47 protein-coding genes and 1 tRNA gene are annotated in these 53,827 nt (G+C 70.0%); 21 read left to right on the top strand and 27 right to left on the bottom strand.

The annotated features are described in order from the left end of the window. On the bottom strand, positions 1–766 hold a 766-nt coding region (locus OU415_RS23730; protein ID WP_270951326.1), incomplete at its 3' end, for a LysR family transcriptional regulator. A 69-nt stretch (positions 767–835) separates the two neighbouring features. Between OU415_RS23730 and OU415_RS23725 the strand changes: the two genes are divergently transcribed. Next, positions 836–1,435 (top strand): short chain dehydrogenase, encoded by a 600-nt coding sequence (locus OU415_RS23725; protein ID WP_270951324.1) that lies wholly within the window; start codon positions 836–838, stop codon positions 1,433–1,435. Between the two features lie 117 nt (positions 1,436–1,552). Here the strand turns inward: OU415_RS23725 and OU415_RS23720 are convergent, their stop codons facing one another. After that, positions 1,553–2,008, bottom strand: coding sequence for an RrF2 family transcriptional regulator (locus OU415_RS23720; RefSeq protein WP_270951323.1), 456 nt, complete (start codon positions 2,006–2,008; stop codon positions 1,553–1,555). Positions 2,009–2,138: 130 nt separating this feature from the next. Here OU415_RS23720 and OU415_RS23715 point away from each other — a divergent pair, with 130 nt between their 5' ends. Beyond that, positions 2,139–3,257, top strand: a complete 1,119-nt coding sequence (locus OU415_RS23715; protein WP_270951322.1) for an NADH:flavin oxidoreductase — start codon at positions 2,139–2,141, stop codon at positions 3,255–3,257. A gap of 18 nt (positions 3,258–3,275) precedes the next feature. Here the strand turns inward: OU415_RS23715 and OU415_RS23710 are convergent, their stop codons facing one another. The 8 genes from OU415_RS23710 to OU415_RS23675 form a co-directional block, all read right to left on the bottom strand. Further along, positions 3,276–6,782, bottom strand: coding sequence for a DUF6531 domain-containing protein (locus OU415_RS23710; protein WP_270951321.1), 3,507 nt, complete (start codon positions 6,780–6,782; stop codon positions 3,276–3,278). Further along, positions 6,779–7,546, bottom strand: a complete 768-nt coding sequence (locus OU415_RS23705) for a hypothetical protein (protein WP_270951320.1) — start codon at positions 7,544–7,546, stop codon at positions 6,779–6,781. Before OU415_RS23705 ends, OU415_RS23710 begins: the two co-directional genes overlap by 4 nt. Before the next feature lie 16 nt (positions 7,547–7,562). Further along, the gene (locus tag OU415_RS23700) at positions 7,563–8,882 is read right to left on the bottom strand and encodes a putative T7SS-secreted protein (RefSeq protein ID WP_270951318.1); all 1,320 of its coding nucleotides are present in this window, start codon (positions 8,880–8,882) and stop codon (positions 7,563–7,565) included. Next, positions 8,875–9,201 (bottom strand): hypothetical protein, encoded by a 327-nt coding sequence (locus OU415_RS23695; protein ID WP_270951315.1) that lies wholly within the window; start codon positions 9,199–9,201, stop codon positions 8,875–8,877. The genes OU415_RS23700 and OU415_RS23695 overlap by 8 nt, the downstream gene beginning before the upstream one ends. Before the next feature lie 187 nt (positions 9,202–9,388). Continuing rightward, the gene (locus OU415_RS23690) at positions 9,389–9,586 is read right to left on the bottom strand and encodes a hypothetical protein (protein ID WP_270951313.1); all 198 of its coding nucleotides are present in this window, start codon (positions 9,584–9,586) and stop codon (positions 9,389–9,391) included. Between the two features lie 18 nt (positions 9,587–9,604). Further along, entirely contained in the window at positions 9,605–10,402 is a 798-nt protein-coding gene (locus tag OU415_RS23685) for a family 1 encapsulin nanocompartment shell protein (protein WP_270951312.1), read from the bottom strand. Continuing rightward, positions 10,399–11,418: a Dyp-type peroxidase gene (locus OU415_RS23680; protein WP_270951311.1), complete on the bottom strand. Its 1,020-nt coding sequence runs from the start codon at positions 11,416–11,418 to the stop codon at positions 10,399–10,401. Before OU415_RS23680 ends, OU415_RS23685 begins: the two co-directional genes overlap by 4 nt. 204 nt (positions 11,419–11,622) lie before the next feature. Next, positions 11,623–12,558 (bottom strand): LysR family transcriptional regulator, encoded by a 936-nt coding sequence (locus tag OU415_RS23675; protein WP_270951309.1) that lies wholly within the window; start codon positions 12,556–12,558, stop codon positions 11,623–11,625. A 125-nt stretch (positions 12,559–12,683) separates the two neighbouring features. Between OU415_RS23675 and OU415_RS23670 the strand changes: the two genes are divergently transcribed. Continuing rightward, positions 12,684–13,559 carry a hypothetical protein gene (locus OU415_RS23670; protein WP_270951308.1) on the top strand — a complete coding sequence of 292 codons (876 nt, stop codon included), beginning with the start codon at positions 12,684–12,686 and terminating at the stop codon, positions 13,557–13,559. Then, entirely contained in the window at positions 13,559–13,792 is a 234-nt protein-coding gene (locus tag OU415_RS23665) for an FUSC family protein (RefSeq protein WP_270951330.1), read from the top strand. The genes OU415_RS23670 and OU415_RS23665 overlap by 1 nt, the downstream gene beginning before the upstream one ends. On the opposite strand, the gene OU415_RS23660 is transcribed toward OU415_RS23665, so the two are convergent. From OU415_RS23660 to OU415_RS23650, 3 genes are read right to left on the bottom strand one after another with little or no spacing between them, the layout of a single operon-like run. Next, positions 13,756–14,331 (bottom strand): DUF488 domain-containing protein, encoded by a 576-nt coding sequence (locus OU415_RS23660; RefSeq protein ID WP_270951306.1) that lies wholly within the window; start codon positions 14,329–14,331, stop codon positions 13,756–13,758. The genes OU415_RS23665 and OU415_RS23660 overlap by 37 nt on opposite strands. Positions 14,332–14,347: 16 nt before the next feature. After that, positions 14,348–14,818: a GreA/GreB family elongation factor gene (locus OU415_RS23655; RefSeq protein ID WP_270951304.1), complete on the bottom strand. Its 471-nt coding sequence runs from the start codon at positions 14,816–14,818 to the stop codon at positions 14,348–14,350. 15 nt (positions 14,819–14,833) lie between these two features. Then, the gene (locus OU415_RS23650) at positions 14,834–16,063 is read right to left on the bottom strand and encodes a PucR family transcriptional regulator (protein ID WP_270951302.1); all 1,230 of its coding nucleotides are present in this window, start codon (positions 16,061–16,063) and stop codon (positions 14,834–14,836) included. Positions 16,064–16,314: 251 nt separating this feature from the next. Here OU415_RS23650 and OU415_RS23645 point away from each other — a divergent pair, with 251 nt between their 5' ends. Beyond that, entirely contained in the window at positions 16,315–18,606 is a 2,292-nt protein-coding gene (locus tag OU415_RS23645) for an FdhF/YdeP family oxidoreductase (protein ID WP_270951301.1), read from the top strand. Here OU415_RS23645 and OU415_RS23640 read toward each other — a convergent pair whose 3' ends face one another. Continuing rightward, entirely contained in the window at positions 18,607–19,845 is a 1,239-nt protein-coding gene (locus tag OU415_RS23640) for a molybdopterin molybdotransferase MoeA (protein WP_270951299.1), read from the bottom strand. Between the two features lie 335 nt (positions 19,846–20,180). Here OU415_RS23640 and OU415_RS23635 point away from each other — a divergent pair, with 335 nt between their 5' ends. The 3 genes from OU415_RS23635 to OU415_RS23625 all read left to right on the top strand — a co-directional run bounded on the left by OU415_RS23635 (position 20,181) and on the right by OU415_RS23625 (position 24,793). Continuing rightward, positions 20,181–22,469: an FdhF/YdeP family oxidoreductase gene (locus tag OU415_RS23635; protein WP_270951297.1), complete on the top strand. Its 2,289-nt coding sequence runs from the start codon at positions 20,181–20,183 to the stop codon at positions 22,467–22,469. A 28-nt stretch (positions 22,470–22,497) separates the two neighbouring features. Next, positions 22,498–23,346: a formate dehydrogenase accessory sulfurtransferase FdhD gene (gene fdhD / locus OU415_RS23630; protein WP_270951295.1), complete on the top strand. Its 849-nt coding sequence runs from the start codon at positions 22,498–22,500 to the stop codon at positions 23,344–23,346. Positions 23,347–23,518: 172 nt separating this feature from the next. Then, positions 23,519–24,793 carry an ATP-binding protein gene (locus tag OU415_RS23625; RefSeq protein WP_270951293.1) on the top strand — a complete coding sequence of 425 codons (1,275 nt, stop codon included), beginning with the start codon at positions 23,519–23,521 and terminating at the stop codon, positions 24,791–24,793. Between the two features lie 35 nt (positions 24,794–24,828). Here OU415_RS23625 and OU415_RS23620 read toward each other — a convergent pair whose 3' ends face one another. Together OU415_RS23620 and OU415_RS23615 are read right to left on the bottom strand one after the other, a co-directional pair. Next, a complete protein-coding gene (locus OU415_RS23620; RefSeq protein WP_270951291.1) occupies positions 24,829–25,005 on the bottom strand; it encodes a hypothetical protein in 177 nt (58 codons plus the stop codon). A gap of 433 nt (positions 25,006–25,438) precedes the next feature. Then, positions 25,439–26,170, bottom strand: coding sequence for an SDR family NAD(P)-dependent oxidoreductase (locus OU415_RS23615; RefSeq protein ID WP_270951289.1), 732 nt, complete (start codon positions 26,168–26,170; stop codon positions 25,439–25,441). Positions 26,171–26,257: 87 nt separating this feature from the next. On the opposite strand from OU415_RS23615, the gene OU415_RS23610 reads away from it, so the two are divergent. Then, positions 26,258–26,854 (top strand): TetR/AcrR family transcriptional regulator, encoded by a 597-nt coding sequence (locus OU415_RS23610; protein WP_270951287.1) that lies wholly within the window; start codon positions 26,258–26,260, stop codon positions 26,852–26,854. 277 nt (positions 26,855–27,131) lie between these two features. Here the strand turns inward: OU415_RS23610 and OU415_RS23605 are convergent, their stop codons facing one another. Beyond that, on the bottom strand, positions 27,132–27,623 hold the full coding sequence (locus OU415_RS23605; protein WP_270951286.1) for a GreA/GreB family elongation factor: 492 nt from the start codon (positions 27,621–27,623) through the stop codon (positions 27,132–27,134). Between the two features lie 184 nt (positions 27,624–27,807). Between OU415_RS23605 and OU415_RS23600 the strand changes: the two genes are divergently transcribed. The 4 genes from OU415_RS23600 (at position 27,808) to OU415_RS23585 (ending at position 31,046) form a co-directional block, all read left to right on the top strand. Continuing rightward, positions 27,808–28,047 (top strand): hypothetical protein, encoded by a 240-nt coding sequence (locus tag OU415_RS23600; protein ID WP_270951285.1) that lies wholly within the window; start codon positions 27,808–27,810, stop codon positions 28,045–28,047. A gap of 367 nt (positions 28,048–28,414) precedes the next feature. Then, the gene (locus OU415_RS23595; RefSeq protein WP_270951284.1) at positions 28,415–29,494 is read left to right on the top strand and encodes a DUF4185 domain-containing protein; all 1,080 of its coding nucleotides are present in this window, start codon (positions 28,415–28,417) and stop codon (positions 29,492–29,494) included. A 101-nt stretch (positions 29,495–29,595) separates the two neighbouring features. Then, entirely contained in the window at positions 29,596–30,570 is a 975-nt protein-coding gene (locus OU415_RS23590) for a DUF5996 family protein (RefSeq protein WP_270951283.1), read from the top strand. Between the two features lie 26 nt (positions 30,571–30,596). After that, positions 30,597–31,046: a VOC family protein gene (locus OU415_RS23585; protein WP_270951282.1), complete on the top strand. Its 450-nt coding sequence runs from the start codon at positions 30,597–30,599 to the stop codon at positions 31,044–31,046. Positions 31,047–31,052: 6 nt separating this feature from the next. On the opposite strand, the gene OU415_RS23580 is transcribed toward OU415_RS23585, so the two are convergent. The 5 genes from OU415_RS23580 to OU415_RS23560 all read right to left on the bottom strand — a co-directional run bounded on the left by OU415_RS23580 (position 31,053) and on the right by OU415_RS23560 (position 37,423). After that, the gene (locus OU415_RS23580) at positions 31,053–32,096 is read right to left on the bottom strand and encodes a polyprenyl synthetase family protein (RefSeq protein ID WP_270951281.1); all 1,044 of its coding nucleotides are present in this window, start codon (positions 32,094–32,096) and stop codon (positions 31,053–31,055) included. Between the two features lie 221 nt (positions 32,097–32,317). Continuing rightward, positions 32,318–32,824, bottom strand: coding sequence for a pyridoxamine 5'-phosphate oxidase family protein (locus tag OU415_RS23575; RefSeq protein WP_270951280.1), 507 nt, complete (start codon positions 32,822–32,824; stop codon positions 32,318–32,320). Between the two features lie 11 nt (positions 32,825–32,835). Further along, positions 32,836–34,173: an MFS transporter gene (locus tag OU415_RS23570; RefSeq protein ID WP_270951279.1), complete on the bottom strand. Its 1,338-nt coding sequence runs from the start codon at positions 34,171–34,173 to the stop codon at positions 32,836–32,838. Between the two features lie 134 nt (positions 34,174–34,307). Beyond that, a complete protein-coding gene (locus OU415_RS23565; protein ID WP_270951278.1) occupies positions 34,308–35,792 on the bottom strand; it encodes an MFS transporter in 1,485 nt (494 codons plus the stop codon). Further along, positions 35,789–37,423, bottom strand: a complete 1,635-nt coding sequence (locus OU415_RS23560; RefSeq protein ID WP_270951277.1) for an amidohydrolase — start codon at positions 37,421–37,423, stop codon at positions 35,789–35,791. The genes OU415_RS23565 and OU415_RS23560 overlap by 4 nt, the downstream gene beginning before the upstream one ends. Positions 37,424–37,709: 286 nt before the next feature. On the opposite strand from OU415_RS23560, the gene OU415_RS23555 reads away from it, so the two are divergent. The 3 genes from OU415_RS23555 (at position 37,710) to OU415_RS23545 (ending at position 40,973) form a co-directional block, all read left to right on the top strand. Then, a complete protein-coding gene (locus tag OU415_RS23555) occupies positions 37,710–39,353 on the top strand; it encodes a sigma-54-dependent Fis family transcriptional regulator (protein WP_270951276.1) in 1,644 nt (547 codons plus the stop codon). 253 nt (positions 39,354–39,606) lie between these two features. Continuing rightward, positions 39,607–40,716 carry an NDMA-dependent alcohol dehydrogenase gene (locus tag OU415_RS23550; protein ID WP_270951275.1) on the top strand — a complete coding sequence of 370 codons (1,110 nt, stop codon included), beginning with the start codon at positions 39,607–39,609 and terminating at the stop codon, positions 40,714–40,716. A gap of 161 nt (positions 40,717–40,877) precedes the next feature. Next, a tRNA-Sec gene (locus OU415_RS23545) sits at positions 40,878–40,973 on the top strand. 135 nt (positions 40,974–41,108) lie between these two features. On the opposite strand, the gene OU415_RS23540 is transcribed toward OU415_RS23545, so the two are convergent. Further along, a complete protein-coding gene (locus OU415_RS23540) occupies positions 41,109–42,392 on the bottom strand; it encodes a C39 family peptidase (protein WP_270951274.1) in 1,284 nt (427 codons plus the stop codon). A 297-nt stretch (positions 42,393–42,689) separates the two neighbouring features. On the opposite strand from OU415_RS23540, the gene OU415_RS23535 reads away from it, so the two are divergent. Next, the gene (locus tag OU415_RS23535) at positions 42,690–43,619 is read left to right on the top strand and encodes a glycoside hydrolase family 16 protein (RefSeq protein WP_270951273.1); all 930 of its coding nucleotides are present in this window, start codon (positions 42,690–42,692) and stop codon (positions 43,617–43,619) included. Positions 43,620–43,904: 285 nt separating this feature from the next. Then, positions 43,905–44,687 carry an SDR family oxidoreductase gene (locus OU415_RS23530; RefSeq protein ID WP_270951272.1) on the top strand — a complete coding sequence of 261 codons (783 nt, stop codon included), beginning with the start codon at positions 43,905–43,907 and terminating at the stop codon, positions 44,685–44,687. A 76-nt stretch (positions 44,688–44,763) separates the two neighbouring features. Here OU415_RS23530 and OU415_RS23525 read toward each other — a convergent pair whose 3' ends face one another. Then, positions 44,764–45,852 carry a hypothetical protein gene (locus OU415_RS23525; protein ID WP_270951271.1) on the bottom strand — a complete coding sequence of 363 codons (1,089 nt, stop codon included), beginning with the start codon at positions 45,850–45,852 and terminating at the stop codon, positions 44,764–44,766. Between the two features lie 154 nt (positions 45,853–46,006). Between OU415_RS23525 and OU415_RS23520 the strand changes: the two genes are divergently transcribed. From OU415_RS23520 to OU415_RS23510, 3 genes are all read left to right on the top strand, one after another. Next, positions 46,007–46,984, top strand: a complete 978-nt coding sequence (locus tag OU415_RS23520) for a methyltransferase (RefSeq protein WP_270951328.1) — start codon at positions 46,007–46,009, stop codon at positions 46,982–46,984. 169 nt (positions 46,985–47,153) lie between these two features. After that, entirely contained in the window at positions 47,154–48,260 is a 1,107-nt protein-coding gene (locus OU415_RS23515) for an SPFH domain-containing protein (protein ID WP_270951270.1), read from the top strand. Positions 48,261–48,276: 16 nt separating this feature from the next. After that, a complete protein-coding gene (locus OU415_RS23510) occupies positions 48,277–49,356 on the top strand; it encodes a hypothetical protein (protein ID WP_270951269.1) in 1,080 nt (359 codons plus the stop codon). A 72-nt stretch (positions 49,357–49,428) separates the two neighbouring features. On the opposite strand, the gene uvrA is transcribed toward OU415_RS23510, so the two are convergent. The 3 genes from uvrA to OU415_RS23495 form a co-directional block, all read right to left on the bottom strand. After that, positions 49,429–51,861, bottom strand: coding sequence for an excinuclease ABC subunit UvrA (gene uvrA, locus OU415_RS23505; protein WP_270951268.1), 2,433 nt, complete (start codon positions 51,859–51,861; stop codon positions 49,429–49,431). Between the two features lie 110 nt (positions 51,862–51,971). Then, positions 51,972–53,438 (bottom strand): GGDEF domain-containing protein, encoded by a 1,467-nt coding sequence (locus OU415_RS23500; RefSeq protein WP_270951267.1) that lies wholly within the window; start codon positions 53,436–53,438, stop codon positions 51,972–51,974. Positions 53,439–53,583: 145 nt separating this feature from the next. Then, positions 53,584–53,827 (bottom strand): helix-turn-helix domain-containing protein (locus OU415_RS23495; protein WP_270951266.1); only part of this gene is annotated, 244 nt, incomplete at its 5' end.

Below are 53,827 nucleotides of genomic sequence, written 5' to 3'. Positions count from 1 at the left end.
TCGGGGCCGCGTCGGAGCTCGGGAGGTAGCGGATGCCCGGGTACGGGTGGCTGTACTCGGTGCCTGCCGCGGTGACTCCCACGGCCTCGCCGGTGGCGATCACGGTCAGCCACTCGTCGACGTTGGCGACGTCGCAGGTGCGAGGCCGGTGGTCCGGCGGCCACAGCGCGGTGCTGGTGGTCGAAGCCGTCGTGCACAGGGCGACCGGCCGGTCCGCGAGGTCGCCCAGCTCGACGGATTCCGCGGTGGCCAGCGCGTCGTCGGCCGCGACTGCGGCCAGGCGGCGTTCCCGGAAGAGCGGGAGCGCGTGGAACTCCGGGCCGACCGGTGGCCGGGTTCGCAGGAATGCGACGTCGATCTCCGCCCGGCGCAGCGCGGCTTCCGGGTCGTCGCGGCGGTAGGCCCGGGCAGGGGTGTCCGGATGCTCATCGCGCCACTCCTGGAGCAGCGGGATCGTGAACGCACCGAGCGTCGCCCAGGCGAAACCGACGCGCAGCGGGCGGGGCCCTGCCTTGGCCTCGGTCAGGGCGTCGTCCAGCTGGTTCAGCAGCCGGTGGGACCGCTCCCACAACCGATGTCCTGCTTCGGTGAGCGCGAGGTGGCGGGTCGTGCGGTCGACGAGGCGGACGCCGAGCCTGCTCTCCAGCTGTTCGAGGGTGCGCGACAGCGCGGGTTGGGTCACGTGGAGGACCGCCGCGGCGCCGGTGATGGTGCCTTCGTCCCCGATCGCGGCCAGGGCTCTGAGGTGCCGCAACTCCACATTCATGACCGCTGATTATGAACCCCTCCCGAAGAGCATTTCCCTCCCGCCGGACGCGGCCATAGCGTCGATCGCATGCGAATTCTCCTCATCGGGGCGGCGGGCAGGCTCGGAACCGCGGTCGGCGGAGCGCTGGCCGACCGCGGCCACGACGTGCTCGCCGTCGGGCGCACCAGCGGCGACCTGCGCTTCGACATCGCCGACCCAGCCCAGATCACCGAGCTGTACGAGCGGGTCGGGAAGGTGGACGCGGTGGCCAGCGCGGCGGGCGATGTGCCGTACAAGCCGGTCGCCGACATGACGCCCGACGACTACGAGTCCGCGTTCCGCGGCAAGGTGCTCAGCCAGGTCGAACTCGTCCGCCAGGGGCTCGCGAACGTCGCCGAGCGGGGCTCGTTCACGCTCGTCACCGGCGTGCTGTCGCGGGAGCCGATTCCGACCGGCAGCGCCGCGTCGATGGCCAACGGGGCGCTGGACGCCTTCGTGCGCGCTGCGGCGATCGAGATCGCTCCGCAGCGCATCAACGCGGTCAGCGCGACGGTCTTCACCGAAAGCCTCGAGGAGTACGGCGACTTCTTCCCCGGCATCCGCCCGGTCGACGTCGCCGACGTCGCCCAGGCCTACGTCCGCTCCGTCGAAGGCGGCCAAACCGGCCAGGTGTACACCCTCGACTGATCTCCGGACGCGGAACAGTCCACATCGGAGCGCGGAGATCCCTGCGGGCCAGGCCTCCTCGAAGGCCTGGTCCGCAGGCGTCGGCTTTCACCAGGAGCTGGACGGCTGTCCCAGCGATCAGGCCGAGTTGTTCGCGTGCTGCTCGTCCAGCCGGCGGAGTTCGCGGACGCTGTCGGCGAGGGTTCGGTCGCCGAGGGAGGCGAGCACCGCTTCTTCCGCTTCGGCGGTGAGCGCGGCGAAGTAGTCGCTCGCGTGCGCGCTGACCAGGCAGGCATCCTGCTCACCGGCCGGCGAGCAGGCCCACAGGGGTTTGTCGCCGACCGCGCAGCGGTAGATCTCCGCCAACGTGATGGTCTCCGCGGGCCTGCCCAACCTCGCTCCTCCGGCGCGGCCCTTCGCGCACACGACGAGTCCGGCGTTGACCAGCGGGACCAGGAGCTTGCGGACCAGGCTCGGGTTGGTGTTCAGATTGCGGGCCAGCTGGGCCGAGCTCTGCGCGGTGGCCTCGTCCGCGTCGGAGAGCGCGAGGAGCAGCATCACCTTCAGCGCACGGGAGAACCGGATGTCCAACACGGTCTCCACCTCCGCCCCCAGATCGGCACCGATCCTACCGGGCCAAGAATAGCAACTCTCACAGTTGCACTTGACCTCGCGAACTGTACTCTTGACTTGAACATTTTCCTCGGCGCAGGAGACCGTCACAGTGAGCACCCGCGCAGCTCAGCTGCTGTCCCGCCCGTTCACGCTGGGGTCGGCGACGCTGCCGAACCGCATCGTCATGGCCCCGATGACCCGCCAGCACTCCCCGGGCGGCATCCCCGGCGAGGACGTGGCCGCCTACTACGCCCGCCGCGCCGCAGCAGGCACCGGCCTGATCATCACCGAGGGAACCACCGTCGATCACCCGTCCGCCGGGTTCAGCGACGGCGTCCCCCGCTTCCACGGCGAGGAGCAGCTCGCCGGCTGGTCCCGAGTTGTGCAGGCGGTGCACGCGCAGGGCGGCAAGATCATGCCCCAGCTCTGGCACGTCGGCATCCAGCGCCCGGCCGGGGCCCCGCCGTTCACCTCGGCGCCCTCCGTCGGGCCGTCCGGGATCGCGCTGGACGGCACGCCCGGCGCCGGCGCGGCGATGACCCTCACCGACATCGACGACGTCGTCCGCGCTTTCGCCGACGCCGCGCAGGCTGCCGAGCGCATCGGCTTCGACGGCGTGGAGCTGCACGGCGCGCACGGCTACCTCATCGACCAGTTCCTGTGGGAGCGCACCAACCAGCGCACCGACGCCTACAGCGGTGATCCGGTCTCCCGCACCAAGTTCGCCGCGGACGTCGTGGCCGCCATCCGGGAGAAGGTCGCCCCGGACTTCCCCGTCGTGCTGCGCTTCTCCCAGTGGAAGTCCGACAACTACGACGTCCGCCTGGCCGAGGACCCCGGCGAGTTGGAAGCCGTGCTCACCCCGCTGGCGGATGCCGGCGTCGACGCCTTCCACGCCTCCGGCCGCCGCTACTGGCAGCCGGAGTTCCCCGACTCCGGTTCCGAGCTCAACATCGCGGGCTGGACGAAGAAGGTCACCGGCAAGCCGGTCATCACCGTCGGCTCGGTCGGCCTGAACAAGGTCTTCGAACCGGGCTCGCTCACCGGGGCGGGCGCGGCCGTGGACAACGTGGACCGGCTCCTCGACCGCCTGGAGCAGGACGAGTTCGACCTCGTCGCGGTCGGCCGCGGCCTCCTCGCCGACCCCGAGTGGGCGGACAAGGTCCTCAACGACCGCTTGGCCGACCTCACCCCGTACAGCAAGGCCGCGATCGAAACCCTGCACTGACCCGATGGCCGGCCCACATCACGCCACTGACCCACCAGGTCCAGCGGCGCGATGTGGGCCTTGCGGCTCGTTCCACAGGCGCCCGGGTGAGAGCTCGACATCGAGCTCCGGATCGCTGAAACCGCCGGTGCGGCACCACAATCCCGTCTCGGGATCGCAGTAGTACCCGTCCCGCCGCAACGGGATCACCGCGAGACCGCCTCCGTTCGCGCTGGGATCGTGCGCGACGATGGCGCCCTTGATGTCGAGCAGCTCCCTCGGCGCGCCTTCCAGATCGGCGATGACGGCGAACAGCCGCTCGTCCGCCCACCTGCGGGAATCGCTGCGGATCGGGGATCGGTCGGAATGCGTCAGGACTTCTCCGGTACCGGGCTTGTACTCCCACGCCGTTGCCCGGAGGTCGCCCAGCGCGGGCCCGTTGGGCCGCCGGTCGGTGTGCGCCTGCTCAGCCAGCACGGCTCCGTCCCACGAGAACTCGACCTGCTCGGCAACGCCGCGTCCGTCCGGAGTCATCCGCTGCTTGGCGACCCGACGGCCGAGCGCGTCGTAGCGGTACTGCCAGCGGGTCCCGTCAGGCGTCGTCACCCCGACCAGCCTTCCTTCGTCATCCCAGGCGTAGCGCCAGGTGCCGCGAGGATCCCGGCTGAGCACGCGGCGTCCTCGGTCGTCGTGCTCGACTTGCCGAGGCCTGCTGCCAGGAGCGCTGGTCTGCGGGAAGATTCCACCTGAGCTCCCGACCGAACCGTCGTACGCGAGACCGCCTTCCCCCAGCGGTTCTGCGTTCCCCACGGCCTCGCGACGGTGCTGCTGGTCACCGATCACCTGCGCTGTCGCTCGACCGCGGACGTCGCGTTCCCAGGTCAGCACGACTTCGCCACCGAGCGTGCGCTGGAGCTCCCGCCCCGCGGCGTCGTGGACGAACCGCAACGTGCGCCCCGCAGTGCGCATCGCGACTGGCCGATCAGCGGCGTCGTACACCCAAGTGCTCTCCGCGTTCGACGGAGTTCGGCGACGGACACGTCGGCCCAGGGCGTCGTAGGCCGAGGTCACGGAACGGCCGTTGGTCGTGTCGGTCAGGAGCCGGCCGACTCGGTCGTAGCTGAACCCGGTCTGGGTGTCGCCGTCCATGGCAGCGACGAGCCGACCGACCGCGTCGTAGTTGAAGGTCGCGATGGCCTCACCGCAGCGCCGTTCGATCACGTTGCCCTGCACGTCGCGGACCAGACGCAGCTCGACGCCGCCGGGCAGCAACCCTCCTACGAGCTGCCCAGCCGCGTCGTAGCGGTAGGCGTTCACGCGGCCGTCCTCGTCGGTCTCGCGCGCCAGGAGACCGCGGGGGTCGTATTCGTACCGACGGGTCGAACCAGGTCCCCGAACAGCTTGGACCAGGCGCATCTCGGTGTCGTAGGTGCATTCGACCTGACCACCGTCCGGCTGGGCCACCGTGACGAGTCGGCCGGACTGTCCACTCGCGACGGAGCCGGACCGCAGCCGGCCGATCGAGGTGGCCCCGTTCCGCTCGACGTGCTCAACTGCTCCGTCGGGAGCCGTCTCACCACGGGTGTGGTGCGCCACCCCGGTCGGGTCCGTCATCACCGACACCTGTCCGAAGGCATCGCGCTCGTAGCACGTCACATTGCCGAGCGCATCGGTCACGGCGATCGGCAGTCCGGCAGCATTCAGCGTGAAGCTGCGCGTTTTGCCGAGCGCATCGGTGATAGCGGTGACGTGCCCGCGGTCGTTGCGGGTGTACGTCGTGGCCGCGCCCATGGCGTCGACCTCGCGGATCAGGTTTCCGCACTCGTCGTAAGACCACCGGTGCACAGCGCCATCGGGGCGGACGACTCCGGTGACCAGTCCTCGTTCGTCGTACTGCCAGCTGGTGCGGGCTCCGTCGGGACGGATGGTGGAGGTCCGGTTTCCCGCTTCGTCGTAGGTGTGCCGGGTGGTGCGGCCCAGCGGGTCCGTCGTGGATCGCAGGTACCCGCGCGGGTCGTGGTCGAAGGTCGATTCGGCGCCGAGCGGGTCGACCACGCTCTCCACTCGTCCATCGACGTTGATTCCGTACGCCGTGCTGAACCCCGCTGAGTCAGTGACTCGCCTGCGCCGGCCCTGGTATTCGATGTCGCCGTTGAGGATCCCATCGACGCCGGTCGTGCGGACGCAGCGTCCCGCTTCGTCGTAGGTGTAGCGGAACCAGTCCCCGCTGCGGTCGGTGATTCCCGAGATCCGGTCGCCGTCGTGCTCGAAAGTCAGCTGCGAACCGTCCGGCCCCGCCACTGCGACCAATCGGCCCTCGTCGTAGGTGTAGGTCTTCAGCAGGTCGTCGTGTTCCGATCCGCACAGGTGCACCGCCGTGACCAGGCCATCCACCGTGTCGAACCGGAGCCGGTAGCCACCGCTGTGCTGCACCGCGATCGGCGCGCCGGCTTCGTCCCGGAGGAACTCGATCTGATTCCCGCTGCGATCGATGATCGCGGTGAGCAGCCGTTCATCGCCGGTCGAACCGAAGTGGAGGGTCAGCTGACCGTCGGCGATGGTGAAGGCGCCGTCTTCCGCGAGGGCGAGCTGGCGCCCGCCGCCGCGCACGGGCCGCACCGACGTTCCAGCCTCCGGAATCGGGAAATCGACGATGGTGGTGTCCTCGGCGATGAAGCGAACCGTCTCGTGATCGATGATCAACCGCTGGTCCACAGTGGAGGCCCAACCGGCGCCGAACGCCCTGCCCGACTGGTAGGAGGACACATGCGTTCGCCGGAGGACCAGTGGCAGGAACCCCGCGAGCTCGGCGTCGACGTGCTCCACGACGACCCGACCGCTGGCGACGTCAACCCCGTTTCGCACCAGCGTCATCGCCGATGGCGCGCGGTCGTGCTCCGCCGCATCGCCGGTCGGGTACCGCGGGATGGTGATCTGCAATCTCGCGCCATCTGGCAGCGCAGCGGCCTGTTCCGCGATCGGCCCGCGGATCCGCATGCATTCGGCGGCGTCCTTGGCGGTCAGGTTCGCGTAGTCGTAACCACCGCCGAGCACGAAGAACCGCCGCGGAATCAAGCGCTGATCGGGCGGCAGTGCCCCGTTCTCGTCCTGCCAACGTGTCGCGAAGGTGCGGCACCCGTTCTGGTCGGGATCGCTCAGCAACCAACGCGCCCAGTCCTCAAGGGACGATCCGAGCTCCGTGATGCGCGCGGTCTCCGGATCGAAGGTCACGACGCTGCGACGGTCCTGCACGGCGAACTGCACGCCGAACAGGTCCTGGCCGAAGCAGAAGAGCCCGTCGGCCAGACCGCCGTAGGCATCCTTCCAAGTGCGGCTCCGGTTCCACCCGCCCAGCTCGGGGCCGATACCGGGATCTCCGGCACGAAAAACCTGAACACCGGCGTTGAACGCGAAAAAGCCGTTCCGCAGGCTCAGCAAGGCGGCCAACTCGACCAGCGGGCCTTCCTCCGCATCCAGTTCGACTTCCCTGGCCAACCCGGCCGGGCCACGCGAGCGGTCGAGCAGCAACTCCAGCGCCGACGTCATGCCACTCCGGGGATCTGCGAGATGTCCACCTGCCGGAACACCGCCTCCCGGATCTCCGGCGTCACAGCCGGACGAAGCCGAGGTTGGATCACCAGGTTGGTGGGAACGACGTCCCACACCTCGAACGGATGCCAATCGGGAACGACGTGCAGGATCAAGTCGCTGGCCAGCTCTACCTCGCCGTCCTCAACCATGTGCCCCGCCATCCAGGTAGCTTCCGCCCACCTGGTGGGGAACTCACCAGATTCGTCCAACAGCCTTCGCGCCACCGGATACTGACGACAGTGGTGGGCACCGCTGTACAGCCGGAACCGCTCGGCGTCGTCCAAGCTGCCCAGATCCCGCTCGGACAACGCCTGCGGGATCCTCTTCAACGGCTTCGATGGGTAGACCCACTCGAATCCCCCGAAAAGTCCTACGGCGTCATAAGGACGGCCATAGTTCTCCGCTAGCCATCCAAGATGTTTACCCAGCACGGTGTCATCGGGAATGACGTCAAGCAAACCAGCAAGGAATCCAACTGGATCAAGCCCGTCCACAACCGATCCAACCACCAGAGCCTCATCGAAAGGGACTCTCTGCACGAACAACTCGCCCGGGCAGGCCGCGAAGTCCCTGATGGTCACCTCAGCAAGACGCCGCGCATCCGAACCCCGGTCGTACCACCACAGCAACTCGATAGCCGCTGCAGCAGCAGGCCAAACCAGATCGGCCGACCGGTCACGCCTCGCAGCCACCTCGAGCAGCCGATCCAGCTCCGTCACCAACCGACCTCACTCCTCAGCCAACCATGATCTTGACCCTGTCACCGTTCTCCAAACCCCTCATTTGATTCCCCATCGACGAGCCAGCTCCTCGGTTGTCACTCGCCGGGATGTACTTCACGCTGGCTCCGTTCCCGCCCTCCGCGAAGACGGCAGGAGGGTATTCGTCCCGGTCAAGTCCTTCCTTCCCCCTACCTGGAATGCCACGAAGAGCTTCCCTGCGGTTGATATCGGCGCCGGCTCGCTCAATCGTGAGCTCGGAAGGCTTCGGCTCTGAAGGCACTTTCCGTCGTCCATCCGATAACAGACCGTCTTGTGCCTCTTCGATGTGCTGGGCCGATTCGGGGTAGCGGTCCTCGTCGACGATGACGTACTGGGGAAGATCGGCCTCTTCGGGCTCGGCGCCCAGGGCGGTGGCGTATTCGTCGGCCTTCTCCCGCAGGTGCTCCGCGCTCGTGCGGGCGTCTTCGGCTACCTGCTGGCCGTAGTCGTGGGTGGTCTCGACGAACTCTTCACCGCGCCGGTCCCCCATCTCGTTGATCACGTCGCCGTAGAGCTCGAGCGTCTCGTTGCCGAGCAGCTCGCCGGCGCCGCTGACCGCGCCACCCAGGACATCGCCGCCGACGTCGCTGGCCCACCCGCCGAGCAGGCCGGCGCCTTCGATGGCCAGCCCGCCGACCGCGCCTATCGCCTGGTCGACGTCCGCAGCCTTGTTCAGGCCGTAGTGGACGATGTTTCCCGGTATGTCCCCGACAGTTTCGGCGAAGTCCTCCAGCGCATCACCGATCTGCTCCAGCAGGGACGGTTCTTCCGGCGCGGGTTGCTGAGCCCGGATCAGCGCAGCAGCCGCCAGGTCTCCACTCGTGCTGACCTCGCCGCGCGCGGCTTGCAAGACCGCGCTCGCCTGCTCGCGCATCGGCGCTCCGGGGTCGGAGAACGGTTCGGCTGCAGCTCCTCCAGCTGCAGCCTGCACCGCTTGCCGATGGTGCTGTTCGGCCTGCTTGGTCGCAGCTTCGCCCTGCTCCCAGAGGCGAATCGCTTCCGCCGCTTCCCCCTGGGCCCGTTGCAAGCAGTCGGCGTACTCGCCGATCGCTTCCGCGGCGGCGTTGAACGCGTCACCGCTGGCGATCCAGCGGGTCGGCTCGCCGTCGAAGTAGTCGTGGAACCGATCGGCAGCTTCGCCCGTCCACCCTCCGGTGTCGAGGTCCTGCAGGCCTTCCCCGATGCGCACCAGGTTCTCGCCATAAGCGAGGAGGCTTTGCCGGGAGGCCCTGATCTGGTCGGCATCACCGGGGACCAACGCCTTCGGGTCGGTCGTCGCGCCGAGCTCAGACATCGCGGGGAGCAGCGCCGAACGCGTCGAGGATCGCTTGCAGGTCCCGCATCACCTGCTGGTCCACTTCGAGGTAGTTGCCCGCGGTGTCGATCAATCGCCGGGACAGCTCGTTGCCGTCCTCGGTGAGGTAACCGAGTCCGAGTCGCCATCGGTCGGTGAACGACGCGTAGGCCTCGGACAGCGTTCCGTGCCCCAGCGCGTCCGGTGCGCAGTCGATGTTGTCGCCCCGGACCTCGTCCATCATGGCCAGCAGGTCGGCCAACCCGAGGCCGGCGTCCTTGAGCGCGTCGATGTCGACGGAGAACCCGTCCGCGGCCACCTGCTGCCTCCCCCGACCGAAGCACTTACGAGGCGGCAGCCTACGGAACGTGCGTTTTCGGGAGGGCAGAACCTGCCAGGTTCACCCGTTCAGCCCATATCGCCCCTCGTCGGGTCTCCCGACTTGGGGCTCTCGAGGACAAATCGGAGTCCTATGTGGACAGCCCTGGTGCGACTCCGCAGCGAGGTCAGTCGTCGTCCCACTTCTCGTCTTCGGCGTCCGCGCGGCGGGTTCTCTCTGCTGCTATTTCCAAGGCCCTTCGGGCTGTTTCCTCATCGGGGTACGGGCCGAGGAGGTCGGCGGCGCGAGCTCGGTCGTGGTGCTCGACCTGGTGGGTGCGCAGGTTGAAGTACCAGCCCGGGTCCGGGTTCGGGTCTTCGGTCATGGTTGCTCCTCGGCGGGTTCAGCTGGCCAGTTCGATGGCTGCTTCGGGGCTGTGCAGCTGGAAGGCGAAGCTCTCCTCCAGGTACAGCTCGATCGACGTCGCGTCGTGGCCGAGGTAGCCGATCGACAGGTCGCGGCCGAGGACCAGTTCGCTGTCACCGCCGCGGGTCGACACCAGCATGCCCCCGTCCAGGGCCGGTGACCACAGGACGTCGCCACCGACGACGCGTGAAAGCTCCTCGACCGCGAGCCGTCCGCCGACCACCGCACCGCTGACCGCGGTGTGCAGGTCCGGGCTCAGCAGCAACGCGCAGGGACCGCCGACCCCCGCCGAGCGCAGCGCCGTCCGTGCTTGCGCCACCGCTTCCGGGATGGCCGAGACGTCCGATGGCAGGGCGATGACCTCGTGGGACGAGCCGCTGCGCAGACCGTCGGTGCCGGCGGACGGCAAGCCGTCGAAGATGGCGCTGTCCTCGGCCAGGGCGATCTGCTGCGCGGCGATGACCGCAGGTGACCAGTCGGCGTCCTGAGCTCCTCGCTCCACCGAATCGACCGCTTCGCGCGAGACCCGGAACGGCATCCGCAGTTCGACGACCGGCCGGGCCGCGCGGACCCGCATCTGCACGCCTGCCGCCGCGGTGGTGGGCTCGCCGAGGTGACCGGTGCCCACCGCGGCCAGACCGGGGCCCTTCGGGTCCGGCACGTCCACGACCCGGCGGGCGCCGGCGTTGAGCACGAACACCTCGCGGACCTGGTCCTCCAGCTCCTGCCAGGCCGCCTCCGAGATCGGGGCCAGCTCGCGGTGCAGGTTGTTCATGGCTGTCGTCCCTTCAGGCTGCCGATCCGCAACGACGCATCGGCCTCGGCCGCGCGTCCCAGTTCCGGCGGGGGTGGCTGGTCGTCGAGGAAGTCCGCGGTGGGCACGATGAACAGCGATCCGGTCATCGCCGTCGAGAAGTCCAGGATCCGGTCGTGGCTCGCCTCGCCGGTGCCGGTGAACATCCGCTCCAGCATCAGCTCGATCACCGCCGGATCGTTGGCGTAGCCGATGAAGTAGGTGCCGAACTCGCCGTCGCCGAGGGTGCCGAACGGCATGTTGTCGCGCACGATCTGCCGCTCGGTGCCGTCCGCCTCGGTGATCGTGTTGACCGCGACGTGCGAGTCCGGCGGTTTGACGTCGTCGTCCAGCTCGATGTCGTCGAGCTTCGTGCGGCCGATGATCCGCTCCTGCTCCTCGACCGGCAGCGCATTCCAGGACTCCGTGTCGTGCAAGTACTTCTGCACGATCACGTAGCTGGCGCCCTCGAACGGAGCGTCCTGCTCGGCGGTGACCGTCACCGCTCTGCGCGCCGCGTTGCCCTCCGGGTTCTCCGTGCCGTCGACGAAGCCGAGCAGGTCGCGCTGGTCCCAGTACTTGAAGCCGTGCACCTCGTCGACCACCGAGACCGCGCTGCCCAGCCGGGTCAGGATCTGCGTGGCGAGCTCGAAGCACAGGAACATCTGCCGGGCCCGGATGTGCAGCAGGACGTCGCCCGGGGTGGACACCGCCCGGTGGCGCGGTCCGGCGTACTCGGGCAGCACGTGCAGATCGGCCGGGCGAGGTCCGGAGTACAGGCGGTCCCAGGCCGTCGAGCCGATGCCCGCCACGCAGGCCAGGCCGCCTTCGGGGTAGCGGAAGCCCACCGCGCGCTGCAGTCCGGCCAGGTCTCCGAGCAGATCCCGCACCGCTGGTTCGCCGCCGCCGTTGATCGTCAGCACCAGGAAGATCGCCGAGCCGGTCAGCGGGGTCAGCACCGGTTGCGGTTCCGGTCGATCATCAGGCGGGTTCGCCACGCCGGTCCTCCAGAACGTCGTCGCACCGCACGCACGTGGTCGCGATTCACCGGAACCAGCGTCGTTCCGGATCTCCGCGGCAGAGCATGCAGGACTCCTAGACGGTCGGCAACAGCACGTCGCGACCTCTGGAGTTGATTTTGGCGCGCGGCAGCGCACGCCGTCCAAGACGCGGTTCCGACCGCTCGATAGGCGGTGCCGATCTCAGCTGGGACGAGGACCGCTGCTCAGCGCATCGCCGATGGGGGTGTTCCGCGCGATCTGGACCAGCGCGCGCGTCAGGACCGAACCGGGCTCCACAGCGCTGGTGACGAGGGCGATCTCCGCGGTGACCGACGGGTCGCGCAGCTCCAGCACGCGGGCGCCGGGTGGTGGCCGCAGGGTCCTGATCCAGGTCTGCGGGACGATGCTCGCCCACCGCCCGGTGCCGACGTGCGCGAGCAGCGCCACCACTGAGTCGGCCTCCAGCTGCGGGGTGACCGCCAGGTCCTGGGCGGCCAGCGCGTCGTCGATCAGCTGGCGCCCGCGCATCCCCCTGGTGAGCAAGCACATCGGCAGTTCCAGCGCGTCGGCCCAGCTGATGGCCTCCGACCGGCCGGTGAGCAGCTCGCTGCTGGCGATGAGCACGTGCTGCTCCTCGTACAGCGGGGTAATAACGAGGTCGCCGGTGTTCAGCCCGTAGGGGTAGATGACGCCCGCGTCCAGCTCGAACCGGCGGATCCGGTCGACGATCTCCGACGACCGCAGGCTCGTCTCCAACTGCACGCGCACCAGCGGGTGCTCGGCGCAGAAGGGGTCGGTCAGCAGCGCGACCGTGCTCGCCGCCGCGGGGATCACGCCCAGCCGGAGCTCGCCGGTGAGACCGGTCTGCAGCGCCGTGACCTCCTGCTTGAGCGCATCGTGGTCGGCCAGGATGCGCCGCGCCCACAGCACCAGCCGCTCGCCTTCGGGGGTGAGGCCTTCGAAGCTGCGCCCGCGCCGGACCAGCGGCACCTTCAGCTCCTGCTCGAGCTTCCTGATGGCCTCCGACAGCGCGGGCTGCGAGACGTAGCAGGCGGCCGCGGCGCGCGCGAAGTGCCGCTCGCGGGCGAGCGCCACGAAGTACTCGAGCTGGCGGAAGAGCATGCCCCATTCGACCACGCCCGCTCTCCGCCGTCCGACAGCCGCACCGCGATCGAGCTCGGCTGATAAGCGCGGCCTACCGGATCGTCGACGTTTCCGCTTGGACCTGACCCCCGAGCACCGACCAGACTCACCGGCAGGAGGTGGGCACCGACCGCGGCAACGACGCCGTCCGCTGGTGCCGCGGACGACGATCGGAGGTTCCCTTGCTGCGGGCTCAGCTCCGGTCGCTCGCCCGGCTCGGCCCGGCCGAGGACGACCACCGGCACGCGTGCCGGGTCGCCGTCGGGCTGTTCGGCCCCGGGCTCGTCCTGCTCGCGGCCGGACGCCCCGATCTGATCATCTACGCCGCGTTCGGGTCCTTCACCGGCATGTACGGCCGGGCCGAGCCCCACCGGCTCCGCCTCGTGCACCAGGCCCAGGCCGGCGGTGTGCTGCTCAGCGGTGTGGGCACGGGCGTCCTGCTCTCCCACTCGCACGCTCCCCCGTGGGTCCTGGTGGTGACCCAGATCGGGTGCGCTTCGGTGTGGTCGCTGGTGTCGGACCGGCTCGGGCTCAGACCGGCCGGCCCGTTCTTCGGCATCTTCGCGCTGGGTGCCACCGCGTCGGTTCCCGCCGACCGGGTCGCCCCCTGGGCGGCCATCTCGATCTGCGCCGCGACCGTGCTCTTCTGCCTGCTCGTCAGCTCGGCGGGCGCGATCCGCTCCCGCGAGCGCTTCACCGGGCGCCAGGTCGAGCGCGGGCCCGGCTCGCTGGTCCACGCCGGCCGCTACGCGGTGGCTGTCTCCGCGGCGGGCGCGGGTGGGCTGGTCCTCGGGGTCGATCACGCGAACTGGGCCACGGCCTCCGCCGCCGTTCCGCTGGCGGTGATCGGCGTGCGGGATCGGCTGGCCCCCGGGATCCGGGACGTCACCCACCGCGGGATCCACCGCGTGCTGGGCACCCTCGCGGGACTCTCTCGGTCACCGCTGCGCTGCTGCTCCCCCACCTGTCCAACGTCCTGCTCGCCGTGTTCGTGATGGCCCTGCTGTTCCCCACCGAGCTCTTCATGGCCCGCCACTACGGGCTCGCGCTGGGCTTCTTCACCCCGCTGATCATGCTCATGACCGCTCTCGCCGCCCCGGCCGATCCGCTGGCGCTGCTCCGGGACCGCGCGATCGACACGCTGATCGGTGTCAGCGCCGGGATCGCGGCGGCGATCGTCGTCCGCAAGCGTCAGCCCGCGTCCAGCGGGGGTTGTCCTGCGTCGTAGATGAGCACCCCGCGCTCCCGGACCACGCGTGCTTCCGGGCTCGGGCGGTGCGGTCGCACCTTCCCGTCGTGCATCAGGTGGCCGACCTCCACCCCGCGCACCAGGGTCAGGAAATCGGCGATCATCTTGCGGTGGCAGCGCCACCACAACGACTCGGCGCACATCACCGCGTTCAGCTCCGCGGCCGCGTGGGCGAGCAGTTCGTCGATGCCGGCCTTGAACTCGGCGGAGCGCATGTGCTCGGCGTAGCCGCGGAACGCCTGGTTGCGCAATGCGGTGTCGGGGCCGTCCGGGTGCGCTCGGCGCCATCCACCGAGCCGCGATTCCCAGCGGTAGCCGATGTCCGCCTCGGGCAACCAGTGCGACATCGCCGCGCGGGTGGCGTCGGGGTTGTGGCGGCTGCCGGGTGCGGTGCGCACGTCGACCAACTGCCGGACATCGGCGCCGCGCAGCAACTCGGTCATCGTCGCCGCGCTGGCCGTGCCGTGGCCGAAGGTCAACACCCGCATCGGCGCGGTGCCGCTCGCTGATCCGTCCACTTCGGACTCCGGGCGGTCATGCCCGGTCTCCCGGGAATTCCAGGGAGAGGACCTGCGCCCGCACCTCCCCGTCCGGCGTCTGGTAGCTGATGGTGTCCCCAGCGCGGTGACCGGCCAGCGCCAGGCCCAGCGGGCTGTCGGTGGTCACCGCGACTTCGTGCTGACCGGACGCGATCTCCTCGGTGATCGCCACCGCCCGCACCGCCTGCTCGGTGCCGTCGTCGAACCGGAGGGTGGCCGTGGTGCCGTCCGGTACCTGCCCGGGAGCCCGCCCCGGGCCACCGGCGAGCAGGTCGGTCACCCTGCTGATCCGCTCGTCGATCGCGGCCAGGTCTTCCCCCCGACTCCAGGGCGTTGGCCTCGTCGGCGCGATCGCCGACGTCGCTCTCCTGGTCGCGCACCTCGGCGACCAGCGCTCGGCGTCGTTGCCGCAAGTCCGCCAGTTCCGCTTCCAGCTGGTCGCGGGCCTGCTCCGGCAACTGCCCACCGGGGTTCTCGACGCTCATCCCGACTCCTCCTCGAACCTGGTCGCGCTCCCGACATCCTGCGGGGTCCGCAGCCCCGAACGCAGCGCGTAGGACGCGGTCACCAGCTCGGCGAGCGACCGCGGATCGCTCAGCGGCCGACCGGTGAGCTCGTGGATCCGGCGCAACCGGTACCGGACGGTGTTGGGGTGGCAGTGCAGCGCACGAGCGGCGCTAGCGGTGGATCCGCCGTTGTCGAAGACGGCGTGCAAGGTGTCCAGGAGTCCGTCGCGATCGTCCGCTGGGAGGTCCAGCAGTCCACCGAGGACGTCCTCCGCGAGCCGCCGGCCCTCCTCGGGATCGCTGGCGACGAGCGCGGCCAGCGGGCTCGAGCTGAACACCCGCACACCGGCCTTCCCCGGTGGTAGCCCGGCCAGCGCCACCCGGGCGAAGTGCAGGGCGCGCGGCGCGTCGGCCAGCCGCTGGAAGAGCGGGCTCACCCCGGTGCGGGCGGAGGCGAGCTCGCGCAGGACCCGCAGCAAGGTGTCGTGCTGGTCCTCGCGCAGGGACGCGATGCCCGCTTGCACCGCCGGGGTGAGCTGCCAGGCCGACACGATGCCCAGCTCTGCCAGGGACCGCTCGACACCGACCAAGCTCTCCTCGGCCAGGGTTCGGGTCTCGGCGACGACGACCGCCAAGTTCGCGTCCGGGGCCAGGCCGAGCAGCTTTCCGGCTTCCCACGGGCCGTTCGGTACCGGTTGACCGGTGAGCAGCGCTTCGACCAGCGCCGAACGCCGCCGCTGCTGGGCGACCAGCAGTTCGGCGGTCGCGGCCCGGTACGCCTCGGTGAGCGCCAGCGCGTGCTCGTCGGTCAGCTCCCAGAGCCTGCTCGCTGCGTCGAGGAGCGCGTCCAGCGTCCCCGCTCGATCGTCGCGACGGGCGCGCGCGACGAGCAGGTCCCACAGCATCGCGTAGCCGATCCGGTAGACGCGCAGCACTTCCGGTAGCGGAGCCCCCTGGTGCGCGCGGGTCCTGCCGGTCTCCCGCGGCGCGTCCAGCTGGTCCGGTGCCAGCTGCTGCCCGACGAGCGCCCCGAGCATGAACCGCAGGTTCAGATCCACCGATCGGCACAGATCGGCAGCGGGGACGACGTCGTTCCCGCGGTACAGGTCGATGCGCTCGCGGACCGCCGCGCACACCTCGTCGATCAGTTCGGGGAGCTGCGCCTCGGCCCAACCGGCGAGCTCGTCGAGACCTTCACCCCTCACCGGGCGGACCACCTCGTTCTCGCTCGTGGGCGCGGTACGTGCGTTCCGGCCGAGGTCCGGTCTACTGGGGACTTCCGGAGCCGTCAAGGCCGACGCCCCACCGTTCCCGCAGGTTGTGCCCGGCACCAACATTTTCTGGAGCCGGGCACAACCGGCCTGGTGCCGACGGCGCCGCGGCCTCGTCTCGTTTGCCACCTCCCGGCCCCGGTGGTGGGATGCAGAGGTCGAGCGCAGGACGGCAGGAGCGTGGGATGAACGAGCACCAGGGCGCAGCGCGACCGGGCGACGGGGAGTCGCCGGAGTTCCGGCCCTACCACCACCCCGCCGCCGGGTGGGGCGCCGCCAAGAGCGTGACCGAGTTCCTGGTCCGCGAGCGCGAGCTGGTGACCGGGCCGCGCGCCATCATGCGCATGAACCACGAGAACGGCGGTTTCGACTGCCCGGGGTGCGCTTGGCCGGACGACACCAAGGGCCTGCACCTGGACATCTGCGAGAACGGCATCAAGCACGTCACCTGGGAGATGACCCGCAAGCGGGTCGGCAGGGAGTTCTTCGCCGCGCACACCGTCACCGAGCTGTCCGGGTGGAGCGACTTCGAGCTCGAGGACCAGGGCCGGCTGACCGAGCCCATGCGCTACGACCCGGACACCGACCGCTACGTGCCGATCTCCTGGCGGGACGCCTTCGCCCTCTTCGGCCGCGCGATGGCCGACCTCGACACCCCCGACCAGGCGTCCTTCTACACGTCCGGGCGCCTGGGCAACGAGGCGACCTTCCTCTACCAGCTGATGGCCCGGGAGTTCGGCACGAACAACCTGCCGGACTGCTCGAACATGTGCCACGAAGCCAGCGGCCGCGCCCTGCAGGCCGCGCTGGGCACCGGGAAGGGAACGGTCGACCTCAAGGACTGGGAGATGACCGACGCCCTGTTCATCCTCGGCGTCAACGCGGCGTCCAACGCTCCGCGGATGCTCACCTCGCTCGCCGAGGCCTACCGCAGGGGCGCGCAGATCGTGCACATCAACCCGCTGGTGGAGGCTGCCGCCACGCGCACGATCATCCCGCACGACTTCGCCCGCATGGCCACGTTCAAGTCCACCCGCACCAGCACCCTGAACGTCCAGCCGCGCATCGGCGGTGACATGGCGCTGGTCCGCGGCATGGCCAAGGCCGTGCTGGAGGAGGCGCGCACCAACCCGAAGGCGATCGACGCCGAGTTCGTCGAGCGCCACACCACCGGGTTCGACGAGTACCGCGCGCTGTGCGAAGCCACCGACTGGGCGGAGATCGAGCGCCAGTCCGGCGTCAGCCGCGCGGACATCGCCGCGGCGGCCCGCGTCTACAGCGAAGCCCACCGGAGCATCTTCAGCTGGTGCCTGGGCGTCACCCAGCACGAGCACGGCGTCGACACCGTCCGCGAGATCGTCAACCTGTTGCTGCTGCGCGGGAACCTCGGTCGGGAGGGCGCCGGACCGTCCCCGGTGCGCGGGCACAGCAACGTGCAGGGCAACCGGACCTGCGGCATCGACCACCGCCCGACCGAGGAGTTCCTGGACCGGCTCGCCGACGTCTGCGGGATCGAACCGCCCCGCGCGCACGGGCTGGACACGATCGGCACGATCGAGGCCATGCACCGGGGCGAGGTGAAGGTGTTCGTCGGCATGGGCGGCAACTTCGCCCTCGCCGCACCGGACACCCCCCACACGTTCGCCGCGCTGCAGAAGTGCGAGCTGACCGTGCAGGTCAGCACCAAGCTCAACCGCAGCCACCTGGTGCACGGCCGCCAGGCGCTGATCCTGCCCTGCCTCGGCCGCACCGAGAAGGACAACCAGCTGGGCGGGCTGCAGGAGACCTCCGTCGAGGACTCGATGAGCATGGTCCACCTGTCGCGCGGGATGAAGCGCCCCGCCTCACCGCACCTGCTCTCGGAACCGGCCATCATCGCCGGTCTGGCCCAAGCGGCGCTGCCGAACAGCTCGACCCCGTGGTCCCGCTACGTCGAGGACTACGACCGGATCCGCGACACCATGGCGCAGGTCCTCGACGGGTTCGAGGACTTCAACCGCCGGGTGCGGCTGCCGCTGGGATTCCGCATCCGGCAACCCGCCCGCGAACTGGTCTTCCACACCCCGTCCGGACGCGCGGAGTTCTCCACCGCGGCCCTGCCCGACGTCGTCCCGGACCCCGGGGTCCTGGCGCTGGGGACGATGCGCTCGCACGACCAGTGGAACACCACGATCTACTCCGACGACGACCGCTACCGCGGCATCAAGAACCTGCGCACGCTGATCTTCATGAACGCCGAGGACATGCGCGACCGGGGCATCGGCCAGTTCGACGCCGTCGACATCACCAGCACGGCCCGCGACGGCAGCACCCGGGCGCTGCGGCAGTACAAGGCGGTCCCCTACGACATCCCGCGCGGTTGCGCCGCCGGGTACATGCCCGAGATGAACGTCCTGTGCGCGATCGGCGACTACAGCACCCAGAGCGACCAGCCGATCATGAAGCACGTGAAGGTCACCGTCGAGCGGTCGGCCTGACTACCACGGGCGCGGTGCTTCGAGGACCTCGACGGTCGAGCCGGCGGGAAGGCCGCCGGGCGGGACCACGGCGAGGCCGTCCGAAAGCGCCAGCCCGCGCAACATCGCGGGACCGTCGAACGGCACGGCGGTTGCGGCGTTCTCGTGGAGCACCACCGGCAGCAGCCTGGTGCTGGTCGGATGTCCAGGCAGCTCTGCGGCGGTGGAGCACCGGCGGGACATCTCGTCGCGGCCGTTGAGGCGGCTCAGCAGCGGGTGGACCAAGGTCGCCGTTCCGGCGACGGCTGCCAGCGGATTGCCCGGCAGCCCCACGAGCCACCGGCTCCGCCCGTCCGCCGCCGGGAGTTCGGCGAGCAGCATGGGATGGCCGGGCCGCACGGCAACGGAGTCGACCAGGAGCCGCGCGCCGAGGTCGGCCAGCGCCCGGTGCACGAAGTCGACCGGACCGGCCGCGGTGCCGCCGGTGGTGATCACGACGTCGGCGGGTGAGCCGCTGATCGCGGCGCGCAGCAGCTCGAAGTCGTCGGCGATCCGGCGGCTGCCGATCAGCTCGCCATCGCAGCGCAACCAGGGATCCAGCAGTGGGGTCAGCGCGTCGCGGACGCGGCCGTCGCGGGGCAGGCCGGAGTCGAGCAGCTCGTCCCCCAGCACCAGCAGCTCCACCTCCGGGCGGCGGTGGACCGCGATCTGGTCGTACCCGGCGGCCGCGGCCAAGCCCAGCACAGCGGGCGTCGCGGTGGCGCCTGCCGCGATCAGCGGTTGTCCCTCGCGGCACTCCTGACCTCGCGGCCGGATGTCGCGACCCGCGGTCAGCCGGCTCGGCGCTCGGTCCAGCAGGACGCCGCCCGACGGATCGACCTGCCCGTGTTCGCGGCGCAGCACTGCCGTCGCACCTGGTGGGAGCTGCGCACCGGTGGCGATGCTCAACGCAGTGCCGGTGGCGAGCAGTTCGGCACGTCCACCCGCCAGCACTTCTCCGCGGCGCAGCCGCCACGGTCCCGGCCCCGCCACCGCCCAACCGTCCATTGCGGACGTGTCGAACGCGGGCAGGTCGGTGCGGGCCACCAGCGGTTCGGCCAGGACGTGGCCGAGCGCGTCGGGGATGTCCCTCGCAACGGGGGGAAGTGCGCGTCCGGCCGCACTGCGAGCTGCGCTCCGCGCCTGTTCCCAGGTCTGCACCGGCGGGGCGTGACTTCCCGCCGCGCTCGACGTGTCGCTGGTGCGTGTTGCCAGGGCCATCGGATTCCTCGCGCCGGGTCGTTGGTCGTGGTGGCGCGCTCCACAGAGGACTCGGTCAGCGCAGATCCACTCGCCACCAGCTTCCGCCCGGCTGGGCGCCTGGTCAAACGGGTTCTCCGACCCGCTGATAGGCAACGCCTCTCACCTGCGCATCCAGCGTGATGCTGGACACGCGGTGGCCGCTGCGCGCCGTTCGGTCGTCGGTAGATAACCAGCGCCTATCAAGTGATCGAGACCGCTTCTTTGACTTCTCCGGGGCGGAGGCAAAACGTGGGACGAGCGATGGCTCGCCGACTGCGCAAGCCGGTGCGCGGAGGACGAAGGGTGACGACAGCATGCGCGAGATCGACGGTTCCAGCGAGGAAGAGCTCTCGGTCACCCCGCCCAAGACCTGGGCCGCCGGCGTGCCCGCGGTGGCGCACGCGCTGGAGTACTCGCTCGAGCAGACCTCGCCGCGGCGCACGATGCTGACGCTGCTGAACGTCAACCAGGCCAAGGGGATCGACTGCCCCGGCTGCGCGTGGCCCGAACCGGGCCCGAAGCAGCGGCATCTCAACGAGTACTGCGAGAACGGCGCCAAGCACATCAACGACGAGGCGACCACGCGCCGGGTCACCGCCGAGTTCTTCCGCGAGCACCCCATCTCCGAGCTGGCCGAGAAGTCCGACCAGTGGCTCAACCACCGGGGCAGGCTCACCGAACCCGTGGTCAAGCGCCCCGGCTCGGACCACTACGAGCCGATCGGCTGGGACGCCGCGCTCGAGCTGCTGGCCACCGAGCTGAAAGCGCTCGACTCCCCGAACGAAGCCCTGTTCTACACCTCCGGGCGGCTCAACAACGAGGCCGCGTTCCTGCTCCAGCTGTTCGCGCGGGCCTTCGGCACCAACAACCTGCCCGACTGCTCGAACATGTGCCACGAGTCGAGCGGTTCGGCCATGCAGGAGGCTCTGGGCGTCGGCAAGGGCACCGTGAGCCTCGACGACATCCACGAATCCGACCTGGTCCTCGTCGTCGGCCAGAACCCCGGCACGAACCACCCGCGGATGCTGTCCGCCCTCGAGGAGACCAAGCGCAACGGCGGCCAGGTCGTGGCCGTCAACCCGCTGCCCGAGGCCGGGCTGTTCCGGTTCAAGAACCCGCAGAAGGTGCGCGGGGTCATCGGCCGCGGAACCGCCATCGCCGACCAGTTCCTGCAGATCCGGCCCGGCGGCGACCTCGCGCTGTTCAAGGCGCTGAACCGGTTGCTGCTCGAGGCCGAGGACGCCGCCCCGGCCACCGTGCTCGACCACGATTACATCCGGGCCAACACCAGCGGTTTCGCGGAGTTCGCCGAGCACGCCAGGGACATCTCGTGGGACGAGGTGCGCACCGCCACCGGGCTGACCCGCGAGGAGATCGAGGAGCTCCGCGACCGGGTGCTGGCCAGCAAGAGCGTCATCGTCTGCTGGGCGATGGGGTTGACGCAGCAGAAGCACGGCGTGCCCACCATCCGCGAGGTCATCAACTTCCTGCTGCTGCGCGGGAACTTCGGCAAGCCCGGCGCGGGCGCCTGCCCGGTGCGCGGGCACAGCAACGTGCAGGGCGACCGGACGATGGGCGTCTGGGAGCGGATGCCGCAGTCCTTCCTGGACGCGCTGGAGCGCGAGTTCGGGTTCACCCCGCCGACCGAGCACGGTTGGGACTCGGTGGATTCCATCCGGGCCATGCGCGAAGGCCGCGCCAAGTTCTTCCTCGGCGTCGCCGGGAACTTCGTGCGGGCCGCGCCGGACAGCGACATCACCGAGCAGGCGATGCGCCGCTGCCGGTTGACCGCGCACATCTCGACCAAGCTGAACCGCTCGCACACCGTGTGCGGCGAAACGGCCCTGATCCTGCCGACGCTCGGGCGCAGCGACCGCGACGTCCAGGCCGGCGGCGAGCAGTTCATCACCGTCGAGGACTCGATGAGCTCCGTGCACGCCTCCCGCGGTCGCCTGGAGCCCGCCTCGGACGTGCTGCTCAGCGAGGTCGCGATCATCAGCAGGCTCGCCCGCCGGACCTTGGGGACCGAACCCGACATCCCGTGGGAGGAGTTCGAGGCCGACTACAGCGCGATCCGGGACCGGATCTCGCGGGTGGTGCCGGGGTTCGAGGACTTCAACGCGCGGGTGGTCGAGCCGGGCGGATTCGTGCTGCCGAACCCGGTGAACAGCGGCGTGTTCGCCACCGCCAGCGGCAAGGCGATGTTCACCGGCAACGAGCTGGAGATGCTGACCGCTCCCCCGGGACATCTGGTGCTGCAGTCGCTCCGCTCGCACGACCAGTGGAACACCATCCCGTACGCCCCGAACGACCGGTACCGGGGGATCCACAACGCCCGCCGGGTCGTGCTGGTCAACCCCGCCGATCTGGAGGACTTGGGCTTCGCCGACCGGGCCGAGGTGGACCTGGTCAGCGTGTGGCACGACGGGGTGGAGCGGCGGGCGCGCAGCTTCCGGGTGGTCGGCTACCCGACGACGCGCGGTTCCGCCGCCGCGTACTACCCGGAGACCAACGTGCTGGTGCCGCTGGACAGCGTGGCCGACATCAGCAACACACCCACCTCGAAGGGGATCGTGGTCCGGCTGGAGCCCGCCACGGCCTGACCGCGGCCTGCACGGGAAGGACGAGCTCATGGGACGGGTCACCGCACGGCGGCGTGTTCTGCGCATCCGCGACGGGGTGCCGTCGCACCGGCCGGACACGCTCGCGGTGGAGGAGCCGCTGGAGATCCGGGTCGGGGGACGCCCGCTGACCATCACCATGCGGACCCCGGGGAACGACTTCGACCTCGCGGTCGGGTTCCTGGTCAGCGAAGGCGTCATCCACGCGGCCGAGGACGTGCTCGCGATCCGCTACTGCGCGGGCGCCACCTCCGACGGCAGCAACACCTACAACGTCGTCGACGTCGCCCTGGCTCCTGGCGTGCCGCTCCCCGATGCTTCGCTGGAGCGCAACTTCTACACCACGTCCTCGTGCGGGTTGTGCGGCAAGGCCAGCTTGGACGCGGTGCGCACCACGACGACCTGGACGATCGACGAGGATTCGCCCCGCGTCGACCTGGAGACGTTGACGGCCCTCCCAGACCGGTTGCGGGAAGCGCAGCGGGTGTTCGACAGCACCGGCGGGCTGCACGCCGCGGGGTTGTTCACCGCGGATGGCCAGCTCAGCTGCCTGCGCGAGGACGTCGGACGGCACAACGCGGTGGACAAGGTGATCGGCGAGGCGCTGCGCGCGGATCGGCTGCCGTTGCGGGATTCGATCCTGATGGTCTCCGGCCGCGCCTCCTTCGAACTGGTGCAGAAAGCCGTGATGGCGGGCATTCCGATGCTGGCCGCGGTGTCCGCTCCGTCGTCGCTGGCGGTCGACCTCGCGGAGGAGTCCGGGCTGACGTTGGTCGGTTTCCTGCGCGGCACGTCCATGAACGTCTACACCGGAGCCGAGCGGGTGCGCGCGGAACTCGTGGCCGACCTGCTCCGATAGGCGCGGTTTATCGGCGGAGCGGAAACGCCGCTTTGCCCCGGTCCGCCGTTGCGGCGGAGAATTCGATCCAGTTGCAGATCCTGCGTTGCGCACCGAGGAGTTCGTCAACCGGAATCCGTTGCCGGGAACGACTTCCGGGCCTCGCAGCGCGGGTGGAGGCGGGAGGTGGGCCATGCCTGCTTGGCGGGTGCGCGATTTCCACGACGACGACCTGGACCAGGCGATCCGCATCTGGGACCAGAGCCGGGAGACCGGGGAACCGGTCTTCTCCGCCGCCGAGGTGGTGTCGATCGCGCGGGCCGGCCATCCCGCCGTGGTCGCGGTGGTGCAGCAAGAAGTCGTCGGCATGGCCGTGGCCAAGGTGGAAGGCGATCGGGCCTGGCTGGCCCTGTTCGCGCTCGACGCCAGGTGGCGCAACCGCGGCATCGGCAGCGCGCTGCTGGCCGAGCTGGAGAAGAAGCTGCGCAGCATCGGAGCGCACCGCATCACCAGCCTGGTGCCCGAGGGGGCTGCGGGCTTCCGGGCGATGGTGAACTCCGGTTACCGCCCGCGCACCGACCTGACCTACTTCGAGAAGGTCGAGGAGCTGGACCCGGCCGACTTCGACGTGCTCGAGCACCTCGGCGGCATGCTCCTGCCACCCGGCAGGTGGGCTGCGCTGGCCGGCATGCAGCGGGAGAAGGACGTCATCGAGCGCCGCGTCGTGCTGCCGATCTCGCACACCGACCAGGCCGAGCGCCACGGGGTGCTCCCGCCCAAGGCGATCGTGCTGTTCGGCCCGCCGGGCACCGGCAAGACGAGCTTCGCCAAGGCGATCGCCTCCCGGCTGAACTGGCCGTTCGTGGAGCTGTTCCCGTCCCGGCTGGCCGCGTCCTCCCCCGACGGCCTGGCGACCTCCCTGCGAGAGGTGTTCGCCGAGCTGGAAGAGCTCGACGACCTGGTCCTGTTCATCGACGAGGTCGAGGAGATCGCCGGTACCCGCACCACCCCGGCGGCAGGCCCGGCGCACGGCGTGACCAACGAGCTGCTGAAGCTGATCCCCGGCTTCCGGGAGCACGACCACCGCCTGCTCGTCTGCGCGACCAACTCGGTGAGCTCCCTGGACCCGGCGTTCCTGCGCCCGGGCCGGTTCGACTACATCATCCCGGTCGGCCCGCCGGATCCACCGGCCCGGCGCGCGATCTGGTCGCGCTACCTCGGCCCGGCCCGCGACAACGTCGACCTGGACGTGCTGGTGGAGCGGACGGAACTGTTCACGCCCGCCGACATCGAGTTCGCCGCCCGCCAAGGAGCCCAGGCCGCTTTCGAACGCGACGTCCTGCACGAAGACCGCGAACTGGCGACCACGGACGAATACCTGAAAGCGATCGCGGACACCCGGCCCACCCTCACCTCGGGAGCCATCGCGGACTTCGAGCAGGACATCGAGGCCTACACCCGCCTTTAGCCCAAGGCCGTGAAGTTTGGGCTTCGGGGCTGATGTCAAGGGGTGATCTTGGCTTGGTGGGTCGCTGAGAAGAAGGCAGCGGAGCTCCGGTAGAACGGCTTGTCATCTTCCGTGAAGAGGTCGATGACCGCAGGGTTGCCAGCGTCCGCCATGCGGAAGTAGTTGATAACAATCTCTTCGCGACGCTTCTGAATATCGCTGGTGGCGTTCACTTTTCCTCCTGGTACGTGGTGTGTGTGGTGCACTCTCGCGCTGGTTTCCCCGGCCGACCATGTTCGCTGTGCCGCCTTGCCCAGTGGCTGCCTTCTGCGGGTGCGGCCAGGACCGCCTGAGGTGTTCGCCTCCGAGGGCCAGGCTCCGGCTCTGGATTTGCTGGAGGTGAGGGGGTAGTCGCAGGTGGTGGGCCGGTATACCGGCTTTCCGGCCAACTGCCGCTACGAAGGGTGATGAGGCATGGGCGGCGATGACGAGGGTGCCGTGATGGTCCAGCCGCGCCACTACTGGAAGCAGTCCGATGAGATGTCGGTGCAACAAGGAGACCGCCCCGGGCGGGCCCAAGGGGACGTAGGCAAGCAGTCAGGCCCTATGGGCAAGGCCGTCCGGTGAGCCAGGGTGCCCGGTATGCCCACCGCATGAGGGGCGCGGTCAGACCTGCGCCTGGCCTCCGTCGACGAACCAGTCGACTCCGTTGACGAAGCTGGAAGCGTCCGAGGCCAGGAACGTCGCCACGGCGGCGATCTCATCCGGGCGGCCGATCCTGCCGAGCGGCACCTCCGAGGCGAGCTGGTGGTTCGGGCCTACGGCGCCGACCAGGCCCGGGGTCTCGGTCGGACCGGGGCTCAACACGTTCACCCGGAACTTCCGTTCCTGCGCGCTGAGCGCCCAGCTGCGCACCAGGTTGCGCACCGCTGCCTTCGATGCGCCGTAGATTTCCAGGCTCGGTCCGGGGCGGAGGGCGTTGGTCGATCCTGTCACTACGATCGAGGCGCCGTCCGACAGCAGGGGCAGCGCCTTCTGCACGGTGAAGATCGTGCCCTTCACGTTCGTACCGAAGGTGGCGTCGATGGCTTCCTCTGTGATCTCGCCGAGACGCTGAGGGACAGCGCTGCCCGCGTTGGCGACAAGCACGTCGATGCGGCCCGCCTCCTCGCGCACGACCGAGTAAAGGTCATCGAGGTCCGTCTGTACCGAAACGTCGGTCCTCACGCCGGTGGCCGCCGGCCCGATCTCAGCGACGGCCGCGTCGAGCGGCTCCTGACGGCGACCGGCCAGGAACACCCGTGCCCCCTCCGCGGCGAACCGCCTGGCGATGGCAAGCCCAATGCCGCTGTTGGCTCCGGTGACCACCGCCACCTTGCCTGCGAGTGCTTCCGTCATAACGCGCCTACTCCTCAATTATTGACTGGTTCGTCCACAACGCTAACCGTTGTGGACGAACCAGTCAAGAATGGGTAAGCTGTCCCCATGGCGCGACCTAGGAAGTTCGACGAGCAGCAGGTACTTGACACTGCCCGGGAGCGGTTCTGGTCGGGTGGGTACGCCGCCACGCGAATGGAAGACATTGCCGAGGCAACGGGGCTCGGCAAAGGCAGCCTGTACGGCGCGTTCGGCGGAAAGCAGGAACTGTTCCACCGCGTGTTCGACGATTACTGCGGCTCCGTCGTCGATGCTGTGAGCCGGCAGCTGCGCGGCAACGACGCGGACGCCTACGCGCGGCTGTCCGCCCACGTGCACGCGGTGGCGGCGGCGACTGCCGCAGACACCGCCCACCGCGGATGTCTGTTAGCCAAGGGCGCCGCCGAGCTAGCCGAACACGACGAGACGGTGGCCAAACGGGCGCGCGCGGCCATCGAGGCGCTGCAGGCGCTACTGGAGGGCGACATCGCAGCCTGTCAGCGCAATGGTGATATTGCCGCGGACGCGGATCCGGGAAAGCTGGCTGCGCTAGTGCTCGCCGTACTGCGCGGCATTGAAGCGCTGGGCAAGGCCGGAGCGGGCGAAGAGACGCTGACCGATATAGCCCGGACAGCCCTTGCTGTACTGCCCCGCCCCGCTCACTGACGGCCCGCCTTCATCGCGCGACGCTCTGCGGTAGCCCACGCGTGATGACCCACTGATCGGACCGCGGAGTCTCCGGTGTTGTGAACGGCCGTCTTGGTCGACTGCCAGTTCTACCGGGGCTCCGCTTCTCACATGCGCAATCACCACAGATCAGAGCGCACTTGCCAACGCCCCCAGAGCCTTAACTTCACGGCCTTGGCCTTTAGCCCGCATCCTTCCGGCGGCTCGAAGCGCACCTTCGAGCCGCCGGTGCGTCCACTTCGGACTCATGCGGGAGCTACCTGCCGTTCTCCGGGAACTCCAGGGAGATGATCCGGGCGCGCACCTCGCCGTCCGGCGTGGAGTAGCTGATCGTGTCACCGGTGTGGTGCCCGGCGAGCGCCAGGCCCAGCGGGCTGTCCGTGGTCACGGTGGCGCCTTGTTGCCTGGTGGCGATCTCCTCGGTGATCGCCACCGCGCGCACGGTCTGCTCGGTGCCGTCGTCGAAGCGCAGGGTGGCCGTGGTGCCGTCGGGCACCTGCCCCGCCGGGGTGTCCCCCGGGCCGCCGGCGAGCAGGTCCGTCACCGCTCGAATGCGCTCGTCGACCGCGGCCAGCTCGTCCCCCGACTCCAGGGCGTTGGCCTCGTCGGCGCGGTCCCCGACGTCGCTCTCCTGATCGCGTATCGCAGCGACCAGCGTGCGGCGGCGTTCCCGCAGCGTCGCCAGTTCGTCCTCCAACTTGCCGCGGGCCTGCTCCGACAACTGCCCACCGGATTCCTCGACTGCCATGTCAGCACCTCCTCGACGCGGTCACCCTCCTGACATCCTGCGGGTTCTCGGTGGAAAACGCCCTCCGTCCCGTCCACGAGGTGCGACCGCCTTCGGCGCAACCCTCGAAAAGGTTCCGAATTCGGGGGGGCCTCGCTCGCCGGGTCCGACGGAGAAATGTTGAAATTCGCGGTGAGATTCCACCATGCTCGTCGAGGCCGGTTTGGAGCCTTGGCAGCGCAACCACTTGAGCTACTTCGCGATTCGCGTCGGCGCCCGGCGCTTGGCCGATGCGGCCGCCTGCCTGGCGGCGGTCGGCGAGTCCGCTGGCGCTGAGATCGCCGACCGGCAGGCCCGGCTCGTCGGGGCCCTGCAACATCCGGTGGTGACTGCGCCGACGTACGAGCAGCTTCGGGCCAGCCTGCTCGAGAGCGCTCAGGGGTGATCGGCACCGCAGGCCGGTCAGGTCGAACACGCCTCGCGTGCTGAACAACGTCCGTGCTGCCGTCAATGTCGGCAGTGGCCGCTTTGGCGAGCAAGGTGGTTCTTCTCGGGATTGGCCGCTTCCTCGGCGGAAGCGTGCGGTTGGCAGCGGAGCCGATTTCAGGAACAGCTGCTGGACATCACCACCACGTGCCGTTGGACGTCGAGTTCGGCTATCGCGAAATGACCAATTGGCGCATTTCGAAATGTGTTCCGACGCACTCGGAGTTGGTCTTCCCGGCACCTAGAATCGCGGGTGTACACCGTTGTCGAAGGCACTGCTGTTGCATTGGACGTTGTTGCGGCGTGCGGGGAAGGTGTGGCTTTCGGTGCGCAAGGTCAAGGATTTGACCGGGCCTGGGATCACCGACTCCTTCGGAGTGGGCGGAACCGATCTCGGGGTGACCGCGATCGCTCCGGACGGGCGGCTGGTCTCGGTGTTCGGCGACACCTTCGAGCAGGCCGGTGTGGGCGGCCCTGGTTGGCGGTCGCCGGTCGTGCTGTTCGGGGATCCGGCGACGGCCAGGAGCGGGATCCGGTGGACCGGCTCCACCGGTCCGCGGTCCTACGCCGATCAGGCCCTGGACTACGAGCACGATTCGGTCGTGCGCGGGCGGCGGGTGACCACCACGCTGCCCACCGACGTGATCACCATCGGCGGTGAGATGTACCTGCACGTCATGGTCTGCGAGGGGCTCGGAAACGTGCACTGGACCGAGGTGCACCGGTCCACCGACAACGGCGAGACCTGGCACCGCACCGACGCGACCTGGCCCGGTGACCTGCACGACGGCCTGTTCCAGATGCTGACCTGGGAGCAGGGCGACGACGGTTACGTCTACGCCTTCTCCACCGGTTTCCAGCGGGACAAGGGCCTCATCCTGCAACGAGTGCCCGCCGACCGGATCGGGGATCCGCGCGCGTGGGAGGGCTGGGGCTTCCGCGACGGTGCCTGGGCTTGGGGGAACCCGCCGACGGTCGCCCTCACCGGCGCGTTCGGCGAGCTCTGCTTGCGGCGGATCGAAGGCAGGTGGTTGCTGTGCTGCTTCGACGCCGGCAACTACCGGATCGACGTCCTGGACCTCGACGACCCCACGTCGAACCTGTACGAAGCCGCCCGCAGCACCGTGCTGCACGGCACGTCGTGGCAGCACGAGGACCACGGCCACGGCCGAGTCGCCCAGCTCTACGGCGGCTACATCGTCCCCGGTTCGACGTTGGACGACCTGCACCTGGTGGTCAGCCAGTGGAACACCGAGCACAACTGGCCGTACCGGGCCATGCAGTTCGCCGGAAGCGTCCCCCGGCCCGGCCAGCAGGCCCCTGAACCCGCTGAACCGGTCGAATCCCATCGCGGTGCGGGCATCTTCCGCATGGCGCGCGAGGTCGCCCGGCGCATTACCGGGTAGGCACGCGCCCCAGCCCGTCATCCGGCCGGGAAGTGCATCGGCACCCGAACCTGGGTAATCCGTGCCGGAGCGTGGTGGACGACGACTGCGGGGGCGCTCCGATGACCAGTACGCACCGAGGCGGAGCCGGTCTCACCGTGGACTGGCCGAGCCTCCTGGTGGACGAGTGGACCGCCACGCGGGACACGCTGCACATGTGGACCCAGATCGTGGGCAAGGTCCGGCTGGTGCAAGCGCCGATGACCGCGCACTGGTGGCAGGTGCCGCTGTACGTGACCCCTCGCGGCCTCTCCACCTCGGCCATCCCGCACGGCGGGCGCCTGTTCGACTTGGAGTTCGACTTCGTCGACCACCAGCTGCAGATCCGCTCCAGCAACGGTGGCGAGCGCCAGGTGGCCCTGGAGCCCAAGCCGGTGGCCACGTTCCACCACGAGGTCATGACCGCGCTCGCCGAACTCGACCTGGAGGTCCCCATCTTCGGGCGCCCGGTCGAGGTCGAGCGCGCCATCCCGTTCGCCGACGACGTCGAGCACGCCTCCTACGATCCTGATCACGCACAGCGGTTCTGGGGCCAGCTGGTGGCCGCACACCGGGTGATCAGCCGGTTCCGGTCGCGGTTCCTCGGCAAGGTCAGCCCCGTGCACTTCTTCTGGGGCGCGATGGACCTGGCCTGCACCAGGTTCTCCGGGCGCACTGCCCCACCACATCCCGGTGGCGCCCCGAACTGCGGCGACTGGGTCATGGTCGAGGCCTACTCGCACGAGCTGTCCAGCTGCGGCTTCTGGCCCGGCGGCAGCGAAGAAGGCACCTTCTACTCCTATGCCTACCCGGAACCGCCCGGTTATGCCGAGCACCCGGTGTCGCCGGAAGCCGCCGCCTACGACGCGAACCTCGGCGAGTTCGTGCTGCCTTACACCGCCGTGCGCACCTCCGACGATCCGGACGAGACCCTGCTCGACTTCCTGCAGACGACGTACCAGGCCGCCGCCGAAAACGGTCGGTGGAACCGCGGCGATCTGGAGATCCAGGCCCCGCACGACTCCCCCAGCGCAGCCGGGCGAAAGGCACCCAGCTGAAGGCGATCCCGCAGGAGGCAGCAGCGATGAGCACCGACGACCTGCCAGCTCCCGAAGCCGGGCTGGTGCTGACGCACTTCCTGACCGTGTCCGATGTGGCCCGTTCCCGGGCCTTCTACACCGATGTCTTCGGCGGGCAGGTCGTGCTGGCGGAGAACCCGTGCATCGTGAAGATCTCCAACGGCTGGATCATCATGAACCCCGGCGGCGGTCCGACCCCGGACAAGCCCGAAACCGTCTTGCGCCCACCGGAGTCCACCGACGTGGTGTCGTCCTTCCTCAACGTCCGAGTTGCCGACATCGCAGCCTTCTACGACCACGCTCGCAGCAAGGGCGCCGAGTTCCTCACCGAGCCGATCGACCGCAAGGCCGAGATCCGCTGCTACCTGCGCGATCCGGACGGCTACCTGATCGAGGTCGGCCAGGCGACCGGCATGCTGAAGGGCGTCTACGCCGACCCACCGGCTGGTGGCTGACTCAGCTCATCTGGACCTCCCGATCAGGGACTGGGCCAGGTCTTCGAAGCAAGCGCGGGTCTCGGCCGGCATCGCCAGCGAGGCCAGGCAGTCGTCGACCCCGGCGAGGTGCCTGGCCGCTTCCCGTTCGGCGAACTCGCGGCCGCCCGCCTCCTCGACGAGCTCCGCCGCCAGCCGGAGCTCGAAGTCGGTGCGCACGCCGCGTTCGACGAGCACCCCCAACCGCTCGCTCGCGGAACCACCGGCTGTCAGCGCGGCGATGATCGGCAGGGTCCGCTTGCCCTCGCGCAGATCGCCGAACACCGGTTTCCCCGTCTTCGCGGGGTCTCCCCAGATGCCGAGCACGTCATCGGTGCACTGGAACGCCAGGCCCAGGTGGCGTCCGAGGCGGTCGAAGCAGTCGGCTACCGCGGTGTCCGCACCACCCAGCAAAGCCCCGGCGGAAGCCGAGAACGCCAGCAGGGCACCGGTTTTCGCCTCCGCCATCGACTGGTACTCGGCGATGCGCACCGCCTGCTCGCCCGTCCACGGCCGCTCGGTGAACCGGATGTCCTCCACCTGTCCCACCACGACTTCCCGCATCGCGGTGGACAGGCGCATCGCCGCCGCAGCCGCGCCTGGGCGACCGCTGTTCAGCAGGGCGCCGAACGCCTCGGAGTGCAGCGCGTCGCCGATCAGGATCGCCGCCGGGACCCCGAACTCCTTCCACACCGCCGGCTGGCCGCGCCGCAGTTCGTCGTTGTCGATGATGTCGTCGTGGATCAGGCTGAAGTTGTGCACGAGCTCAGCGGCCGCCGCCGCGGGGACCGCGTCCGACGCCTCGGCGCCGACCGCCTCCGCCGCGAGCACGGCCAAGGTTGGTCGGATCGCCTTGCCGGAAGCACCGGAGCTCCTGGACCACCATCCGAAGTGGTATCTGCCGACACCGCCCAGCGATGGTCCCAGCCGGTCGACGATGTCCCGCAGCGCCGGTTCGGTGAGCTCGCGGGCACGCCTGATCGCGCCGAGCCCCAGCTCGTGATCAGTGCTCGCAGTGGCCGGAAACGTCATCGTGATCCGCCTCAATCCTGGTCTCGTCCCCCGACCTGATCGAAGCTATCCGCGCACGGAGTCGGTCGTATCGGCCGAAATGGCAACGAAGATCAACCGATCGGCCGAGACTCGGCTGGCGCCTCTCATACTTTCGGCCAGGTGAGACCCAGGACCGTCCACCGTCGACAACCGCGAGAACCCCCGGGAGGAAACGAGAACCTCAGCCCCGGAGTGGACGTTCACCGGTCGTGGGCAGGAGGGGCTGTCGTGCCGCCGAGGGGCATCGGGGGCAGGCCGAGCTTCCGGTGGTCCCAAGACCGCGTGCGGTCGACGTGCAGCCGCACCGCGACGCGCTTGTGGAGCATCGCCTCCACCAGCGGCTTCACCTCGTCGTCGTACGGACCGTGGTAGCGCTCCCACATGTCGACACCGACGTCCCAGATCGCGTCGGCGTCGTCCACGAGCTCCGCTCGCCCCTCCATCGAGACGCCCCGCAGCGCGTCGTAGGTCAGCCCGTCCTCGATGAGGACGGTGACCCGCGGGTCGCGGCGGATGTTGACCGCCTTCTGCGCCTTGGACTTGGTCTCGAACCACAGGGCGCCGTCGATGACGGCGAACCACATCGCGACCGCGTGCGGGTGACCGCTCGGGCCGAGCGTGATCAACGTCGCGGTGCGCTGGGTGGCCACGAAGGCCGAGATCTCCTCCGGAGTCATCTCGACCTCGGCTCGCTGGTTGCGTCCCACTGCTCTCCTCCCTAACCGGCGGGTTCGCCGCGGAGATCGCGGCCGCGCGTCTCGGAGATCAGCAGCACGGCGGTGGTGCTGACGCCGACCGCGACCACGATGATCCAGCTCAGCGGCAGGCTCGATCCTCCCGCGCCGGCCACCAGCGCGGCGGCGACCATCGGGGTGAAACCGGCTCCGAGCAGGCTCGCCATCTGGTACCCGAGCGACACGCCGGTGTAGCGGACGCGGGTGCCGAACATCTCCGACAGCATAGGGGCCAGCGGCGCGTACATCAGGTTCTGGAAGACCTGGGCGATCACCAGCGCCGCGGTCAGCGCGGTCACCGATCCGGACCCGACGAGCGCGTACATCGGGAAGGCGAAGGCGAAGGCGCCGATCGCCCCCGCCATCAGCACCCGCCGCCGCCCGATCCGGTCGGACAGCGCCGAGAACAGCGGGATGCCGACGAGTCCGGTGAGGCTGATCAGCAGGTGCGCCCGCATGATGTCCGGCAGCTCGTAGCCCAGCCCGGATGCGTAGGCGACGCTGTGCGAACCGATCAGGGCGGTCAGCGCGAACGGCCCGATGCCCGCTGCGCAGGCGAGCAGCACGGCGCGCGGCTTCCTGAGCACCTGCACCAGCGGCACCGGTTCCCGTTCGCGGGCCTTCCCCGCTTCCACGGCTTCCCGGAACAGCGGGCTCTCCACCACGCTCAGCCGGACGTAGAGCCCGATGATGAGCAGCACCGCGCTGGCCAGGAACGGGATCCGCCAGCCCCACGCCAGGAACTGCTCCTTCGGCAGCAGGGTCACCAGCGCGACGGCTCCGTTGGACAGCAGCGACCCGAGCGGCGAGCCCATCTGCATGATCCCCACCCACGCGCCGCGGCGCCGCGGGTCGGCGTGCTCGATGACCATCAGCGCGGCTCCGCCGTACTCGCCGCCGACCGCGATGCCCTGCACGACGCGCAACAGCACGAGCAGCAGCGGCGCCGTCAGCCCGAGGGTCCCGTAGGTGGGCAGCACGCCGATGAGGACGCTCGCGATCCCCATCAGCAGCATGCTCGTCACCAGGGCCGACTTCCGCCCGAGCCGGTCCCCGAAGTGCCCGAAGAGCAGCCCGCCGAGCGGCCGCGCCACGTACCCGGCCGCGAGCGTGCCGAAGGCCGCGATCGTCGAAGTCGCCGGATTCGAAGCCGGGAAGTACAACGTGCCGAAGACCAGCGCGGCCATCGTGCTGTAGAGCAGGAAGTCGTAGTACTCGATGACGGTTCCGAGCAGGCCGGAGAACGCCACCCTGCGCACCTGCCGCGCGTGCTCGCTGCCGCCTACCTCTGTCTCGGGAGCAGCCGGTTCCTGCCTCGTCATCGACACCACCGCTCTCCGGGCACCGGGATCTAACCAAGCGCTTGCTTGCGGCAAGCTACGCACCCGGTCAACTCCGGTCAAGACCCGTCCGCCGCAGGGCATTCCCCGCCGGCGCACCGGCTTTCGCGAGGCGCTCAGTCCTCGGCCGGTGGAGCTTCGAAGCTCTGCAGGTTCCGCTGCCTCGCCATGAGCAGGTGCACGCCGACGGCGCAGAGCGCGATGAACCCCGCGATGAAGAGCATCACCTCGGCGAATCCGGCGATGATGGACTCGCGCCCGGTGGCCCCGGACGATCGCAGGACACCCAAGATGATCGGCACGACGACCCCCAGTCCGAGGCCCATGCCGAATTGGCCGAGCGCGGGCTTGACCGCGCCGACCGAACCGACCATCTCCTTCGGGGCCGCCGACATGATCACCGCCGACTCGGAGTTCTGCGCCCACATGATCCCGAAGCCCACGACGAACGCGCAGACGGCGAAGTACCACGAGCCGGTGGTCGTCCGCACCAGCCCGAGCAGCAGGATTCCGAACGCGATCGTGAGCAGACCGCTGGTGAAGATGGTGCGGGCGCTCAGCCCCAGCCGCTTCTGCGCCTCTCCGGCCGCGAGGGTGCCGAACAGCATTCCCACCGACATCACGGTCAACGCGAGCGAGACGACGAACGCGCTGCGCCCCAGCACGCTCTCGAGCACGGTCGGCAACTGCATCGCGATCACGCCGTTGGCGAAGTTGAACGCGATGCCCACCACGCAGGCGGCGGTGAAGGCGGGCACCGCGAACAGCCTGATCGGAAAGCCGGGCTCTGGGATGCGCGCCTCCCAGAGCGCGAACCCGGCCAGCAGCACCACAGCCAGCAGCAGTCCGCCCAGCACCACGGGGTGGCCCCACCCGAGCTCTCCGGCCAGCGTGAACCCGCCCATCAGGCAGATCAGCGCCACAGCCGCGAGCAGCACACCGATCGCGTCGAACTTCCGCAGGTGCGCGGCCCGGCTGTCCGGGACCGCCAGCGCGCCGAACGCGACGAACGCGACCGCCAGGACCGGGATGATCAGGCAGGTGACGCGCCAGCCCAGTGCGGCCTGCAGGGCACCGCTGCCGATCGTGCCGAACACGCTGATCGCCGACTGCACCCCCAGCCACGCGCCGAACACCCTCGGCAGCTCCTCCGGCCGGAACACGGTCGGCAGGATCGCCAGGCTCATCCCGAAGCTCGCCGCCGTGCTCACGCCCATCACCATCCGGCCGAGAACGTAGACACCGGCCACCGGGGCAGCCGCGCACAGCACCCCGCCGACCGCCATGCCGAGGGTGCCGACCAGCAGCACGCGGCGCCTGCCCCGCAGGTCTCCGAGGATCCCGATCCCCAGCATCGCCGCTGCGAGCAGCAACGTGCCGACGCTGGAGGCGAACGCGCGCACGCTCGGATCCATCCGGAGCTCGGCGGCGACCTCGGGCAGCGCCAGCGAGTTCAGCGTGGGGTCGAGCACCTGGAGCGCGGACAGCAGCGACAGGCCGACCAGCGCGTACGCGCGCCGGTGGTGGCTGTCGGCCACTTTCGCCGGCCACTGCTGCGGGACCGGGGTGTCCGGCGCACCGGGCGAGGCCATCCCGCTCATTCCCGGAAGGTGCAGCGGCCGTCGAGGTAGGTCGCGCGGATCGGGATGTCCCCGATCTCGCCCGGTGGCACGACGTTCGGGTCGGCGTCCAGGACGACCAGGTCCGCGCGCTTGCCGACTTCCAGCGAGCCCACGTCGTGCTCCGCGAAAAGCTGCCAGGCGGCATCGATGGTCTCGGCGCGCAACGCCTGCTCGACCGTGGTCCGGAACTGCGGTCCGATCACCCGTCCGCTGCGGCTGGTGCGCGTGACCGCGACCTGGACGTTGCGCAGCGGTTCCGGGGGCGTGACGGGCGAGTCGTTGTGGAACGAGATCGGCACACCGGCCTGGAGTGCGGCGCCCGCGCACGTCCACGACTCGGCGCGAGCTCCGAACAGCCCGTCCACCAGCACGTCGCCCCAGTAGTAGAGGTGGTCGACGAAGAGGCTGCAGGTCACGCCCAGCTCGGCCGCGCGCTGGTACTGCTCGGGCGTCATGGCACCGCAGTGCTCCAGCCGCAACCGGGCGTCCGTGCGCTCCGGATGCGCGGCGAGCGCCTCGGCGAACACGTCGAGCACCATGTCGACCGCCTCGTCGCCGTGCACGTGGCAGGCGATCTGCCAGCCCGGCGGGAAGTAGGCCGCGACGATCTCGGTGAGCTGCTGGCGGCTGTAGTTGGTGCCGCCGCGATGGCCCGGGGCCAGACCGATCGAGCGGGTCTGCGGGGTGTCGAGGTAGGGGAAGCTGGTGCCGATGTTGCCGACCCACGGGGAGCCGTCGGCCCAGATCTTGATCCCCACCTGCTGGAACATCAGGTCGTCGCGATCTTCGCCGGGGACGACGTCGGTGCGCTTCTCCGGGACGCTCACCTCGTAGACGCGCATCCGCACCTTCGCCGCACCGGACCGGGCAAAGGCCTGGACGGCTTCCCGGGCGTCGCGGCGGAATCCCAGGTCGGCGACGGTGGTGATGCCCGCCCGCGCGAGCCGGTCGTGCTCGTGGCTCATCAGGGCGCCGAAGTTGTCCGCATCGGGTCGGCTGATCGCACCGCCGAGCACCATCGCGGTCGCGGGAGCTTCGAACGCCGCGCCGGTCGGCTCGCCCGCCTCGTCGCGTTCGAACCGCGACCCGAGCGGGTCCGGGGTGTCCCTGGTGATCCCGGCGCGCTGGATCGCCAGGGTGTTGCCCCAGGCGCTGTGCCCGCTGTTGTGCATCACCGAGAGCGGGTGGTCCGGGCAGAGCTCGTCGAGGAAGCGGCGGTCGATCGCGGGCAGGCCGTCCTGCAGCAGCGGGTCCCAGCCGTACGCGCCGAGCCAGGCACCGGGTTCTGCGGTGGCCACCGCCGCCCGCAACCGGGCCAGCACCTCTTCGGCGGTCGCGCAGGTGACCGGGCGGATGTCCAGGACGTCGGGCCCGGCGAGGACCATCTCGAGGGTCGGATGTCCGTGCGCTTCGACGAAGCCCGGCAGCACGGTCCGGCCATCGAGCCGGACCACTTCGGTGTCCGGGCCGCACCACCGCTGGACCTCCTCGTCCGAGCCGACCGCGGCGATCCGGCCCCCGGACACCGCCAGCGCGGTCGCACGCGGCTGCTCGCGCGCCATGGTGAGCACGTTGCCGCTGATCAGGACGAGTTCTGCTGCGGGCGCCATCGGCCACCTCATACCGGTCGGGGAACGGACTGCCACCGATCCTCTGCGCCGACCCGGGCGCGCGCACGGCGGGTGCGCAGATCGCGTCCTGACCACCGACTTCGCATTCGCCGTCCGGCAACGAGCCCATGCGGGAGGTCTCAGCGGGGCCACGGTTTGTCGCGCGATCGGACGCAGGGCTTGATCCAGGTGGCGGGAGTCACACATAATCCTGCGTTAACTTCCGTTAACAGCCGGTGGGCCGCTCGACGGGCTGCTCGCCCTCGCGCAGGTCCGGGAGGATGCGGTGAACACGAGCACTGCCCAGTTCAGCCGCGCGGTGCGCGCTGAGATCGAGTCGTCCTGGCGGCGCTCCGTCCTGAGCGGGTTGCGGCCGGAGTCGGCGGTGGACCGGTTGAACATCGCCGAGTTCGACCCCCGCAGCCGACTCCTGGTCGCCTCCGCCCCGGTGCTGGACGAGCTCGCCGTCCGGTTGTCCGGCACCACCTTCTGCATCGCGCTGGCCGACAGCGCCTGCCGGATCGTGGACCGCAGGTTCACCGATCTGCGCACCGAACGGGCCCTGGACCAGATCAGCGCGGTCCCGGGCGCGCAGTTCACCGAGGAGAACGCCGGGACCAACGCGCTGGGCACTCCGTTCGAGGTCATGCGCGGCGTCACCGTGCACGGGCACGAGCACTTCGTCGAGGCGCTGAAGACGTTCAGCTGCTACGGCCACCCGATCCGCAACCCCGTGACCCGGCGGATCGAAGGCGTTCTGGACATCACCGGGGTCGGACCCGAGGCGAACCCGCTGTTCCCGCCGCTGATGCAACGCGCGGTGGAGGACATCGAGCAGCGATTATGGGAAGGCGCGCGACAGTCCGAGAAGCGGTTGCTGCAAGCTTTCCAGGACACCGCGCGGCGCCGGTGCCGGGCCGTGGTCGCATTCGGCGACGAGCTCGTGCTGACCAACCGGGCCGCCCTCGACCTGCTGGAACCGTCCGATCACGCGGTCCTCCGCGACATCACCTCCGGCGCTCCCACCTCCGGCGAATTCGCGCGCGACCTGGTGCTGGGCTCCGGCGCCCCGGTCACCCTGCGAGCGCAGAAGGTCGGCGGCACCCGCGACGGCGTGCTCGTCGAACTGACGCCCCGCTCCCGCCCCCGGGTACCGCGCGGCCTGCCCGCCGGATCGCGGAAGTCCACCTTGGACGGTCGGCTGAAGGAGCTCCGCAGCAGCGGCGAACCGGTGCTCATCGCCGGCGAACCGGGCACCGGGCGCACCCGTGCCGCGAGGCTCGTCGTCGGCGACCGCGCCGACCTGGTCGACGCCGCCGACCTGGTCGTGCTCGGCGAGCGGCAATGGGCCGAACGGCTCGATTCGACGACGGCGGACGCGCTGATCGTCGAACGGATCGAGCTCCTGCCGGATGCGTTGTGCGCGCGGCTGACCCGCAGGCTCGCCGAAAACCCCCGCGTGGTGCTCACCTCCGCGCCGCAGGCCGACCTGCCCGCCGGAGCCCGCAGCGCCGCCGCCATCTGCCCGACCCGGGTGGACCTGCCGCCCCTGCGCAACCGGGACGACGAGTTCGCCGAGATCGCCCACACCATGCTCACCGAACTCCGCCCCGGCGCGCGGATCGCACCCAGCGCGCTCGAAGCGCTGATCGCCCAGCCCTGGCCGGGGAACCTGCGGGAGCTGCGGGGAGTTCTCCGCGCGAGCGCCGAACACCGCACGGCCGGCGACATCACCATCCGCGACCTGCCTGCCGCCTACCGCACGACCGGCCGCACCGCCCGGCTGACCGGCAGGGAACGCGCCGAACGCGACGCCATCGTCGAAGCGCTGCGGGTCACGGACGGCAACAAGGTGCACGCCGCGCAACGCCTGGGGATCAGCCGCACCACCCTCTACAGCCGGATGCGCGCCTTCGGGCTGCCCCGCTGAGGTGTGCAGATGTTGAACAGTTGACCACCCGATCCGGTGGCGATCATGGGCCGGTGAGAGCGGTCGAGATCGTCCCAGTGCGGATGCGTGCCCACCCGGATGTTCCGCTGATCGGCGGGGTGCGGATCTCCTGGGCGTGCCGGTGGCCGGGAACCGCAGCCGGTTCGGCGGTTCCGAACCGGCCTGCCGAGGGGTGAACTGGGATCGACCTGCACCATGACCGAGGCAGTCGCGCTGTGATCGGAGGCCGGAATTGAAGACGAAGGCGGCAGTGCTCCGGGACGTCGGCAAACCCTTCGAGATCGTCGAACTCGACCTGGACGGCCCGCGCGAGGGCGAGGTGCTGATCAAGTACACCGCAGCCGGGCTGTGCCACTCCGACCTGCACCTCACCGACGGGGACCTGCCACCGCGCTTCCCCATCATCGGCGGCCACGAGGGCGCCGGGATCATCGAGGAGGTCGGCCCCGGCGTCACCAAGGTCAAGCCGGGCGACCACGTGGTGTGCAGCTTCATCCCCAACTGCGGCACCTGCCGCTACTGCTCGACCGGTCGGCAGAACCTCTGCGACATGGGCGCGACCATCCTGGCGGGCTCGATGCCCGACGGGTCGTTCCGGTTCCACTCCGACGGCGAGGACATCGGCGCGATGTGCATGCTCGGCACGTTCTCCGAGCGGGCCACCATCTCGCAGCACTCGGTGGTCAAGGTCGACGACTGGCTGCCGCTGGAGACCGCGGTCGTGGTCGGCTGCGGGGTGCCCAGCGGATGGGGCACCGCGGTCAACTCGGGCAACGTCCGCGCCGGTGACACCGTGATCATCTACGGCATCGGCGGACTGGGCATCAACGCCGTGCAGGGCGCGGTGCAGGCCGGGGCGAAGTACGTCGTCGTGGTCGATCCGCTGGAGTTCAAGCGGCAGAAGGCGCTGGAGTTCGGCGCCACGCACGCCTTCGCCGACCCCGACGAAGCGCAGGCCAAGGTCACCGAGCTCACCTGGGGGCAGGGCGCGGACGCGGCGCTGATCCTGGTCGGCACGGTCGACGAGGCCGTGGTGTCCAGCGCGACCGCGGCGATCGGCAAGGGCGGCACCGTGGTCATCACCGGCCTGGCCGACCCGACCAAGCTCACGGTGCACGTCTCCGGTGCGGACCTGACGCTGAACGAGAAGACCATCAAGGGCACCCTGTTCGGCTCGTCGAACCCGCAGTACGACATCGTCCGGCTGCTGCGCCTCTACGACGCCGGCCGGCTCAAGCTCGACGAGCTGATCACGACCCGGTACACCCTGGAGCAGGTCAACCAGGGCTACCAAGACCTCCGCGACGGCAAGAACATCCGAGGCGTGATCGTTCACGACTGAGGGAGCCGAGCGGACCAGACGGGGGGCCGGGTACTGAAACGCCCGACCTGACGGGGGGCAGGGCCCGCCGCGTGGCAGCAGCCGCGCGGCGGGCCCGCCGTTTTCCGGCAACCGCCGCTGCACCGGAGCGATCAGCTGCGCTGCGCCCTATCCTCGGCGCCGGAGGTGTGAGGGCGCCTGGTGGCCCCCGCGGTCTTCAAAACCGACGTGGCCGAGCACCTCGGCCAGGCGGGTTCGATTCCCGTCCACCTCCGCCACCAGCGGCCGTGCGCGGGGCATGCTCCAGCCTGTCCCGGTGGAGATCGTCCAGCGGAGCGCGGCGTGACCCGCAGCCCGCGAACGACCGCACCAGATCGTGCGCACCCTGCGCTGGAGCAACTTCCGCTGACGCGTCAGAGCGCAGGGCGGTCGGGGAATCCGGCCGGGTTGATGACGTAGGCGATGCCGCCGGAGCCGCCGGCCTCCTTGCCATCCGCGTCGTAGCGCTTGGTGCGCAGCCAGACGTTCTCGAACTGCTTTCGCGGATAGACGTTGCGCACCGCGGCGTCGTCGGAGGAGGCCGGGTCGTTGGCGATGACGTCGCCGTCCTCGGTGAAACCGACGATGACCATGAGGTGGCCTTCGGTGCCGTAACCAGCGCCGTCGAGCTCGTCGGCGCGGAACGACTGCGAGGTGATCAGCGGGATTCCGCTGCGGATGTACTGCTCGGCATCGGCCAGCGAACGCAGCCGGGTGATCCGCGCTTCCAAGCCGTAGGAGGCGGCGTAAGCGGCGTTGAAGGACCAGTTCCCGGTCCCGTCGTAGGCGTAGTCGAAGGTCTGCCGGGCGGCGTGGTCGACGACGGGGTCCGGGTGGTTCGGCCCGATCCAGGCGAGGTCCTGCTCGGACGGGCGCTTCCCCCAGTACTCGACGACCATCTCCGCCGACGTCGGGCTGCACCACGCCTCGCCGCCACCGCCGAACTGCGGGAAGTGTCCTTTGTGGATGTTCTGGGAGTAGCGCGGCACCGGGAGCTCGACGCCCCACGCCCCGCCGGACCCCGAGGCCGGGACCTCGAACCTGTCGGGGATCGCCGAAGCCATCGCGCCCAGCAGCGACACCGATGGTGACGCGGAGGTTCCGGTGGCCCGGTGGAGGGTGACGCGCAGCTGGTAGCCGGACAGCTCCGCGCCGGGGCTCGCGGTGAAGGTGTCCACGTCGACGGACCCGTTGGCGTCGGACTGCCCGCCGACGCTCGTGCGCTTGATGTCGGCATCCCCCGAAGCCCACTGGCCCAGCACGTACCAGCCGGTGTCGGCGCCGCTGGCGGTGCGCCCCCGCATCTCCACCTGCACCCAGGTCCCCGGCGGCGTCGACGCGTTCCACGAACCCACCAGCTGGGTCGCGCCGAAGTCGAGCGGGTGCACCGGCGAGGTCCACCGCGCGAAGTCGTACTCGCGCTCCCCGCCATCGGGTGACGGATGCAGGACCGTGCCGTGCGGGTCGCCGATCCGGACGGAGTCCCCGTCGACCGCGGTCCCCTCGGCGGTTCCCTCCTGGAAGTCCGGTCCGGAGCTCCACTCGTGGAAGTCGACGTCCGCCTCGTCCTGGGCCGGGCCGCACCCGACCACCGCCAGCACCAACGCGCCCACGACGACGGTGAGCGCCCAGCCACGGATCACCCTGCGCACCTGCATGCTGACACCCGATCCACTCACCGCTTCTCGGCGGTATCCCGATGTGTTCGCAGACCAGGTTCGCACACTTCCCAGCTCCACGCGGGCACTTGCGGGAGCACCGCGCAATCGACGTTCCACAGTGGTCAGATCAAGCCTCCGACCTGCGATTTCGCGGTTCGCTGAACTGATCCCGCCGGGCCGGCCGTGGTGATCTTGTACCGGGTTGTCGGCAGCTGCCCCGAACGGGCGGGCTGCGGGGAGCCGGGGCGATCGGGCGCACGCGAACACCACCGACCACAGCTGCGGAGGACCGCCATGACAGCAAGCCGGATGCGACGCCGCGTCGCCGCCGCTTCCCTCTCCCTGGGCCTGAGCATCGCCTGGGTCTCCATGCCGCCCGCGGCCGCCGACATCCCTCCGCCGGACGAGGGCTGGACGCTGACCTTCGGCGACGACTTCACCGGTGGCGCGGGCAGCCCGCCGTCGCCGGACTGGATCATCGACACCGGCACCTCCTACCCGGGTGGCCCGGACAACTGGGGCACCGGCGAGGTCCAGACCTACACCGACGACCCGGCCAACATCGCCCAGGACGGCAACGGGAACCTGCAGATCACCCCGCTGCGCGACGACTCGGGGAACTGGACCTCGGCGCGGATCGAGACGCAGCGGGGCGATTTCAAGGCCGCCGAAGGCGGCGCGGTCCGCATCGAAGCGCGCCTCCAGGTCCCCAACACCACCGGCGATGCCGCACTCGGCTACTGGCCGGCGTTCTGGGCGCTGGGCTCGCCCTACCGCGACAACTACTGGAACTGGCCCGGAATCGGCGAGTTCGACGTGATGGAGAACGTCAACGGCAAGAACGAGACGCACGGCGTCCTGCACTGCGACGTCAGCCCCGGCGGCTCGTGCAACGAGACCACGGGCCTCGGCGGCAGCAGCCCCTGCCCCGGCGAGACCTGCCAAGCCGGATTCCACACCTACCGCTTCGAGTGGGACCGCACCGGCGACGTCGAGGAGCTGCGCTGGTACGTCGACGGCCAGCAGTTCCACTCGGTGCGCGAGGACCAGATCGCCCCGACCGCCTGGCAGAACATGACCTCCCACGACGGCTACTTCCTGCTGCTCAACGTGGCGATGGGCGGCGCCTTCCCGGACGGCGACGCGGGTTTCGCCACCCCGACCGCCTCCACCGAACCGGGCCACCCGATGCTGGTCGACTACGTCGCCGTCTACAACCGCTGACCCAACGCCCACGGCCCAGGACGCACCTCAGCGCTCCTGGGCCACGACGGTGCATTCAGCGGCGAACCCGATCATGCAACCGGCCCCTCGCTGAATCTTGACCATCGCTCTCCTTCCTGTAGCGTGAACCTAGAACACGTTCTACTGGTAGGCACCCCCACTCAACCGCAACCTCAGGGGACCGTGACGCAAACCAGCCACAAGCAACCGCAAAACCGCAAGATCGCTCCCCAACGCAACCACCACTGTGAATCGCGGAGAGGCGGAACTGAGAGGCGGAACCGCATGATGCTCGATGGTGAAGTGGTGGTCGTCTCCGGAGTCGGCCCGGGACTGGGCGCCCAGCTGGCGGCGGCCGCCGCGGCCGAAGGCGCGAAAGTCGTGCTGGCGGCCCGGTCGACGGAAGTGGTCGACCTGGAGGTCCAGAAGATCACCGACCTCGGCGGCGAAGCGCTCGGCGTCTCCTGCGACATCCGCGAACCTGACGAGGTGGCCGGGCTGGTGGAGGCCGCCGTCGGCCGGTTCGGCACGATCACCGGGCTGGTCAACTCGGCTTACGGCCACCCCGGCTTCGCCGACCTGCTCGACACCCCGGAGGACGCCGTCCGCCGCACCATGGACGTCGTCCTGTTCGGCGCTCTGAACGTGACCCGCGCCGTGGTGCCGCAGATGAAGGCGGCGGGCCGCGGATCGGTGGTCAACATCGGCACGATGGCCACCCGCAAGCCGATGCGCGGCGACGGCGGTTACGCGGTCGCCAAAGCGGCGATGACGGCGGCGACCCGGTCGCTCGCCTTGGAGCTCGGCGAGCACGGCATCCGGGTCAACCAGGCGGCCATGGGCTGGCTGGACGGGCCCGGCGTTCGGTTCCACCTGAAGATGGCCGCGGACCAGCGGGGCATTTCGGAGCAGGACGTCTACGACGAGATCGCGGCGCGCAACCCGCTCGGCCGGATCCCGACCGATGCGGACTGCGCGGGCGCGGTGCTGTTCCTGCTGTCCCGCCATGCTTCCGAGATCACGGGAGCGACGCTGGACGTCAACGGCGGCGAGTACATGCCGGCATGAGCGGCGCCGTCGAGTCGATCGTCGTCGAGATTCGACGCCGAGGACCGGGTTTCCCGCGGCCCTCGGCGTCGACCGGTCAGCGGCTCTGCACCACGGCGAACGGCTGGGGCCGGTACGAATCACCGTTGCTGCCGGTGCCGACCAGGCGCCCGTCCGGGAGTTCGGCCCCGTTGATGAGGGAACCGTCCTGCGGTCCTTCGACCTGCTGCCACGATGTCCCGTCGTAGCGCAGCAGCGCGTCGGGCGAGAGGTTCCACAGGGCGCCACCGGCCAGCACGAGCTTGCCGAGCTTGCTGACCGGAACCGGCGGGTCCTGCCGGCTCCACTGCGCCCCGTCCCAGTGCATCAAGACCGGCTGGCTGGCATCGGGAGTGTCGTAGGGCGTCTGGGTGGCCGAGAGCCAGACGTCGTTCGGCCGGTAGGCCGCGACGTCGTGCACGGTGAGGTAGTCGGAGTCCGATGTGTCCAACGGTGGAACCGGGACGTGGCTCCACTGCACGCCGTCCCAGTGCATCGAAACGAGCTGTTCGGGCCGCCCGACGGTCCTCCCGGCCATCCACAGGTCGTCCGGCGCCGCACCGCCGATGCTGTCGAACCCCTGCTCGTCGGTCTCGGGCGGCAGCGCAGCGGTCTGCCAAGCACCGTCGACCCAACGCGCGGCGAAGCTCCGGGACAACGGGTTCTCACCGTCCCGGTAGGCGCTCCCGATCATCCAGACGTCGGGCCCGACGGCTGCGACGTCGCGGGGCGAGACGCGGGGTGCGTCCGGCACCTCCACCGGAACCTCGGTCCACGCCCTGCCGTCCCAGTGCACCGTTCGGCCTGCGCTGACCTTGGTGAACTGGCTGACCACCCAAGCGTCGTCCGGACCGGTCGCGGCGGAGGACACGACCTGGCCGATGTTCGGAATCCCCACCTCCGCCCAACGCCCGCTCTCCTCCCGCCGGAAACCCTGCGCGTTGATCGACATCGGCGACCCCGGCTCGTTGTAGCTGCCGAAAGCCCAGGTCGAGCCTCCCCCACTGGACACGGTGCTCACGTAGGACGCCATGTCGGGCCGCCCCGGGAACTCCTCCCGGTGCCAAGCGCCGTCGGCCACCGCCGTCCCAGCCACACCCACGACGGAAACCACCGCCGCGGCCAGCACAACTCCGCTCCTCGCCATCAAAACCCCTCAGCAGACGATCCGTACCCCCACAAGACGCCCGCAGAACCGATCAGGTTGCCCACGACCGGCGCACTCCGACCACCACCAGACGTCTCCCCTGCGCAGATAGCCTTGAACCGTGGATCTGCCGACGACACCGTCCCTCCGGGCCATGGCCGATTTGGCCACTCCCATGGCCATCCGCGTGGCCGCGACCCTCAGCCTGGTGGAGCACGCGGGCAGTGCAGGAGCGACAGCGGAACAACTCGCCGCCGAGACCGCGACGTCCACGCCGGCTCTCCGATGCCTGCTCGATCACGTGGTCGCGGTCGGAGTCTTCGCCCTCGACGACGCGTCCGGTCGCTACCGGCCGACAGAACTCGGCGCCCAGATGAGCGAGGACTCCTCGGAAGGGATCAAGCCCCTGCTCGACATCAACAGCGCTGGTGGACGAGCAGATCTCGCTTTCGTCGAACTGCTCGGGACGATCACCACCGGGTCGCCCGCCTATCCGCACCGGTACGGACGCGACTTCTGGGCGGACCTCGACGCCGAGCCAGAGCTGCGGCGTTCCTTCGACGCCCAGATGAACTGGCGGTTCCAGGTGCAGGCGGGGCAGATCGCCGAGCGCTTCGACTGGAGCCGATTCGCCCGGGTCCTCGACGTCGGCGGCGGTGACGGAACCGTGCTCTCAGCGGTCCTGCGCGCCCATCCCGAGGTTCGCGGCCAGGTCTTGGACCTGGCTCCGACCGCCGCCGCAGCAACCGACCGATTCGCGGCGGCCGGACTCGCCGATCGGGCGAGCGCTGTCCCCGGCAGCTTCTTCGACCCGCTTCCCGAAGGCGCCGACATCTACCTGCTGTCCGACGTCCTGCACGACTGGGACGACGAGCACGCCCGCAAGATCTTGATCGGATGCCGCCGGGCCGCCGCCCCCGGCGGAACGGTGGTCGTCATCGAACCGATCCGCGGAAAGGGCTCCGACACGGCGATAGACCTGTTCATGTTGATGTGCTTCGGCGGTCGGGAGAGAACCGCGGACGAGCTGACCGACCTGGCAACCGCTTCCGGGCTCGAACTCCGCAGCTGGAGCCCGGTGGCCGAAGGTCGCACAGCACTGGAATTCCGCGTCGCCCCGGGAAGTGGATGACGCACGTCGGGGCGGTCGTTCGGCCTGCTGCTCACCTAGCATCGCGAAAAGCGCTGTGACCAGGGGCATAGGAGATTGAGCTGGGTGGTCCGGTCGAAGTCGCGGTTGGTCGGGTGATCGGTTTGCTAACGTCTCCGTCGCAGTCCTAGTAGTCGGCGGGGGTTCCACGGTGGGTTTGTTCGACAAGATCCGCGGCGAGTTCATCGACATCATCGATTGGACCGATGACAGTCGCGACACCATCGTCTGGCGGTTTCCCCGCCACGAGAACGAGATCAAGATGGGCGCCAAGCTGACCGTGCGCGAGTCGCAGGCGGCCGTCTTCGTCAACGAGGGGCAGGTCGCCGACGCCTTCCCGCCCGGCATGTACACGCTCGACACGCAGAACATGCCGGTCCTGTCCACCATCAAGGGCTGGAAGTACGGCTTCAACTCGCCGTTCAAGGCCGAGGTGTACTTCGTCAACACCCGGCAGTTCACCGACCTCAAGTGGGGCACCCAGAACCCGGTCATCGTGCGCGACCCGGAGTTCGGCATGGTCCGGCTGCGGGCCTTCGGCGGGTACGCGCTGCGGGTGATCGAGCCGGTGGCGCTGCTGCGCGAACTCGCCGGAACCGACCCGGCGTTCCGCACCGAGGAGGTCTCCGAGCACCTCCGGCAGATGATCATCGGCAAGCTCGGGCCCGCGCTGGCCGCTTCCGGCGTGCCGATGCTCGACCTGGTCACCCAGCAGGGGCAGATCGGCGAGCGGATCGCCAACGCGCTGAACCTGGAGCTGCGCCCGCTGGGCATCGAGATCTCGCGGTTCATCATCGAGAACGTCTCGGTGCCGCCCGAGGTCGAGGCGATGATCGACAAGCGGACCCAGATGGGCATCGCGGGCGATCTCAACCAGTACTCGCAGTTCCAGGCCGCCAACGCGATGGAGAAGGCCGCGCAGAACGACGGCGGCGCCGGTGCCGGCATGGGCATGGGGATGGGCATGGCGCTCGGCCAGCAGGCCGCGGCCGCCGCTCACCAGCCCGCGCCGCAGCAGAGCGCACCGGCCGGTCCTCCGCCGCTGCCACAGCAGGACCAGTGGTACCTCGGTGCGAACGGCCAGCAGCTCGGCCCGTTCGACTTCTCGGCGCTGGGCCGGCAGATCTCCAGCGGCACGCTGACCGCGGACACCCTGGTGTGGAAGCAGGGCATGCCGTCGTGGACGGCCGCGCGCCAGGTTCCGGAGCTCAACTCCCTGTTCGGCCAGGTGCCGCCGCCGCTGCCGCCGCAAGCCTGACCCCGGAGGGGACCCGATGTCCAACCCGCACGGCGGAAGCCCTGCCGCGTCGGCCACCTATCCCTGCGGTGGCTGCGGTGCCCGCCTCGAGTTCTCGCCCGGCACGAACGTGCTGCAGTGCCCCTACTGCGGGTTCCGGCAGGAGATCCAGGCCAGCGGCCAGCAGATCCGGGAGATCGCGATCGAGGAGCTGGGCTCGCTGCCCCGCAAACCGGTCGGCCAGCTCGCCCCGTACACGCTGGTCTGCCAGCGCTGCTCCGCGCAGACGCAGACCACCGCGACCGCGGGCCTGTGCCAGTTCTGCGGTTCACCGCTGGTGCTGGACCCCAACGCCACCGGGCAGATCATCCCCGAGGGCGTGCTGCCGTTCGCGGTGGACCACAACGGCATCCGGACGTCCTTGGGCAAATGGGTGTCGTCGCGGTGGTTCGCGCCGAACTCGTTCAAGAAGGTGGTCAACGCCGAGTCGACCAAGGGCACCTACGTGCCGCACTGGACCTACGACTCGGCCACCTTCTCCCACTACCGCGGCCAGCGGGGCGTGCACTACTACGTCACCACGCGGGACAGCAACGGCAACACCCGGACGGAGCGCCGGACCCGCTGGTACAACGTGAGCGGACAAGTGTCCCGCGCGTTCGACGACGTCTTAGTACCTGCCAGCATGGCGCTGCCGGTCGACAAGGTGGACGACCTCGCGCCGTGGCCGCTGCCCGAGGCCCAGCCCTTCCAGCAGCAGTACCTGGCCGGTTACTACGCGCTGCGCTACGACGTGGAACCCGAGAACGGGCTCGGCGAGGCCAAGTCGCGGATGTCGAAGGTGATCAACGAGGACTGCCGGCGCGACATCGGCGGCGACGCGCAGCGCGTCGACCACGTGAACACCAACTTCACCAACGTCACGTTCAAGCTGATGCTGCTGCCGATCTGGGTCGCGACCTACATGTACGCGGGCAAGAGCTGGCAGATCCTGATCAACGGCCGCACCGGCGAGATCCAGGGCGAACGCCCGTGGAGCAAGGTGAAGATCGCGCTCGCGGTGGTCGCCGCGCTGATCGCCCTGGTGGTCCTGTTCCTCGTCTTCCGCAAGCACTGATCGCACCTCCGGGTAGCCGGAAATGCCTTCCCCAGCTGGGAGAAGTCGGGCTTCCTGGAGGTTTTCGCTTCCTCAGAGCGGGTTTTCGAGCAGCTCGCGGAGGTACGGCGCGGTGCGGCTGGAATCGGCGCGCGCCACGTCCGCCGGAGCACCGGCGGCCACCACCGAGCCGCCTTCGTCCCCGCCACCCGGTCCGAGGTCGATGACGTGGTCCGCGCCCGCCACGACGGACATGTCGTGCTCGATCACCACCACCGTGTTGCCCGCGTCGACCAGCGCGTGCAGCAGGCGCATCAGCACGTCCACGTCGGCCGGGTGCAGGCCGGTGGTGGGTTCGTCGAGGACGAACAGGGTTCTGCCGCGGCGGGTCCGCTGCAGTTCCGCCGCCAGCTTGATCCGCTGCGCCTCGCCACCGGAGAGCTCGGTGGCCGGTTGGCCGAGGGTCAGGTACGACAGCCCGACGTCGCGGAGGGTGTCCAGGCTGCGCGCCACCGCAGGCACGTCGGCGAAGAAGTCCCGGGCTTCGTCGACGGTCATGGCGAGCACGTCGGCGATCGACTTGTCGCGGTAGCGGATCTCGAGGGTTTCCGGGTTGTACCGGGCGCCGTGGCAGGCCGGGCAGGGCGAGTAGCTGCTGGGCAGGAACAGCAGCTCGACGGCCACCGCTCCCTCGCCCTGGCAGGTCTCGCAGCGCCCGCCGTCGACGTTGAACGAGAACCGGCCGGCCGTGTACTTGCGCTCGCGGGCTTCGTCGGTGGCGGCGAACAGCTTGCGCACCCCGTCGAACAGGCCGGTGTAGGTCGCCAGGTTCGACCGCGGGGTGCGCCCGATGGGGCGCTGGTCGACCTCGACCAGCCGCTTGATCGCCTCCAGACCGGCGATGTCGCGAACGTACCGCGACGCCGAGTCCTGCGGCTCGTCCTCGTCGTCCGGGGCGGACGCGCCGAGGTGGTCGCGGACGGCTGCGGCCAGCACACCGGTGACCAGGGTCGTCTTGCCCGAACCGGAAACCCCGGTGACGGCGGTGAAAACGCCGAGCGGGACGTCGACGTCGGTCTCGACCAGGTTGTGCAGGCTGACGCCGCGCATCCGCACGTGCCCGGTCGGCTCCCGGTCGCGGCTGGCCGGAGCGGGCGGGTCGAGCAGGTAGGTGCGGGTGACCGAGTCCGCGGCGTCCGCCAGTCCCGCCAACGGGCCGCTGTGCAGCACGTGCCCGCCGTGCTCCCCCGCGCCGGGACCGACGTCGATCAGCCAGTCGGCGTGCCGGATGACCTCTGGCTCGTGCTCGACGACGACCAGCGAGTTCCCGGCTTCCCGGATCCGGTCCAGCACGCGCAGCAGCGCCTGGGTGTCGTCGGGGTGCAGTCCGGCCGAGGGCTCGTCGAGCACGTAGACGACGCCGAAGAGCGTGGAGCGCAGCGTGGCCGCCAGGCGCAGTCGTTGCAGCTCACCGGCCGAGAGCGTCGGGGTCGTCCGGTCCATCGCGAGGTAGCCCAGGCCCAGTTCGACCAGCGCTTCGATGCGGGCCAGGAGGTCGGTGACGATGACCCGCGCGACCTCGTCGTCCTGCTCGGGGCGCAGCTTGGCGGCGAGCACGGTGAGCGGGAGCGCGGCGAGCTCCGCGACGTTCGCACCGGCGAACTTCACCGCGAGTGCCTCAGGCCGAAGCCCCGACCCGTTGCAGGCCGGGCACGGGAGCACCTCTGCGTACTGCAGCGCGCGCTTGCGCAGCGTCGCGCTCTGGGTCGTGGCCAGGGTGTGCAGGACGTATCGGCGAGCGCTCTGGTACGTGCCCTGGTAGGGGCGCTGGATGCGGCCCGCCTCGCGCTCGGGGTGGACGGTGACCACGGGCTGCTCGTCGGTGAACAGGATCCACTCCCGTTCGGCCTGCGGCAGCTCGCGCCACGGCCGGTCGACGTCGTAGCCGAGGGTGGCCAGGATGTCGCGGTAGTTCTTGCCCTGCCAGGCGCCCGGCCACGCGGCGATCGCCTTCTGGTTGATGGACAGCCCGGGGTCGGGCACCAGCGAGGACTCGCTGACCTCGTGGATCCGCCCGAGGCCGTGGCAGTGCGGGCACGCGCCGGCCGGTGTGTTCGGGGAGAAGGCGTCGGAGTCCAGCCGCTGCGCACCGTCGGGATAGGTGCCGACGCGGGAGAACAGCATCCGCAAGGAGTTCGACAGCGAGGTCACGGTGCCGACCGTGGACCGGGCCTGGACCGCGCCGCGGGCCTGCTGGAACGCGACGGCGGGCGGCAGGCCGGTGATCTCGCGGGCGTCCGGCGCGCCGGCCTGGTCGATGAGCCGCCGGGCGTAGGGCGCGACCGATTCGAGGTAGCGGGCCTGGGCCTCGGCGTAGACGGTTCCGAACGCCAGCGACGACTTGCCCGATCCGGAGACGCCGGTGACGGCGACCAGCGCGTCGCGCGGGAAGTCGACGTCGACGTCGCGCAGGTTGTGCACCCGCACTCCGCGCAAGCGGACCATGGAGCTGTCGTGGTCTGTCACCAGCGCATCCTCACAAGTCGAGCAGCATCGCGATCCGGCCCACGCTATCGAGGAGGCGCGGGAACCGCGCTGGGCCCTCCACGCGAAGTGACCTGCGAGGCACTGCCCGCTCAGTCCGTCCGGCTGCGCTTGTCCCGGTACATCGCGCGGTCGGCGTGCGCCAGCGCATCGCTCGGGTGCTGACCTGGGGCGATGCAGTGGTAGCCGATGCTGGCAGTGATCCACACCGGCAGGTCCTCCCCCACCAAGCTGACCGGCTCCGCCACGGCGTCGGCCAGCCGCTGCATCAGCACTTCGGGATCCTTCGGCGGCGGCACGAGGACGATGACGAACTCGTCGCCGCCGATGCGCGCGACCGTGTCGCCCTCGCGCACGCAGCTGCGCAGCCGCTGGGCGGTGGTGCGCAGGAGCTCGTCGCCCGCCCGGTGCCCGAGCCGGTCGTTGACCGCCTTGAAGTCGTCGAGGTCCACGTAGATCAGCCCGCGCTCCTCGAACTCGGGGCTGGACACCGCTTCGTCGAGCACGTCGGCCAGCAGCACCCGGTTGGCGACGCCGGTGAGCGGATCGCGCAGGATCGCCCGGGCCAGCCGCTGGTGGGACCGGTAGAGCTGCAGCAGGGTGATGACGTGGCGGACCACGACCAGCGCGATGATCACGCTGAGCACGTAGACGACGTCGGGGTACGGGCTCCCACCTGCGACGTTGATGACGACCATGGCCAGGACGGCGGCCAGCGGCACGTAGGGCACCGCGAGCATCGCCAGCGACATGCTGCGGCGCCGGGCGGTTGCCGGCCGGGGCGGCGCGAGCGCTGCGGGAAGCAGCAGGGCCATGCCGATCATGTAGCCGAGTTCGGCGGCTGCGGGTGTTGCCGCGTCGGTGACCGTGCTGTGCGCGTAGGTGACGTCGCTGGCTCCGATCGCGCACAGGCCGGCCACCAGCCAGAGCAGCCTGGGGCGCCAGGTGCTGCGCAGGACGAGGGTCATCAGCAGCGCGAGCACGATCAGCACGAGGTCGCCGACCGTGTAGGAGACGCTCAGCAGCGCCAGTGCCGGGGAGTCGCCGGTGCTCGAGTTCACCGCGAGGACCTCGCAGGCGAGGGCGACGAGCGAGGTGACCACGATCAGGCCGTCGAGCAGCAGGACTCTCGGCGGATCGGCCGTGTCGTAGATCCGCAGCGTGGCTTGGTCGGCCCGGGCGATCACGAACAGCGCGGCGAACACACCGGCCGGGAGCAGCAGGTAGAGCACGCTGGCGAGGCCGGGCACGGCCACCGCCTCGCCGTTCACCGCGCGATGCCACGTCCACATCGCGTGCGCCACGGCCCAGCCGCCCAGGCCCGCGGCCATCATCAGCCGCCAGCGCCGTTCCGGACCGGTGTGCAGCCAGCCGGTCCAGGCGTAGGCGATGACGGCCACGACCGCGTTGGCCAGGGCGGCGAGGTCGTCGGCGAACCTGGCGACCGGCTGCGCGTAGGTGACGACCACGACGGTCGCCGTCGCCGCGAGGACCGCAAGCCACAGCGCTACCAGCCACCGCGATGGTCTGGAGAGAAGGCGCCGTGGGGGCTCACGCACAGCGCCACTGTGGCACACCGGTCTCGCCGACGCCGTCTGAACCGGCCGAGCATCGAGCCCGTGACCTGCACAAACGTCGCTGCCGGGCACCCGCCCGCCAGCGCCGAGCACCCCGCCTCGTCGGGGTCCACTATGGACGTTCCGGTCAGATCCCGGCGGATGTCGGCCAAGCGGGGTCGTCGACGGCCAGCCACGGCTCGTTCGCCGCGACCGCGGGCGTCGCCCCGGTGAACGCGCGGACCTCGTGGGCGAGGTGCGATTGGTCGGCGTAACCAGCGGCCGCCGGCACCTGCGCCGGCGCGCTCCCGCGGACCAGGTGGTGCACGGCGTGGTCGTCGCGGACCAGCATGGCGGCGGGCGTCGGGGTCACGCCGATCTGCGAGCCGAAG

The sequence above is a fragment of the Saccharopolyspora oryzae genome (assembly GCF_027853915.1).
Classification (GTDB): Bacteria; Actinomycetota; Actinomycetes; order Mycobacteriales; family Pseudonocardiaceae; genus Saccharopolyspora; species Saccharopolyspora oryzae.
The sequence above is the reverse complement of the archived record's forward strand: the minus strand, read 5'-3'. Positions and strand labels throughout refer to the sequence as shown.

Coding starts and splice junctions, on each gene's coding strand:
- OU415_RS23725 (WP_270951324.1), top strand. CDS start 836: ATGCGAATTCTCCTCATCGGGGCGGCGGGCAGGCTCGGAACCGCGGTC.
- OU415_RS23710 (WP_270951321.1), bottom strand. CDS start 6,782: ATGACGTCGGCGCTGGAGTTGCTGCTCGACCGCTCGCGTGGCCCGGCC.
- OU415_RS23700 (WP_270951318.1), bottom strand. CDS start 8,882: ATGTCTGAGCTCGGCGCGACGACCGACCCGAAGGCGTTGGTCCCCGGT.
- OU415_RS23690 (WP_270951313.1), bottom strand. CDS start 9,586: ATGACCGAAGACCCGAACCCGGACCCGGGCTGGTACTTCAACCTGCGC.
- OU415_RS23685 (WP_270951312.1), bottom strand. CDS start 10,402: ATGAACAACCTGCACCGCGAGCTGGCCCCGATCTCGGAGGCGGCCTGG.
- OU415_RS23665 (WP_270951330.1), top strand. CDS start 13,559: ATGGCCCTGCTGTTCCCCACCGAGCTCTTCATGGCCCGCCACTACGGG.
- OU415_RS23645 (WP_270951301.1), top strand. CDS start 16,315: ATGAACGAGCACCAGGGCGCAGCGCGACCGGGCGACGGGGAGTCGCCG.
- OU415_RS23640 (WP_270951299.1), bottom strand. CDS start 19,845: ATGGCCCTGGCAACACGCACCAGCGACACGTCGAGCGCGGCGGGAAGT.
- OU415_RS23635 (WP_270951297.1), top strand. CDS start 20,181: ATGCGCGAGATCGACGGTTCCAGCGAGGAAGAGCTCTCGGTCACCCCG.
- fdhD (WP_270951295.1), top strand. CDS start 22,498: ATGGGACGGGTCACCGCACGGCGGCGTGTTCTGCGCATCCGCGACGGG.
- OU415_RS23625 (WP_270951293.1), top strand. CDS start 23,519: ATGCCTGCTTGGCGGGTGCGCGATTTCCACGACGACGACCTGGACCAG.
- OU415_RS23615 (WP_270951289.1), bottom strand. CDS start 26,170: ATGACGGAAGCACTCGCAGGCAAGGTGGCGGTGGTCACCGGAGCCAAC.
- OU415_RS23610 (WP_270951287.1), top strand. CDS start 26,258: ATGGCGCGACCTAGGAAGTTCGACGAGCAGCAGGTACTTGACACTGCC.
- OU415_RS23605 (WP_270951286.1), bottom strand. CDS start 27,623: ATGGCAGTCGAGGAATCCGGTGGGCAGTTGTCGGAGCAGGCCCGCGGC.
- OU415_RS23600 (WP_270951285.1), top strand. CDS start 27,808: ATGCTCGTCGAGGCCGGTTTGGAGCCTTGGCAGCGCAACCACTTGAGC.
- OU415_RS23590 (WP_270951283.1), top strand. CDS start 29,596: ATGACCAGTACGCACCGAGGCGGAGCCGGTCTCACCGTGGACTGGCCG.
- OU415_RS23585 (WP_270951282.1), top strand. CDS start 30,597: ATGAGCACCGACGACCTGCCAGCTCCCGAAGCCGGGCTGGTGCTGACG.
- OU415_RS23580 (WP_270951281.1), bottom strand. CDS start 32,096: ATGACGTTTCCGGCCACTGCGAGCACTGATCACGAGCTGGGGCTCGGC.
- OU415_RS23570 (WP_270951279.1), bottom strand. CDS start 34,173: ATGACGAGGCAGGAACCGGCTGCTCCCGAGACAGAGGTAGGCGGCAGC.
- OU415_RS23565 (WP_270951278.1), bottom strand. CDS start 35,792: ATGAGCGGGATGGCCTCGCCCGGTGCGCCGGACACCCCGGTCCCGCAG.
- OU415_RS23560 (WP_270951277.1), bottom strand. CDS start 37,423: ATGGCGCCCGCAGCAGAACTCGTCCTGATCAGCGGCAACGTGCTCACC.
- OU415_RS23540 (WP_270951274.1), bottom strand. CDS start 42,392: ATGCAGGTGCGCAGGGTGATCCGTGGCTGGGCGCTCACCGTCGTCGTG.
- OU415_RS23535 (WP_270951273.1), top strand. CDS start 42,690: ATGACAGCAAGCCGGATGCGACGCCGCGTCGCCGCCGCTTCCCTCTCC.
- OU415_RS23530 (WP_270951272.1), top strand. CDS start 43,905: ATGATGCTCGATGGTGAAGTGGTGGTCGTCTCCGGAGTCGGCCCGGGA.
- OU415_RS23525 (WP_270951271.1), bottom strand. CDS start 45,852: ATGGCGAGGAGCGGAGTTGTGCTGGCCGCGGCGGTGGTTTCCGTCGTG.
- OU415_RS23520 (WP_270951328.1), top strand. CDS start 46,007: ATGGCCGATTTGGCCACTCCCATGGCCATCCGCGTGGCCGCGACCCTC.
- OU415_RS23510 (WP_270951269.1), top strand. CDS start 48,277: ATGTCCAACCCGCACGGCGGAAGCCCTGCCGCGTCGGCCACCTATCCC.